At 41.9% G+C, this 57,671-nt stretch carries 51 protein-coding genes and 1 pseudogene (1 of these 52 running past the window's edge); 7 read left to right on the forward strand and 45 right to left on the reverse strand.

The features are described from left to right. Positions 1 to 258, forward strand: a 258-nt coding sequence (locus tag KL866_RS15390) for a cupin domain-containing protein (RefSeq protein WP_214995821.1), incomplete at its 5' end; no start/stop codon positions are given. A gap of 128 nt (positions 259 to 386) precedes the next feature. On the opposite strand, the gene KL866_RS15395 is transcribed toward KL866_RS15390, so the two are convergent. The 12 genes from KL866_RS15395 to KL866_RS15450 form a co-directional block, all read right to left on the reverse strand. Next, complete coding sequence (locus KL866_RS15395; protein WP_214995828.1) at positions 387 to 1,574, reverse strand: nucleotide sugar dehydrogenase; 1,188 nt, start codon at positions 1,572 to 1,574, stop codon at positions 387 to 389. A gap of 162 nt (positions 1,575 to 1,736) precedes the next feature. Beyond that, positions 1,737 to 3,413, reverse strand: a complete 1,677-nt coding sequence (locus tag KL866_RS15400; RefSeq protein WP_214995831.1) for a glycosyltransferase — start codon at positions 3,411 to 3,413, stop codon at positions 1,737 to 1,739. Positions 3,414 to 3,499: 86 nt separating this feature from the next. Further along, entirely contained in the window at positions 3,500 to 4,582 is a 1,083-nt protein-coding gene (gene rfbB / locus KL866_RS15405) for a dTDP-glucose 4,6-dehydratase (RefSeq protein WP_214995833.1), read from the reverse strand. A gap of 36 nt (positions 4,583 to 4,618) precedes the next feature. Continuing rightward, positions 4,619 to 5,488 (reverse strand): dTDP-4-dehydrorhamnose reductase, encoded by an 870-nt coding sequence (rfbD, locus tag KL866_RS15410; RefSeq protein WP_214995834.1) that lies wholly within the window; start codon positions 5,486 to 5,488, stop codon positions 4,619 to 4,621. Positions 5,489 to 5,533: 45 nt separating this feature from the next. Continuing rightward, complete coding sequence (rfbC, locus tag KL866_RS15415; RefSeq protein WP_214995836.1) at positions 5,534 to 6,079, reverse strand: dTDP-4-dehydrorhamnose 3,5-epimerase; 546 nt, start codon at positions 6,077 to 6,079, stop codon at positions 5,534 to 5,536. Between the two features lie 75 nt (positions 6,080 to 6,154). Continuing rightward, positions 6,155 to 7,039: a glucose-1-phosphate thymidylyltransferase RfbA gene (gene rfbA / locus KL866_RS15420; RefSeq protein WP_214995838.1), complete on the reverse strand. Its 885-nt coding sequence runs from the start codon at positions 7,037 to 7,039 to the stop codon at positions 6,155 to 6,157. A gap of 12 nt (positions 7,040 to 7,051) precedes the next feature. Beyond that, positions 7,052 to 8,392: a phosphoglucosamine mutase gene (gene glmM / locus KL866_RS15425; protein ID WP_214995840.1), complete on the reverse strand. Its 1,341-nt coding sequence runs from the start codon at positions 8,390 to 8,392 to the stop codon at positions 7,052 to 7,054. A 66-nt stretch (positions 8,393 to 8,458) separates the two neighbouring features. After that, positions 8,459 to 10,291, reverse strand: a complete 1,833-nt coding sequence (glmS, locus tag KL866_RS15430; RefSeq protein WP_214995842.1) for a glutamine--fructose-6-phosphate transaminase (isomerizing) — start codon at positions 10,289 to 10,291, stop codon at positions 8,459 to 8,461. Positions 10,292 to 10,519: 228 nt separating this feature from the next. Next, positions 10,520 to 11,836, reverse strand: coding sequence for an alginate O-acetyltransferase AlgX-related protein (locus tag KL866_RS15435; RefSeq protein WP_214995844.1), 1,317 nt, complete (start codon positions 11,834 to 11,836; stop codon positions 10,520 to 10,522). Positions 11,837 to 11,857: 21 nt separating this feature from the next. Beyond that, a complete protein-coding gene (locus KL866_RS15440) occupies positions 11,858 to 12,577 on the reverse strand; it encodes a hypothetical protein (protein ID WP_251140099.1) in 720 nt (239 codons plus the stop codon). A gap of 116 nt (positions 12,578 to 12,693) precedes the next feature. Further along, positions 12,694 to 15,504 (reverse strand): glycosyltransferase, encoded by a 2,811-nt coding sequence (locus tag KL866_RS15445; protein ID WP_214995846.1) that lies wholly within the window; start codon positions 15,502 to 15,504, stop codon positions 12,694 to 12,696. Between the two features lie 18 nt (positions 15,505 to 15,522). After that, complete coding sequence (locus tag KL866_RS15450) at positions 15,523 to 17,586, reverse strand: glycosyltransferase family 2 protein (RefSeq protein ID WP_214995848.1); 2,064 nt, start codon at positions 17,584 to 17,586, stop codon at positions 15,523 to 15,525. A gap of 73 nt (positions 17,587 to 17,659) precedes the next feature. On the opposite strand from KL866_RS15450, the gene KL866_RS15455 reads away from it, so the two are divergent. From KL866_RS15455 to KL866_RS15475, 5 genes are all read left to right on the forward strand, one after another. Continuing rightward, positions 17,660 to 18,778, forward strand: coding sequence for an alginate lyase family protein (locus KL866_RS15455; RefSeq protein ID WP_214995850.1), 1,119 nt, complete (start codon positions 17,660 to 17,662; stop codon positions 18,776 to 18,778). Between the two features lie 39 nt (positions 18,779 to 18,817). Beyond that, positions 18,818 to 19,819, forward strand: coding sequence for a hypothetical protein (locus KL866_RS15460; protein ID WP_214995852.1), 1,002 nt, complete (start codon positions 18,818 to 18,820; stop codon positions 19,817 to 19,819). A 156-nt stretch (positions 19,820 to 19,975) separates the two neighbouring features. After that, positions 19,976 to 20,881: a glycosyltransferase gene (locus KL866_RS15465; protein ID WP_214995853.1), complete on the forward strand. Its 906-nt coding sequence runs from the start codon at positions 19,976 to 19,978 to the stop codon at positions 20,879 to 20,881. Between the two features lie 17 nt (positions 20,882 to 20,898). Next, the gene (locus KL866_RS15470) at positions 20,899 to 21,582 is read left to right on the forward strand and encodes an acyltransferase (RefSeq protein ID WP_214995855.1); all 684 of its coding nucleotides are present in this window, start codon (positions 20,899 to 20,901) and stop codon (positions 21,580 to 21,582) included. A 301-nt stretch (positions 21,583 to 21,883) separates the two neighbouring features. Next, positions 21,884 to 22,834 (forward strand): hypothetical protein, encoded by a 951-nt coding sequence (locus KL866_RS15475; RefSeq protein WP_214995857.1) that lies wholly within the window; start codon positions 21,884 to 21,886, stop codon positions 22,832 to 22,834. 842 nt (positions 22,835 to 23,676) lie between these two features. Here the strand turns inward: KL866_RS15475 and KL866_RS15480 are convergent. From KL866_RS15480 to KL866_RS15625, 30 genes are all read right to left on the reverse strand, one after another. Then, positions 23,677 to 24,975, reverse strand: coding sequence for a glycosyltransferase family 2 protein (locus tag KL866_RS15480; protein WP_214995859.1), 1,299 nt, complete (start codon positions 24,973 to 24,975; stop codon positions 23,677 to 23,679). Positions 24,976 to 25,077: 102 nt separating this feature from the next. Further along, on the reverse strand, positions 25,078 to 27,549 hold the full coding sequence (locus tag KL866_RS15485; protein WP_251140105.1) for a glycosyltransferase: 2,472 nt from the start codon (positions 27,547 to 27,549) through the stop codon (positions 25,078 to 25,080). Positions 27,550 to 27,558: 9 nt separating this feature from the next. Further along, positions 27,559 to 28,797, reverse strand: a complete 1,239-nt coding sequence (locus KL866_RS15490) for a nucleotide sugar dehydrogenase (protein ID WP_214995863.1) — start codon at positions 28,795 to 28,797, stop codon at positions 27,559 to 27,561. Continuing rightward, positions 28,794 to 30,710: an FkbM family methyltransferase gene (locus tag KL866_RS15495; RefSeq protein ID WP_214995865.1), complete on the reverse strand. Its 1,917-nt coding sequence runs from the start codon at positions 30,708 to 30,710 to the stop codon at positions 28,794 to 28,796. The genes KL866_RS15490 and KL866_RS15495 overlap by 4 nt, the downstream gene beginning before the upstream one ends. Continuing rightward, positions 30,707 to 32,539 carry a hypothetical protein gene (locus KL866_RS15500; RefSeq protein ID WP_214995872.1) on the reverse strand — a complete coding sequence of 611 codons (1,833 nt, stop codon included), beginning with the start codon at positions 32,537 to 32,539 and terminating at the stop codon, positions 30,707 to 30,709. The genes KL866_RS15495 and KL866_RS15500 overlap by 4 nt, the downstream gene beginning before the upstream one ends. A 736-nt stretch (positions 32,540 to 33,275) precedes the next feature. Beyond that, the gene (locus KL866_RS15505; RefSeq protein WP_214995874.1) at positions 33,276 to 34,625 is read right to left on the reverse strand and encodes a flagellin; all 1,350 of its coding nucleotides are present in this window, start codon (positions 34,623 to 34,625) and stop codon (positions 33,276 to 33,278) included. Between the two features lie 264 nt (positions 34,626 to 34,889). Next, a complete protein-coding gene (rplQ, locus tag KL866_RS15510) occupies positions 34,890 to 35,291 on the reverse strand; it encodes a 50S ribosomal protein L17 (RefSeq protein ID WP_012519212.1) in 402 nt (133 codons plus the stop codon). A 41-nt stretch (positions 35,292 to 35,332) separates the two neighbouring features. Continuing rightward, complete coding sequence (locus tag KL866_RS15515) at positions 35,333 to 36,322, reverse strand: DNA-directed RNA polymerase subunit alpha (RefSeq protein ID WP_025257630.1); 990 nt, start codon at positions 36,320 to 36,322, stop codon at positions 35,333 to 35,335. Between the two features lie 19 nt (positions 36,323 to 36,341). Then, positions 36,342 to 36,962, reverse strand: coding sequence for a 30S ribosomal protein S4 (gene rpsD / locus KL866_RS15520; RefSeq protein WP_012519214.1), 621 nt, complete (start codon positions 36,960 to 36,962; stop codon positions 36,342 to 36,344). A gap of 24 nt (positions 36,963 to 36,986) precedes the next feature. Further along, positions 36,987 to 37,379, reverse strand: a complete 393-nt coding sequence (rpsK, locus tag KL866_RS15525) for a 30S ribosomal protein S11 (RefSeq protein WP_012519215.1) — start codon at positions 37,377 to 37,379, stop codon at positions 36,987 to 36,989. 14 nt (positions 37,380 to 37,393) lie between these two features. Continuing rightward, positions 37,394 to 37,750, reverse strand: a complete 357-nt coding sequence (gene rpsM, locus KL866_RS15530; RefSeq protein ID WP_012519216.1) for a 30S ribosomal protein S13 — start codon at positions 37,748 to 37,750, stop codon at positions 37,394 to 37,396. 175 nt (positions 37,751 to 37,925) lie between these two features. After that, a complete protein-coding gene (rpmJ, locus tag KL866_RS15535) occupies positions 37,926 to 38,042 on the reverse strand; it encodes a 50S ribosomal protein L36 (RefSeq protein WP_012519217.1) in 117 nt (38 codons plus the stop codon). 38 nt (positions 38,043 to 38,080) lie between these two features. After that, positions 38,081 to 39,400 carry a preprotein translocase subunit SecY gene (secY, locus tag KL866_RS15540; RefSeq protein WP_025257629.1) on the reverse strand — a complete coding sequence of 440 codons (1,320 nt, stop codon included), beginning with the start codon at positions 39,398 to 39,400 and terminating at the stop codon, positions 38,081 to 38,083. A gap of 5 nt (positions 39,401 to 39,405) precedes the next feature. Beyond that, a complete protein-coding gene (gene rplO, locus KL866_RS15545) occupies positions 39,406 to 39,840 on the reverse strand; it encodes a 50S ribosomal protein L15 (protein WP_025257628.1) in 435 nt (144 codons plus the stop codon). Between the two features lie 3 nt (positions 39,841 to 39,843). Next, positions 39,844 to 40,023 (reverse strand): 50S ribosomal protein L30, encoded by a 180-nt coding sequence (rpmD, locus tag KL866_RS15550; protein ID WP_012519220.1) that lies wholly within the window; start codon positions 40,021 to 40,023, stop codon positions 39,844 to 39,846. A gap of 6 nt (positions 40,024 to 40,029) precedes the next feature. Further along, a complete protein-coding gene (rpsE, locus tag KL866_RS15555; RefSeq protein WP_025257627.1) occupies positions 40,030 to 40,530 on the reverse strand; it encodes a 30S ribosomal protein S5 in 501 nt (166 codons plus the stop codon). 9 nt (positions 40,531 to 40,539) lie between these two features. Beyond that, complete coding sequence (rplR, locus tag KL866_RS15560) at positions 40,540 to 40,893, reverse strand: 50S ribosomal protein L18 (RefSeq protein WP_014950908.1); 354 nt, start codon at positions 40,891 to 40,893, stop codon at positions 40,540 to 40,542. 12 nt (positions 40,894 to 40,905) lie between these two features. Continuing rightward, positions 40,906 to 41,439, reverse strand: coding sequence for a 50S ribosomal protein L6 (rplF, locus tag KL866_RS15565; protein WP_025257626.1), 534 nt, complete (start codon positions 41,437 to 41,439; stop codon positions 40,906 to 40,908). 13 nt (positions 41,440 to 41,452) lie between these two features. Next, positions 41,453 to 41,845, reverse strand: a complete 393-nt coding sequence (gene rpsH, locus KL866_RS15570; RefSeq protein WP_012519224.1) for a 30S ribosomal protein S8 — start codon at positions 41,843 to 41,845, stop codon at positions 41,453 to 41,455. A gap of 13 nt (positions 41,846 to 41,858) precedes the next feature. Then, on the reverse strand, positions 41,859 to 42,164 hold the full coding sequence (gene rpsN, locus KL866_RS15575; RefSeq protein ID WP_012519225.1) for a 30S ribosomal protein S14: 306 nt from the start codon (positions 42,162 to 42,164) through the stop codon (positions 41,859 to 41,861). A gap of 12 nt (positions 42,165 to 42,176) precedes the next feature. After that, positions 42,177 to 42,716 (reverse strand): 50S ribosomal protein L5, encoded by a 540-nt coding sequence (gene rplE, locus KL866_RS15580; protein ID WP_025257625.1) that lies wholly within the window; start codon positions 42,714 to 42,716, stop codon positions 42,177 to 42,179. A 17-nt stretch (positions 42,717 to 42,733) separates the two neighbouring features. Next, positions 42,734 to 43,048, reverse strand: coding sequence for a 50S ribosomal protein L24 (rplX, locus tag KL866_RS15585; RefSeq protein WP_012519227.1), 315 nt, complete (start codon positions 43,046 to 43,048; stop codon positions 42,734 to 42,736). A 12-nt stretch (positions 43,049 to 43,060) separates the two neighbouring features. Beyond that, entirely contained in the window at positions 43,061 to 43,429 is a 369-nt protein-coding gene (gene rplN / locus KL866_RS15590) for a 50S ribosomal protein L14 (RefSeq protein ID WP_012519228.1), read from the reverse strand. A gap of 220 nt (positions 43,430 to 43,649) precedes the next feature. After that, complete coding sequence (locus tag KL866_RS15595) at positions 43,650 to 45,758, reverse strand: hybrid sensor histidine kinase/response regulator (protein WP_214995876.1); 2,109 nt, start codon at positions 45,756 to 45,758, stop codon at positions 43,650 to 43,652. 131 nt (positions 45,759 to 45,889) lie between these two features. Continuing rightward, complete coding sequence (locus KL866_RS15600) at positions 45,890 to 47,284, reverse strand: DUF4397 domain-containing protein (protein WP_214995878.1); 1,395 nt, start codon at positions 47,282 to 47,284, stop codon at positions 45,890 to 45,892. A gap of 325 nt (positions 47,285 to 47,609) precedes the next feature. Beyond that, entirely contained in the window at positions 47,610 to 49,295 is a 1,686-nt protein-coding gene (locus KL866_RS15605; RefSeq protein ID WP_025257622.1) for a S8 family serine peptidase, read from the reverse strand. 680 nt (positions 49,296 to 49,975) lie between these two features. Continuing rightward, positions 49,976 to 50,716, reverse strand: a complete 741-nt coding sequence (gene rlmB, locus KL866_RS15610; protein ID WP_025257621.1) for a 23S rRNA (guanosine(2251)-2'-O)-methyltransferase RlmB — start codon at positions 50,714 to 50,716, stop codon at positions 49,976 to 49,978. Next, positions 50,717 to 53,134 carry a ribonuclease R gene (rnr, locus tag KL866_RS15615; protein ID WP_214995880.1) on the reverse strand — a complete coding sequence of 806 codons (2,418 nt, stop codon included), beginning with the start codon at positions 53,132 to 53,134 and terminating at the stop codon, positions 50,717 to 50,719. A gap of 325 nt (positions 53,135 to 53,459) precedes the next feature. Continuing rightward, positions 53,460 to 53,819 carry a HigA family addiction module antitoxin gene (locus tag KL866_RS15620; RefSeq protein WP_214995882.1) on the reverse strand — a complete coding sequence of 120 codons (360 nt, stop codon included), beginning with the start codon at positions 53,817 to 53,819 and terminating at the stop codon, positions 53,460 to 53,462. Continuing rightward, positions 53,816 to 54,061, reverse strand: coding sequence for a hypothetical protein (locus KL866_RS15625; protein WP_251140100.1), 246 nt, complete (start codon positions 54,059 to 54,061; stop codon positions 53,816 to 53,818). The genes KL866_RS15620 and KL866_RS15625 overlap by 4 nt, the downstream gene beginning before the upstream one ends. A 274-nt stretch (positions 54,062 to 54,335) precedes the next feature. Here KL866_RS15625 and KL866_RS15630 point away from each other — a divergent pair, with 274 nt between their 5' ends. Next, on the forward strand, positions 54,336 to 56,042 hold the full coding sequence (locus tag KL866_RS15630) for an alkaline phosphatase (protein WP_214995884.1): 1,707 nt from the start codon (positions 54,336 to 54,338) through the stop codon (positions 56,040 to 56,042). 125 nt (positions 56,043 to 56,167) lie between these two features. Here KL866_RS15630 and KL866_RS20375 read toward each other — a convergent pair. From KL866_RS20375 to KL866_RS15645, 3 genes and pseudogenes are all read right to left on the reverse strand, one after another. Continuing rightward, positions 56,168 to 56,323: pseudogene (locus KL866_RS20375) on the reverse strand (type II toxin-antitoxin system RelE/ParE family toxin); the annotation flags it as partial. A gap of 121 nt (positions 56,324 to 56,444) precedes the next feature. Next, positions 56,445 to 56,693, reverse strand: a complete 249-nt coding sequence (locus KL866_RS15640) for a CopG family ribbon-helix-helix protein (RefSeq protein ID WP_025257616.1) — start codon at positions 56,691 to 56,693, stop codon at positions 56,445 to 56,447. 231 nt (positions 56,694 to 56,924) lie between these two features. Next, on the reverse strand, positions 56,925 to 57,671 hold the final stretch of the coding sequence (locus KL866_RS15645) for a TonB-dependent receptor (RefSeq protein ID WP_214995886.1). The gene runs 1,617 nt beyond the window's last position; only the last 747 of its 2,364 coding nucleotides appear in the window; its start codon lies off the right edge, out of view; it ends in the stop codon at positions 56,925 to 56,927.

Below are 57,671 nucleotides of genomic sequence, written 5' to 3' on the forward strand. Positions count from 1 at the left end.
GAAAAGCTATCTGTTCAAATGCATCATCACAGAGCGGAACATTGGGTGGTAGTTTCTGGTACTGCTAATGTAACTATTGGTGAGGAAGTCCAGATGCTTACAGAGAATGAATCGGTTTATATACCGATTGGTGCTGTTCACGCTTTAGAAAACCCAGGAAAGATTCCACTAGAACTCATTGAAGTACAATCGGGGGCCTATCTTGGAGAGGACGATATTGTTCGTTTTTCTGATAGGTATGGGCGATCTGATAAATGATCGCAGTGTAAGACAGTTTATCGAGCTTAAAAAAAGAGCCAGGTTTATGAACCTGGCTCTTTTAGTTTAGAAGGGGCAATGTACTTTGACCCAAAGGTGAAATGTACTCTGACCCCAAAATTTATGGGTTAGTCAGCGTTGAACAAGTCGCGGCTGTATACTTTATTTAGTACGTCTTCAATATCACCGGTTACACGGTTGGCTACGATAACATCAGAAATTTTCTTAAACTCTTCTAGGTCGTTTACTACGCGTGAATTGAAGAAATCATCTTCTTTAAGTACTGGCTCGTATACCACGACTTCAATACCTTTCGCCTTAATACGCTTCATGATGCCTTGAATAGCACTTGCGCGGAAGTTATCAGAACCTGTCTTCATAATAAGGCGGTAGATGCCAACAATTTTCGGGCCACGGCTTACAATTGAATCAGCAATAAAGTCTTTCCGTGTACGGTTAGCATCTACAATGGCCTGAATCATGTTATTAGGCACTTCACTGTAGTTAGCTAGTAGCTGCTTGGTATCTTTAGGTAAGCAGTAGCCACCGTAACCAAAGCTAGGGTTGTTGTAGTGATTACCAATGCGCGGGTCTAAGCCAACCCCTTCAATGATTTGCTTAGTGTCAAGACCATTACGCTCGGCATAGCTGTCTAACTCGTTGAAGTAAGCAACGCGCATTGCTAAGTAAGTGTTCGCGAAGAGCTTGATAGCTTCTGCTTCGGTGCTGTCGGTAAATAGCACATCAATTTCTTCTTTAATGGCGCCTTGCTGAAGTAACTTCGCAAAAATTTCAGCGCGTTCGCTTTGCTCACCCACAATGATACGACTTGGGTAAAGGTTATCGTAAAGTGCTTTACCTTCACGCAAAAACTCTGGAGAAAATATAATATTCTCAGACCCGAAACGCTCCTTTGCATCCTTAGTAAAACCAACAGGTACAGTAGACTTAACGATCATTACCGCATCAGGATTAATTTCCATCACTGTTTTGATAACCGCTTCTACACTACCTGTATTAAAGTAGTTCGTTTGCGGGTCGTAATCTGTTGGCGTCGCAATAACAACATAATCAGCATCTTTATAAGCAACTTGTGCGTCAAGCGTAGCTTCAAGGTTAAGCTCTTTCGTTGCTAAATACTCAGAGATTTCTTTGTCTTCAATTGGAGACTTTTTATTATTAAGCATCTCGACTTTTTCTGGTACTAGGTCGACCGCTTTCACTTCATTGTGTTGTGCAAGTAGCACTGCATTTGAAAGCCCTACATAGCCCGTGCCTGCTACAGCTATTTTAAGCTTCTGCATAGTACTATCCATTTAAATTCTCTCCAGTTTTGTACAAATAATTTACGAAAGCTTCATTACTATCATTGCATAGTAATTTTAAACAATGATGAATACTACGGCTAACTCGTCTAATTTTTAAATAGTGTATCAAAGCCCTGTTTGATGCACTATGCATCAATTATGCCTTGTGCATCACTTTTTCAATTCTACTGCGCTTCTTATAGAAAAGTTCTCACGCTTTAGCGTAAGATTTGGACTATAAGCGGGATCATTAGCTATGAAGTCGCTCCACGTAGTTTGAAGGTAATTTAATTCGCGATTAAAACGCGCCGCTTTTTCAGGTGAAATATCTAAGCCTCTGCTAACCGATTCATGATGAAAAAGCTCTGCTTCTGCGCAGTAAACATTATTAACGCCCAAGCCTTTAACCTTTAAACAAAAATCTACATCGTTAAAGGCAACAGAAAGGTCCTTTTCATTTAAACCGTTTACAGCATCAAAATGCGTGCGTTTAACTAGTAAACACGCTGCGGTTACGGCACTGTAGTTGTTTGTAGCAACGATTCTCTTTAGGTAGCCAGTATGAAAGCGAGGAAAGTTTTTATGAGCATGGCCAGCGCCACCACCGTAGCCTAAAACAACGCCAGCGTGTTGTATCCGTGTATCAGAATAAAGCAGCTTTGCACCAACACAGCCAACGTCTTCGCGCACTGCATGACCAACCATATAAGTAAGCCAATCAGGCGATATAACCTCAATATCGTTATTAATTAGCCCAAGGATGGAGCCTTTCGCATGTTCAACACCAAAGTTATTAATTGCTGAATAGTTAAATGGCGCTGGATATTTAAGGACCCGTACTTTGTCCAATGTATCTAAATACTTGAAGTACTCAATACTTTCTTGTTCATCAGAGCCATTATCAATCAGCAATATTTCATAATTTTGGTAGGTTGTTTTCTCCAAGATTGACTCGATGCATGCTTTCACCAAGGCTTTCCCGTTTTTTGTAGGAATGATCAAGCTTACCAAGGGATTACTATTCGGCCAACATACCCGGTTTACGCTAAATTGCTCGTCTAGTTCGACTTTCGCTTTTGTGTGCTTTTCTATCACTGTTTTAACACGCTCCAGCGTATCTGACTCACCGTCTTTACTTGGCAATAGGTGCACTAAAGGCAGCGGCAGATGAGCAATAGCCAAATTTTTGTTAGTAAGGGAAAGCTCTGTAACTATCTCTGCAATTGTTGTTTGGTTAGTAATGTGTAGCGACTTTAACAACGCTGTTTTGATCATTACCCCAGTATTAATGTAAGCGGTAGAATATTGAAGCTCAGGGTTCCAATCGGGTAAGAATCGTGGCGATGACTTAGCCCCATTATTATCCAGCTCATCAGTATCACAATAAACTAAGTCGCTTTCTTTCAAACCTTCACATAAATGGCCAATAGCAGCTTTTTCTAACAAATCACCACCGTTTAGCAATAGCGTGGGTAACTGGTTATTGAGTTGTGAAATTTGCTTTTCTAAAGCGTCTAGATCCGATTCCCCTATTATTAAGCAAGTTTCAGCACCAAGGGACTTAACTTTTTCTTGAGTGACACTCAGATTGTCGGTGCCAAATACTATAGCTTGCCATCCTTCAATCTTGCCTGCCGGCTTTGAAAAAGCAGACTCATTTGCTTCAAGCCAATGATTGTACAACGCCTGCGTTTGTTTAGGCGTTGGAGCATCGAAAAATAGCCCAGACTTTCTTACCGACCTTACATACAAACCAGTTAAACGTTCGTTTTGTTTAAGCTTGTCTTTTAAATTTTTAGGAATAAGTTGAAGGGCGGCACGCACTGACCGCATAGCAATTTTTTTCATGTAGACTATTTAGGGCCTTAAAAATAAAGAAAGCCGCTTTATTTAAAGCGGCTTTCTAGTTTAACACTTGTATGTTTGTATGGGTATCAGCTTCCAGTACCTAAACGCTCGCCTTGATAGCTACCGTCAAGAACGGCCTTCCACCAGCCTTCGTTCGCTAAATACCACTCAACGGTTTTACGAATACCGCTTTCAAACGTTTCTTCTGGCTTCCAGCCTAGTTCACGCTCAATTTTGCTAGCATCAATAGCGTAGCGCATGTCGTGCCCAGGGCGGTCTTGTACGTAAGTAATTTGCTCAGCGTATTTGCTATCTTTTGGCTTAACTTCATCCAAAATTGAACAGATAGTTTGTACTACTTCAATGTTCTGCTTTTCGTTATGGCCACCAATGTTATAGGTTTCACCAATTTCACCGTTTAGTGCAACCACAACCAATGCACGAGCATGGTCTTCAACATACAACCAGTCACGAATTTGATTACCTTTGCCATATACAGGCAGCGGCTTTCCAGCTAGGGCATTTAGAATAACCAACGGAATAAGCTTTTCTGGGAAGTGATACGGGCCGTAATTATTTGAGCAGTTAGTTACAAGCGTTGGTAACTTGTATGTGCGAAGCCACGAACGCACTAACTGATCTGAACTTGCTTTACTTGCTGAGTATGGCGAGCTTGGTGCATACGGGGTAGTTTCTGTGAAGAGTGGAAGCTCTGTTCCTGGTTCAACTTCATCTGGGTGCGGAAGGTCACCGTATACTTCGTCAGTAGAAATATGATGAAACTTAAACCCTGCTTTTTTATCGCCCTCAAGAGCAGACCAATATGCTCTTGCTTGTTCAAGCAAGGTATATGTGCCAACTACGTTGGTTTGAATAAACTCGCCTGGGCCATCGATAGAGCGGTCTACATGTGATTCTGCAGCAAGGTGCATAATGATATCTGGCTGGTGCGTATTGAAAACACGTTTTACTTCTTCAGCATCACAAATATCAACTTGTTCAAAGCTATAGCGGTCGCTGCTTGAAACAGGTATTAATGATTCTAAATTACCCGCGTAAGTTAGCTTATCTAAGTTAACCACTGTGTGGTCAGTGTCGTTTATAAGATGGCGAACTACTGCTGAGCCAATGAAGCCCGCGCCACCTGTTACTAAAATTGTTTTACTCATTTTCTTTTTACCAAACTATAATTCTGTTTTTGCTTTTTAGGCTTTCAATTCTTCTAGCATGCTAGCTAACTGCTTGCGCCAGTGGGTGGGCTTGCACGACGCAAATGCTTCTCGTGCTGTTTGCTTATCTAACACGCTATAATGAGGGCGCTTTGCTGGCGTTGGGTATTGGCTTGACGGAATAGGTAATACTGGAATCATTTTTTCTAGCAAACCTTTCTCAACACCTAACTCTTGAATAGCCAGCGCAAAGTCGTACCAGCTTGCTACACCTTCGTCTGCCCAGTGATATACGCCACTGGTTTTATTCAAAGCGGCAGAGACACAAGCTTCAGCCAAACCCTTAGCCCATGTAGGCGTACCAATTTGGTCATCTATTACAGTAAGCTGAGGTTTATCTGCCATCAAACGCAGCATGGTTTTCACAAAGTTATTGCCATGCGACGAATATACCCAAGCAGTTCTAATCAAACAGCTTGCTTCAGGCAATATCTCAAACAAAGCTTTTTCGCCATCGGCTTTTGATTTGCCGTATGCACCTTGCGGCTCGATAGGGTCATCCGTTAGATAAGGTGAACCTTTATGACCATTAAACACATAGTCGGTCGACACATGTACCATAAATACGCCATTCGCTTTACAGAACGTTGCTAAATTCTGTACAGCTAACGCGTTAATGGCATTACACGCTTCGGTATCTTCTTCCGCTTTATCAACAGCAGTATAGGCAGACGCGTTTATTAACACATCGGCTGATAATGGCGATAGGTTTTCTTCAATATTAGAGGCATTCGTAATATCAATATCGTCGCGCCCTAAAAACGAAACCTTATTTTCGCTATTTTCTAGCTCACGAGAAAGCTCATACGCTAGCTGCCCAGACTTACCTATAATTACAATATTCATTAATCGCTAGTACTCTATAAAAAGTCAGTGAAAAACCGATAACAATTAAAACGTAGGTGCGTCTACAAATGCTAAGCCCGCCTCATCTTTACCTGATAGAGAAGGCTTCTCACCATTTACTAATGGCCAGTCGATATTTAACGTAGGGTCGTCGTACTTAACTGATATTTCAGATTCCGGGTGATAATAGTCTGTGCACTTATAAACAAACTCGGCAGATTCACTAGTTACGTAGAAACCGTGAGCAAAGCCGGCAGGCACCCATAACTGGCGCTTGTTCTCAGCTGATAACGTCACCCCAACCCACTTACCATATGTAGGTGAGTCTTTACGCATGTCTACCGCTACATCGTACACTTCACCGCTAACAACACGTACTAATTTGCCTTGGGTTTGCTCCATTTGATAATGAAGGCCGCGAAGAATACCTTGGCTAGATTTAGAGTGGTTATCTTGAACAAAATCTACATCCGCGCATTCTTTCTTGAACCAGTCAGTGCGGAAGGTTTCTAGAAAAAAACCACGCTCGTCACCAAATACTTTAGGCTCGATGATTTTTACGTCAGGGATGTCTGTTTTAATTACTTGCATTTACTTTCCGTACAAATGTGCAAATGAATATAAGAAGAAAGGTGGCAATGCCACCTTCTTAAATTTGAATATAGGTTAAACTTTCACTCTGTCTTTAAGAACTTTCAAGAGGTAATCACCATACCCGCTTTTCTTAAGCGGTGCCGCCAGCTTTTCAAGTTGCTCAGCGTTGATATAACCCATTCTGTAAGCCACCTCTTCTGGGCAGCATACTTTTAAGCCCTGGCGCTTTTCTATTGCAGCCACAAAGTTTGCGGCATCAAGAAGTGAATCTAGTGTGCCGGTATCAAGCCAAGCAGAGCCTCGGCCCATAAGCTCTACTTTGAGTGAGCCATCTTTTAGATACAGGTTGTTCAGGTCGGTAATTTCGAGTTCACCACGCGGCGATGGCTTAACTTCTTTAGCGAAATCCACTACGCGATTGTCGTAGTAATACAAACCTGTTACTGCATAGTTTGATTTAGGAACAGCCGGCTTTTCTTCAATAGAAAGCGCATTCCAATCATCATCAAAATCTACCACGCCGTAGCGTTCAGGGTCGTTAACGTGATAACCAAAGACAGTTGCACCATACTCCTGTTTGAATGCAATTTGCAAAGAACGCTTTAAGTCGTGGCCGTAGTAGATATTGTCGCCCAAAATAAGTGTACATGGGGAACTACCAATAAAGTTTTCACCTATAAGAAATGCTTGGGCCAGGCCATCGGGCGACGGCTGAACTGCATACTGAACATTAATTCCCAATTCACTACCATCCCCAATTAACTCAATGAAACGGCGCTGCTCTTCTGGTGTAGTGATAATTAAGATATCGCTTATTCCAGACATCATTAGCGTAGCTAAGGGATAATATATCATTGGCTTGTCGTAAACTGGCATCAATTGTTTACTTACCACTTTCGTCAGTGGGTGCAAACGTGTGCCAGAACCACCCGCTAGAATTATACCCTTCCGTTTCATGCTTATTCCTTTTTAGTTTTCTTTGATGACTTGGGCCAAGCTATTGGCTAACTCAGAAGCAATCCGCCTATCTCTTGCTTCTATCATCACACGAATTAACGGCTCTGTTCCAGACTTTCTAAGAACGAGCCGCCCATTATCACCTAGAGACTTTTCTACGCGACTGACTTCATCTTTTACTACATCTAAATCAAGTACCGAATCTAGATCGTTATGACGAACATTGACCATACACTGCGGTAGCTTTGTCATTCCCTCTTTTAAATCTTTAAGAGAATATTCACTTTTGACTACTACAGCCAAAATTTGCAGTGCGGCAACAATTGCATCACCCGTAAACGCGTAGTCTAAATTAAGAATGTGGCCTGAGGTTTCACCACCAATTCGCCAACCAGTTTCTTTCAACTTTTCGACCACATATCTATCGCCGACTTTGGTTCGCTCAAAAGGAATGTCCAATTCTTTTAGCGCCATTTCTAGACCGAGGTTACTCATCAGTGTTCCGACAACCCCGCCCTGGTAACCTGCTTGCTTTGCTTCACGCGCCATCAAAAATAGGATCTCATCACCATCTACAACATCACCGTATGAGTCTACAAACATTATTCGGTCTGCGTCGCCATCAACAGCTATGCCTAAGTCAGCTTTGTGTGTTGTTACTGCTTTACTCAGGGCTGTAAGTGAAGTCGCTCCACACTCATTGTTAATGTTTACCCCATTTGGCGTATTAGCGATATTGATGACTTCCGCACCCAATTCTTCAAACACACTGGGGGCAACTTTATATGCCGCACCATTTGCGCTATCAACTACAATTGTGAGCCCTTCTAGGCTGAAGTCGCTTGGAAAGGTTCCTTTGCAAAACTCTATGTAGCGACCTGCAGCGTCTTCAACTCTTCGTGCTTTACCTAAATGCTCAGAGTCGACACATTCAATACCATGTTCAAGCGCATACTGTAACTTCTCTTCGATAGCTTGCTGCTGCTCACTTCCTAGTTTAGCCCCGCTTCGGCCGAAAAACTTAATACCGTTATCGTAATAGGGGTTATGAGATGCACTAATAACTACGCCAGCGTCAGCCCTAAACGTAGAAGCTAAATAAGCCACTGCAGGTGTGGGGATAGGCCCCGCCAAAGCAATATTCACCCCGGCCGCTGACAAACCTGCTTCCAGTGCAGACTCCAGCATGTAGCCACTGGCACGTGTATCTTTTCCGACTAGCACTTCTTTTGTGCCATCTGCCGCTAATACCACACCAGCAGCCCAGCCAAGCTTCATTACAAAATCAGGTGTCATAGGAAATTCACCCACTTTTCCGCGAATTCCATCAGTGCCAAAGTATTTTTGAGACATTTTTAATTCCTAAAAAGCAAAAGGCCATAACTTAAAAAGCCATGGCCCAATATCAAGATGTTAGCGTTATTCTACCGTAACTGACTTTGCAAGGTTTCGAGGCTGGTCGACATCAGTACCTTTGATCAGTGCTACGTAGTAAGAGAGGAGTTGAAGAGGAACAGTGTAAACAATTGGCGCAATAATATCTTCACAATGAGGTATATCGATCACGCGCATTGTTTCATCACTTTCAAAGTGTGCATCGGCGTCCGCAAATACGTACATAATACCGCCCCTAGCACGTACTTCCTCAACATTTGATTTTAGCTTTTCAAGTAATTCATCATGTGGCGCAACTACAATTACTGGCATTTCATCATCTATCAACGCCAGAGGGCCATGCTTGAGTTCACCTGATGCATATGCTTCGGCGTGGATGTAAGAAATCTCTTTAAGCTTTAGCGCGCCTTCCATTGCAATTGGGTACTGCGCGCCACGTCCTAAGAACAAGCTATGGTGCTTGTCAGCGAACTCTTCAGCCATAGCTTCAATTACCTCAGCGGTACTTAACGCCTCCTCAATCTTACTAGGTAAGGTCTTTATTGCAGTAGTTATCGAGTTCGCTTTGTCGTTAGAAAGGCCATTAAACTTACCTAGCGCCAGTGTAAGCATTAAAAACGCAGTAAGCTGTGTTGTAAACGCTTTGGTAGATGCAACGCCAATTTCAGCACCGGCAAGAGTCATGAATGCAAGATCTGATTCGCGCACTAACGATGACCCTGGCACATTACAAATCGTAAGTGCAGACATGTACCCCAATTCCTTAGCTAGGCGTAATGCTGCTAACGTATCTGCTGTCTCTCCGCTTTGAGAAATCGTGACAAGCAAACTGTTTTGATGAACGGCTGACTTGCGATACCTAAATTCTGAAGCTATCTCTACTGAACAAGAAATATTTGCATGCTCTTCCAGCCAATATCGCGCAGTCATTCCAGCATGATAACTTGTGCCACATGCGATAATTTGCACATGCTTAACTTGTTTTAGGATGTCTTCTGCGCCATCGCCAAATAGCGCATCAATGTTGTGAACATTATCCACTCTATCTTGAAGCGCATTTCGAATAACCGCAGGCTGCTCGTAAATTTCTTTTAGCATGTAGTGGCGGTAACCAGCTTTGTCACCCGCATCATGCTCAACTGTCGACTCGATAATTTCGCGTTCTACCCGAGCACCAGTTTTATCAAAGATCGTTACTTCTCTACGGGTAACTTCCGCTACGTCACCTTCTTCTAAAAAGATAAAGCGGCGTGTTACAGGTAGTAATGCTAATTGATCTGAAGCTATAAAGTTTTCACCTAAACCAAGACCGATGACTAAAGGACTACCTGAACGCGCTACTACCATTTTATCCGGGTCTTCTTTATCGATAACTACTGTTCCGTATGCCCCAGTAAAATTCGTTACTGCACTCTGAACAGCTTCTAATAAAGACTTACCGTCGTTAAGCATTTCGTGAACTACATGCGCAATAGTCTCGGTGTCAGTATCGCTTGAAAAGGTGTACCCTTTTTCAGAAAGGTTCTTACGCAACGAAACGTAATTTTCGATAATACCATTGTGCACTACCGCAACACGGCTTGAAGAAAAGTGTGGGTGCGCATTGTATTCAGTCACGCCACCATGAGTAGCCCATCTTGTGTGGGCAATCCCCGTGGTCCCCAGAGCCGTTTCACCTGCTACAGCTTCAGCTAAATTTTTGACTTTACCAACTTTGCGAATTCGTTGGAGGTTTCCCTCCTTGTCTAATAAGGCTACGCCAGCAGAGTCATACCCCCTGTACTCTAACCTCTTTAACCCTTCTAGTAGTATCTCAACTACATTCCTTTCGGCTACTGCACCTACTATTCCACACATAATTTTTCTTTCTACGCTATTGTTATATTAATCACACCGCTGGTGTGCTGGACTATTAAATAGTAACGATAAATGAAAAGTGTTTCTAGAAACCTTTGCTGCTCAATATGAATTTTAAGTCTCTGGCTAAAGTTTAAGACCTTCATTTATACTTTTCGCTATTACCAAAAATTACATAGCGAATAACGAACAAGTTCAGCAATATGGTAACGTTTCAACAGTACTGTGCTAATTTAAAAGTTGCTCAAAATAATCTATGTATCGAGCACTTTGGCCCGGTAATACTTTAGCTATAAACGCTTTTTCTAATTTTCCGTTCTCTTTTTTTTGCTTTATGTAATTCACCACTGAGTCATTAAATTTTGGGGCTTTTACGACAAATCGCGCATTTGTCTGAACACAAATACAGTCTGGCTTCACAACGTCAATAATTTTATGGTCAACATTACCAGCCGTGTGTACAAAAACGACGGAAGTGTACAAGCGGCATAGGTAATGAAACATAGTGTAAGAGGAAGATGAACCGAACAATAACAAAGTTTCATCGAACACAGCGTGTTGATGGAACATCACAATAATGCGACCAAAGTTATCAACGTTATTGTCGAAGACGACACAGCGCCTGTAATTGAAATTTGTGAGACTGTCTTCCTCATGACGTTGAGGCGGATACAATTTCGATCCAAGGTCACCGCTTACCACTCTGTTTTGGTAAACATCATTAGCAAAAACATTAATCTCATCGACATTTTTAGGTGACAGCTTACCCGCAACAAGCTGAGCGGCTAACCTTGCACCATGAAGGGTCCAGTGAGTATCGCAAACCCTATATGAACGCTGCTCTAGACTTCGAAGCTCCTCTATCGGAAAAATAAAATTAAGTGAATCAGGGATCAAGCCTGTAAGCGTTTTAATAGGCGCTTTTTTTGAAAAACGATAAGGATAATATTCTTCGTATACCATTTCTTTAGAAGGTGCGACTAGCAAGCAAACTGGCGTGCCTGACGTGCGAGAAAAACTATCTAACGACGTTAAATATTCTTTCCATTCTTTTTGTGCTGTCCGAGATAATTTAAGTTTCCCAGTATATTGCTCAATACTTTTATTTGTATCGTTGTCTAGGAATAGCCAGCCATCTTTCCCTTCTAAAATCTGAAATTTACCTTCAACACTCCCATTAATTAACTCTAAGAAGGTGCCATTTCGAATCAGGCCTAACGTAAACTCTGAATGTTTAAGCTTAACTTTTTCCGAAAATCCACAATTCAGTAAATCGTGGTTTTCAGAGTCTTGCTTTAATACTTTTGAAATTACATCAGGGCGAGGGCGGTTTATTGGTACTGGCAGTACATCATCCCCATTTAAAATAACTAAGGATGCTAACGATTTTTCTTCGTTCAGTAACCAACCTTGGAACAGTAAGCCGTCACGAACTAACTCTATTCCTTCAATGGCTTGCGCATTACAAGGGTAGTCAAGATGCCATCTCGGCGCCTTGGAGTTTGTACTCTCTACTCGCTGGGTAATTATTGAATAAACTGCCACTAAAGTTCCTTTCTTACGGCTTTATAAAAAGTCGCCTACGATTTCATATTCATGATGAAGATGTGATTCAAGCTGCTTAATACTACTTGGTAGCTGATATGCTTGGCTAGTTCGTCTGTTTACTTGCAACGTTTTTAACTGTATCCCAGTCGAATCTGACAATTGTTGTAAATCTTCTTCGTATTTGTGCTTCGATCCAACAAAGCCAAATTCGTCAATAGACACAGAACTGAAAAACCGACTATAGGTGTTTGTAAACGCGTCAATAGTATTGTTAAGAACCAACTCCTTAACGATAGTTTCGTGTGACTTTAAGCTAGATTCTGGCAGCTTCGACTTCAACAAGATATAGTGAGGATGCCTCTCTTTTAGTGCCAATAGGTGGCCCACTAACGACCATAAACGCTCCAGAGGGTCTCGAACCCATACGGCTCTAATAGCGTTTGGAAACGTTTTAATATGATTAATATGCGGTTTAAAGTGCCCGTGAAGCACTTTAGCCTTCGATGGTAACCATATCTCTTCTCCTTTCGACATAGCACTTGCCCCAGTGTTAGCGTAAACACCGTAAACATTCCTAGCACCTAGAGCCTGTTCAAATGCAACCCTGAGAGAACTTCCAGCAGTTTTTGGAATGTGGTAAGACAAAACAGCAACATTAGAGTGAGGCAAGCTTTCAGAATTCTTGGCCGGCGATAACAGTTTTTCCACACGCCAAAATGGATGGGCTTTATAAGACATTGGTAACTAATCTTCTACAACTGAATCTGATATTCCACGTTAACTTATATAGAAGTAAGTAGCGGGATAGCAAACTGGAATGTTCAATACGCTTAAACAACACAAAAATCTTCCAGCTAAAAGCGCGCAAGTGTAGCAGATTTCTTTGAAATCTTAACTATCTGGCTTGCCAGCTTTTTACCAAAGGTGTCGCGAGAGAAAAGTTCGTTAGCTCTTTTAGCAGCAAAGTTGCCCATCGACGCCATTAACTCACGGTTACGATTCAAGTGAAGTATTGTATCTACAACGCTCGTAGTGCTTTTATAGTCGACTAGAACACCAGAGTGTTTGTCGACAAGTTCACTCACCGCCCCCCAATCGTAACCAATTACAACGCGTCCTAATGACATAGCTTCTGCAACGGTTCTTCCAAAAGATTCTTTGAAGTGAGAAAGCGCTAACACAATATGATGTTCAGCCATGGCCTCTTTCGGTTTTTCCACATAGCCGGCAATAGTAATATTCGCATCTCCAAATCGCTTAGCTGCCATGATAACTTCATTAGTAATGGGCCCGTAAATCGTAAACTGGACATTACTAGCCTCCTTACATAACCTTGCTACCTCAAAAAAGTCTTCAACACCTTTTTTCTTAACATTACTACTTAGCATGCATATTTTTAATAAGCCCGAAGGCGTGAGGTCTTGTGAAGAGGAAGTATCAACACAATTGTATATAACAGTAGTCCGCTCTGGTGCATTTAGCCAACGTGCTGTTTCTTCAGAGTTGGCAATAAAATAGTCGCTGGTCGCGATAACTCTTGCATGAGTACGTTGGGGTGACTCTCGAAGTAAATCCGCTAAATCATTATCAAACTCTACAAGCTCTCTCACGTGCATGATGCTTGAGATACCAGCTTTCTTGGCTGCACTTAAAGGCTCTATTAGTGTAAGCGTGTTGACATAAACACAGTCATATCCAAATTGAAGGAAATTTGACTCCAAGTATTGCGCTACAGGCTGAATCGACTCTTCCCTTCCATTAGCCCAAGGTAAAGGCAAGAATACTATCTTGCCAACGAATTGTTTTAGCTTCTCGATATAGGTAATATTTGAGCAGGAAGGTAAAAATAGCGTTATAGAAATATTTGCCTTCTGCATTGCTTCAGCAATATCAACTAAGCTTCTTTCTGCACCGAAGACCGTTTCAGATACAGCATGCCCAAAAAGAGCAACGTGAACTTCACCTTCATTTTTTGCAAAGCCTTTGATTGATACGGGAGCAGAAAAGTCCCAGCTGTCATTATGTAGCGCATGCCAGGTTGGTGATACAGTATTCGGTAATTCAAACTTGTAAGCATATGCCTGAGGATTAAATAATGGTGATGGATAACGTCCTTCTTTTTCTCCTCTACCCCAGAAATGATCATGGATATCAAGCCCCATAGAACTGACATCGTCGTAAATTTGAGTGTACCAATTTTCATCAAGTGCTTTCGACCATTTCCCAAAACGCGCTTTATTTTCTCTCACACAAGCAGAATTAGAAGAAGCCAGCAACATACTAGGAGGAACAGGAAAAGGACGCTGTTCATCTTTTAAAAGCTTCAGGCCAAGACTATTCTTGTGCCATGCTCTAGCACAATCCATGTATTGCTTTCGCACGCCACCAAACTGAGTGACCAAATGAGTTTTTGCATTTTGCGTAAGTGATGACGCATGTGTTCTCCCAAAAGACAGCGGAACATCGGGCATCACTTCTTTTATCGCGTCTTGCCCAAATTTAGCAATACACCTTTCATAAAACTCAGTATCAGCATTTACTTTAACTTCGTCCCAACCTCCCAGAGCGGCAACAACGTCTTTTCGAACGAGTAAAGAGGATACATTTCTATGAACCCAAGAGTTCCCAGCCTTTAACTTTGAAAATTTAAGGTCTTCCGTGCATCTAACCCAGTGCGAAGCAGTTCCTTTCAAAGAACGATTGAACAGTAATGGAGTGACTTGTTTTTCAATCTTCTGTGGATGAGCCCAATCATCCGCATCCATAACTGTAAGGAAATCGCCTGTGGCTAAAGACATCCCAAAATTTCTTGTGGCATATGCGCCGCGATTAGATTTATTTGAAACAACCTTTAACCCGCTTATATCAGCTTTTAAACGAGCTAGTTCAATTAAAGAGTTATCAGTTGAGCCATCATCCACCACGATAATTTCAATGTAAGGCCAAGTCTGATTCTTCAGTGATGTTAGACAAGTAGCAATCGTTTTTTCTGCGTTGTAGCAGGGAACAACAACAGAAACAGTAGTAGGCTTTAGTAAGGAAAAAGCTCTGGCTATAAATTTAGTTTTTGGTCTTGAGGCGCACAGCGAATCTAGAGGTGAATTACCATTATTCAAATTTACCTGTGAAAGGCCGTTAACTTTGAATAGGCGATTCAAATACACAAGGCGGTTCGAGCCCTCGGGTAACATCTCCATAGCAAGAAGTTTCGAAGAATTTTCTAGCCATCGCTTGTTAGCCAGAAGAGCTGAAGCTTCAGCTATATCATTGTTCAAAAGTAAAGATGAGAATTGAAGTAAAAATAGCTCATTTAGGTCGAATAATTCTTCTGCACTAGTCTGATGCGCTATTAAATAGCTTATGGCTTTAATAGCTTCATCATTCGCCCCCTGAAATAAATGGAAGTCTGCTAATACCTTCGATGCATAAACCCCGTTAAGCCCACCTTGTTTAACAGCACAATTTAACGCTTTCAATAAAACAGATGGCCGATGGGCACTTGCCCACAACGACTTTTCTAAGCCTATTGATGGTAGAAAGCACGGCAACCTTCCTTCTCGCCGTCCGTGCTTCTCAAAATGTTCACGAGGATCGATACCTGCAGCCGCCACATCTGGATATTGGCTTAGATACCAAGCGGGATCGAAGTATTTTAATTTTCTCACTTCAATTCACTAGCCAATTTATTTAAAGAAAAGACTAGTAACAGTTGAAAGTAAATCTAATTTATCAACGGTGGTAACCTTCGTAGTTGGTTCTCTGGTAACAAAACAGTCAACGTTTTTTAGTTCGGGCTCGTCATTGCCACTCTTTTTTATAAAAACATTTTCAACATTGATCTCGGCTAATTGATCGGGTACGTGATTAAGTAAGCTTTGATTTAGGAATACTGCATATTTAGCTGTTATTTCCATACCGTAAACGCAGACAGTGACATTCTCACTCATCAGCAACTCAAAGAATTGATCACAAATGGGGCGAGTACTTTTCCCATACTCAGGGATATGATAAAGCACAACCTGACGCCCTTCTGCTATCAGCATTTTGATTATTTCGACTTCACTAGCTTTGAAGCGTTTCTGGCTGAAATCCGAAATAAAAATTAACTCAGCCTTAGCGAAATTATCACCACGAATCACCATTGATTTCGGCGCCGGGAAGTTTCTGTCTATTCCGTTTTCATTAAACAAATTATCTTGATTAGATTTGTGCCACCACTGACATGCACTTCGATAAATATGACGAAGTCCGTTGTGCATTGTTTTTATATGCGTAGCTTTGTTTCTTGTAAGGGAACCGTCATCATCCAATGCAAATGCCATAGGTACTTCTTTGTGAATTTTTTTGAAAGCCCACTTCCCATACTTCGCTTGAACACGCCAAATAAACTCTGTATCACCGCCTGCAATCACGTTATCCCAGGGACCTAAACCATTTAACACCTCTCTTCTGAATAAAAAAGAAGAGTGCGACCAATGAATCAGCCTTGGGTTCAATCGCCAGTTATGCTGAAAGTGAAGATCATTAGTAGCCCTTATCCAATGTGTTGAAACTCCCATCACTGTAGGTTTTGAATCTAGGTAAGCAATTTGCGACTCAATTTTTTGAGGGTGAGACCAATCATCGCCATCATGTGTAGTGATAAAGTCCCCTTTAGCAACCTGCAAGCCTGCGTTTCTAGCTCTATAGGCGCCGCCATTTTGTTTCTGTTGAACTAATTTGACTCTGCTATCCTCAACAGACAATTCTTTAACAAGCTTTGGGGTGTCGTCGGTACTACAGTCGTCGACGACTATTACTTCGATATTTTGCCAGCTTTGGTTCAAAAGGGATTTTATCGCTACTGCTAACCTAACGCCGGCATTGAATGTGGGAATGATAACACTTACAAGACGTTCGTCCTCAACAGAAGGTGCCTGCCCAATTAGACTTTCAAAACTAAGCGTTAATGCTGCTTCGTTAAAGTCAATAGGCAGAAAACCGTTACGCTCATACGCTTCATTTATCCACGCCAAGCGCTCGCTGGGTTCTTTACATAAGTTAGACATCGACAGGAGTATATCGGCGTCATCTGGTACAGTTTCTAAATATTCGTAAAGATGTAGTTTGGCCTTTTCAGTTTCTCCTAATTTCATCAAACAAAATGAGTGCATCAACACTGCAGTTTTATCTAAATGATATTCAGGGCTAAGATCTCTAACTAACTCAGAAATACTAAGCGCCTTCGCAAAGTCCGCTACAAAGTAATACCACCTTGCAGCATGCCATGCTGCAAAAAATCTTAGGTCAACATCAGCAGACGAATCTGTGTAAATAGTCGATAGCTCTTCAAGAGCCGGCGACGAGTACCCGCCCCACAAGTTTTCTACAATTCCATTTTTTAATTGGTCAATCTTCTTTTCTAATGTTGATTCAAATTGATTGGGGTTTGGTTTTCGGCCTTCGCGTCTTCCATGCATTATATAGTGCACAAGGGGATTAAACTGATGCTCTTTAACGTCATCATACTGCGCTACATACCACGAAGAGTTAAACCATTTTGTAGGGTTATACCCGAGCGTTGCGCCCTCAAGGAGGTAATGCCTAATCGGGTTTTTGACTCCTTCACTTCCAATTTGCGGATAATTTTTTATGTAAAAACTTTCGTCGAATTTTCCACTGCGACGTATTAGAAGCTCGTGCTTTTTGAGCTGCCTATTCGAACTAAACTTTTGCTTTAACGTTCCGAGAAAAGTATGAAGTGCCATTTATCTATATCATTTACCAATTTTTTGTAATACTAACAAGTTACCCCTTATGACTCTACATGTTCAATAAATTATGAAGAACTTATTTTTTCTCTTTTTAGTGATAGGGGCTCTTGCCGCATTAACTGTCGCAACCGAGTCTGATGCGCGAAATTTTATCAGCCCGTCAATCATGAATACAGGTGACGAGCTTCGCCATTTACATAAAACAACCAAGGCTACAACAGCCTCGACTAAAAAAGCCCTAAATCAGCTAATTTCTTCTGACTATGTAAGTTTTGAACGCAGGTTTAACGCTTATAAAATTGTAGAAATTGCGGCGCGGGAAAGTACACAACACGAAGAACAATTCAAGGGAGACGCACACGCGGCGAGGGCACATGCTCTTATGTGGCACATTACGCGTAAGGATGCTCACAAGCAAAAGAGTGCACAAATCATAAGGGCTTGGGCCTCAACTTTTAAAGATTTCAAGGTAGTCAAAGGTTATAAGCCTCAGATGTACCTCGAGAGCGCTTGGATATTGCCAATATGGCTCTCCGCTTTAGATATGATTAAGGGCGACCTTACAGATTGGACATCTGCGGATGAACATGAGTCTAGGCGTTTCATTAAAAAACTTCATTCGTATGCTAAAGAAGCTCACAGAGACAACAATTGGGGTACATCTGCAATGTTGGCAGAAATATCTTTAGCGGTATATCTTGAAGATGAGACACTTTACGAACAACAACTCCAAAACTTCACCTACTATCTAAAAACCTTGTCAAATGAAGATGGCTCTTTGAACGCAGACTACTTATCAGACCCCTGGCATCCACAATATACAATAATTGGACTCATCCAAACGGCTGAAATAGCTTCAAATCAGGGAGACAATCTTTTTGACGTTATAATTGACGACGAAAGTATGCCTAGACTAGAAGCAATTTTGCTTCACTTTAAAAGTTTGTTTTTAGGCGAAACAGCTAACCCTAAAGGACTGAAAAAAGGGAACTACAAAGGCGCGCATAACAATAAGCAAGGCTACCAAATTGCGTTATCTCATTACGGGCAGCAGAAAAGCAACAAAGTGTGGACAAGTTCGTTCCAAGAGAATTGGAACCCAAGCAAAACATCACCACTATTTATGATGTGGGATAGAGTTACGCACTCGCAAGTAGTTATAGGTGGGGACAGTAATTTACTATAGGCTTCTCCAGTCAGTTAAAAGCAATATTACAAGGAAAAAATGAAACCAAGGATTTATCTACATGCAGGAATGCACAAAACAGGGACATCCGCCATTCAAAAATGGGCGAAAAATAATAGAGAGACCTTAGAAAATCATGGGTTATATTACCCAGACTATGAACCATTTGCGGAAATGAGAATAAATGGGCACATGCAATTTACGCATGCTATTGCCGGAAAAGATTCTCAATTAACTTTTGATGAATGTGTAAAATTGTCATCCAAATGGTACGATGACACCCTACAAAAGAACTGCGACGTATTCTTCAGTGCGGAGTCAATTTTCAGACATTTTATAAAGTCAAAAGAGACTGACCCCAGAAAGCTCTATTTGCAACGTATTAAAGAACTTTTTAAAGGTTTTGAGGTTATACCAGTATTGGTCTTTCGCAGACCTGATAGCTTTATAGAGTCCCTCTATAAAGAAACTGTTGCTAAACCTGCTCCACAACTACCGAATTTAATTGACTGGGCGAAAACCAAATTCCATTTAAAATACACAGAGAATTTACTCCGTTATAAAGAAGTATTTGGTTCAGTAATTGTGTTGACCTATGAAAACTTGCGCGATAGCGATAACTTCGTACAAAAATTTTTCACACAAATGGGTTTTAGTATAGAAGCTAACTTTGACGAAGAAAAAGTTCGGCAAAGCCTTACTGTATCGCAAATTATAGTAAAAAATTACGCGAATAAATATATTAGTAACAGATCCGAAAACGAGCACTTTAAACACTGGTTAAAAATCAACAAAGAACTTATTCATGCATCATTCGATGGTGGGCATGCTTCATTATGGGACAGTCCAGAAAAGAAAAGTGCTTTCCTAGAGAACTTTCCACTCGAAGAATTTTACAACGTTGCTGATATAGTTTCAGATAAAAAAAAATTCCCTCCAACTAAACAAGTTATTGAAAACTTTGTAACCACAATTCCTGAGGTTCTAGCAAGAAGAGTAGATGAGTTTTTCAGTAAGGGTGATTCACAACAGGGTTATTAGTTAAAGTATTTTGTTTAGTGAACTATTTAATTCGTATCTCTTAAATTGGAAAATTACCTCTTATAGTGATAAATTGCGAGCAAAATCCCCTCAATACAGTCCGTTAACTTACAGGGCTGAGGGCGCTTCTAACCATAATTTTAAAAGTAGGACGGTATGTCAATAAATTCCCTTCAGGAGAAAGGCCTTCTCGATATAAAGGACACAAGCCATTCAACGGTCTCACCTGATCTAACGCTTGCTTTTGCATTTGACAGTGGCTATGCGGAATGTTTTAAAGTTATGCTAGCTAGCATGGCTGAAAACGGTGTCCTCTGTGAAAACCCTATTGTCATATACACTGACGACGAACAGTTAACACACGACCCTATAATCGCAGCCGCTGCAGATAAAATTAGTGTACTTTCAGGAGAAAGAAAGAGTCGTCTTTATACTTTAGCTAAGGACAATGTTAAACGTCCAGAGCGAGCTGACTGGAATAGAGGAACGTTTCTTAAGTGGTGCATTTTTGAAAAACAAGAAACGAGCAAACTTCTTTTCTTAGATGTAGATATGCTAACACTGAATTCGCTGGACGGCCTTTTAAATGCGTTTCCAGATAACCCCCTAGTTACATGCCCTCAATTTCAACAATCTATTCGCACTGAAAATACCGATGGCCAACTGCTAAACATGCTTAACGGTGAGTTCGATAATAAACATAAGAACCGTATTAACTCAGGCGTAATGCTTGTAAATAACGATTTACTAAACGATGAGTTTTTTGATGAAATTACAAAGTTCGCATCGGAGCGAGTTTCAATTCATGAACAAGGCCTATTAAGCGAGTACTTTGCCAAAAATAGAAGTATGCTTGGCATGGCTTCATCTCGGTACAATTACCAAGACAGTTATCTACGTTTTGCGAGCGACTCGGTATATAAAGATATTTTGGCCGATATCGCCATCATTCACTATGCAGGCGGTGTAAAACCTTGGTTAGATACCTCGAAGCCAGTTGAAAACCTTCCAAGTATAAAAATTTGGCATCATTACAAAGACCTTGCGGCAAAAATACTATAAACAAAAAGAGATTATTGATGAAACTGAACATAGAGGATGCCAAAAAGCTTGTAAGAGTTAAGGGTGAATTTTGCAAGGGCTCTTACATTGAGTTTAGTGAGGCCGCTCTATCAGCGATTGAAAACAACTCATTGATAGTGAAGTTAAAGGTACATGGAAAAGGACGCCCTCGAAAACTGTTCAGTGCCTATGTAGGCGCTACATCTGGTGAATTAAATATCTCTACTGGCGGCAATGACCAAACTGTCAAATTTGGTGATGGCTCAAAAGGGCACTACGTGCTAAGGATGACGGGTAATAGTAGTGTATTGATTGGTGAAAATACTACGTCAAATGGTACCACTATTTATACACACGATACGGGCTTTAGTTGTGGAAAGGACTGTATGTTTTCCAGTGAAGTCTTAATTCAAACTTCCGACCAACATGGAATTGTTGATCTCACCACTGGCGACATCATCAACCAGGACTATAGTGAAGTGACTCTTGGTGATCACGTTTGGTTGGGACGTCGTAGCACCCTTGTTTCTGGCGTTAAAATCGCCAGTGGTTCAATAGCAGGTACCGCCTCTGTTGTATCAGGTGTAATACCAGAAAACGTTGTTGTTGTTGGCTCACCGGCTAGAATTGTTAGAACTAATGTTACCTGGAGTCGAGAAAAACTATCGCGAGATGAATACAGTTTAAGTTTTTTTTCGTGAAACATATTATTGGATAAGACAACAAACATTGTAAATAACCACCTTTATTTAAGTAATTCACCTTTAATGTGCTATCCGAAGCGAAATATACGGACATGTGGTCAGTCAGCCATCTTTGGGCTTCACCGACAGCTCTAAATGTGGTTTATATTTTTACTACCGAATGAACCTGTATTGTCGGAATCTAAAATTCTAGGACGAAAGTTTCAGGGTCGGCAACTATTTCAAAGTAAACTCAGTGTGAATTACTTGTGCCACGATAGTGAATATTTTATAAGAACAAAGAACCGAGTTAGAAAGTATGACCAACGAAAACAGATTTGAAAGCCATCTTGAATTTAATGAATTTTTAGAAAGAGAAGAGCCAAAAGAAGTCATATCCAAAATTGAACTGAATAGGCTTAAAGGGCAGCCCCAGCACTATTTGGATATTGAGTTTATCAACAGAGGCACCGAAACCCTTATCTTTACATTTGCGGGTGCATATAAGAGGGACGTCAAAAAAACGCTTCCGTTTTATCTTGCAAAAGGGTTTAAGAACAAGGTCTCGTCATCTATCGCTTATATTGCTGATCCATCTTTGTATTTGGACGACATAAGGCTCGGCTGGTATGGTGGCGATATGCATAACAATCTCCAACAAAACTTACTAACTACACTCAAAACGATACAACATATTTGCAAAGCTAAGAGAGTAATATTTTTTGGAGGTTCGGGTGGAGGGTTCGCTTCTTTATTTTTCTCTCGATATTTTAACAATTGCCTATCAATAGTCTGGAATCCTCAAATTTTTATTGAAAAGTACAATATTTCAAGGTTTAAAATAATTGATACTTACTCTCAAATTGCATTCAACTGTCAACGTTCTGAGCTAGGTAAATATATTTGTACTGATTTGGCAAACCATATCAAGAGTAAAGAGCCAAAAAACAACCTTATATTTTACTTGCAAAATATTACCGATAACCATGTTGAACGAGACCTAAAGCCTCTGTGTGCCGAACTTTTGTATGGCGAGGCTTTTTCCAAGCTAAACTTTGAGGAAGAAGCAACTCACAAAATTAGCGAGTATTTTCTGCTTCATTTACACAATTGGTCTTCAGGACATAGACCTCCACCTAGAAGCGTATTGCTGCAACTTTTAGTAACACTATCTAGTGACGATAGCGCCTGGTCATCAGAAAACTACCTAAAACTAATCAACGAATGTGATGAAATTGTTGACAGAGAAAAGTTCATCAATCAAAAATAAATTTTATTAATATGTACTAGTGTGATTATTAAGGGATACTGACGGTACAAGTACCAAGCGATTTTGACGTGATCACACTATCAATGTCGCCGCGCTTCAGCGAGTTTAGCCAGCCGTAACGCTGTGGTATTCATATTTTCCTCAACCGGATATTGCGAACGCCGCTTGAATTGTCCGCTTTGCTATATTGCGAGCGCTTCACACATCAACTTTGTAGGGTAATTCTTGAGCCTGGCCTTTATGAACGCGTATTTTTCTTTGACTCGCCCGCGAAAAATACGGTGGCTTCCTTTAGGATGTCGCGTTCCATTGTCACGCGTTTAAGCTCTTTTTCTAGCTGCTTAATTCGGTCAGTTTGTTCTTGAGACTGCCTATGTTCTTCACTATCTGAGCCATAGGTTTTATCCAGTTATACAGCGAACTGCTAGTCACTCCCAGCCTCTCAGAAACGCTCGCCACCGACTAACCTTGGTCGGTAACTTGTTTGACTGCTTGTATTTTAAATTCTTCTGTAAATCGCTGAGACATCTTTTCTCCTTAGTACACATAATTATAAAGCAATTAAGTGTCTAGAGAAGTCTGGTCGATTCATAGTATCTCGGGAAACGCCACTAAGACGGGGGCCTCCGCCAGATTTCCGAGTTCTTCGGCGAGATGAATCGTCAAGACTCTTTTCTAAGCATTTTGCCTGTTCTGCGACTTTATCGACGCGCCTCTTAAGCTTGGGGATGAGCTTCTCCCCCCAGAATTAATAACTTTATGACTTTGACGAGACTTCCGATAAACCGAGAACAATTGAGCTCCAAACATGATGGAGATACGTTACAGCGAAGAACTCCAATTTATATATCAACCCTTGCATGACGGGGCACAGAGAATAGCTTCCTACCTTCGTTGAAGCCAAGTTTAGTATTCCCTTGAGTTAGACTTTTATGCCAATTTTTCCAAGCGTCTTGGTAGGCCGCTCTAACTTTTCCTAAACCATATTTCTTAGACACCCCGAATACTTTGCTATTTGTCAGACTTGAATTTGTATCAAGACAAAACATACTACAAAATGGCATCAGAAGTATTTTTTCACCTGTAGCTATTTCGAGCCTGGCAATGAATTCACTGTCTGCACCGAATCGAACACAGTCCCAATAACCCAACTCACCTTTTAAGAATTCTGCATCAAAGATACAGGATATTAATGACTTTCGCAGTGCACCATCAAGACTGAATGATGAGCATTTTGAAAGGTGATTGAACCTTCCTTCTTTATTAATTCTAAGCATAAAGCTCAAACCAGCTTTAGAGTTGAACTTGTTTAGATATGCTAGCTGGTTTTCAATTCGTTCAGGATGAGACCAATCATCAGCATCTTGGCCAGTAATAAATTTACCCGTAGAAATATCTAACGCTATATTTTTTGAAACGTAGGGTCCAACGTTTAATTCATTTCTTATAATTTTTAATCTATTATCACGCTCTGCAAGGTAGCTAATTTTTTCCCAAGTCCCGTCGGTACTTGCGTCATCTACAATGATAACTTCTAGGTTTTTCCAAGATTGTTGGAGTATAGATTGAACGGAAAATTCAATGGTTTCTTCCGCATTAAAGGCTGCAATCAATACTGATACTTTTTCTCCATTGTATATTTGTTTTGATGGCTCAGCTTTAAGTCTAAAAAACAGAGGGACTGATTTATCTTTCGACAGTGAAACTGGTGCGACATTTGCTCGCTGAAGATAGTTTTGGACGCATGATACCCAGCCCTCAAAATCGTTCTCGGTTAAACGATAGTTCGCTTCTAGCAGATTGATTTCGGGGTAATACTCATTGTCACCAATCTTTCGCTTCGCTTGATAAGCTGCTGCTTTGTCTCCAAAACTTTCGGCAATAGAAACTGATTGAAAAAGAAAGTCTTGCATTCGGCTTTCATCAAACAAGTAGTCTCCTAATGAAGGTAAATGCTCCACTAACGCATTGCATATTTGCTTCATATCTGAAGCTGATGAAACAACACCCTTTTTATTAAAAAAGCCCTGCTTACTGGCTCTATCTCTCTCAAGCTTTATTAGAAAATCGAGAGCTCCAATGTTTCCGAAACGCTTTCTTCTCAATTCTAATTCTAATAATTTGACCTTGTGCTTTTCCACATTCAACCTTAAATACAGAGAAATAGCTAAGCTAGTGAGTAAACATATTTTTGCTAAAGCCTAGCTATTACCGCGATGAAAGTTTAGAGATTAGTAGTTATATTAGCCAATGATTTTTAGTATCTTCCTTCTGAACTCTAAAGAAGCTTTGCTAAGCCCACCTTGGTTTGCAGGGCGTTCTTGTGTTTTTCCTCTACCAACTCTACTACCAATTGTCGAACTTGAAAAATTTTCTAGTGCAACTCGTTGCGCATCAGCTAAGAAATCTACTCTTTCCAAATCACTACTAGTTGAAAGAATCTCTATTAGTTCTTTAACCTGAATTGGGGAGCAATAAAAGGCTAACTCTCCAAATGTATCTTCAAATTGATGCGGTAGTATAACAGGAATACCAGCAATAATAGCCTCGATTACAGTCCTACCGAAAGCTTCTATAAGCTGACTATGCGGAAAATAAACAAACACATCTAAATCTTCTAAGTATTCTTTGGGAGTGATCGCCCCAAACTCACTTACTTTCCAATTTTTAGGGAGTTTACCATTCAAGGAAGCTGCAGCATTATGGGCGCCACCTAAAATACGTATTTCGTAACTATTATCCTGCGGGTATACACTTAATAAGGCGTGACTGTCCTCAATCCATTTTTCACGACCATCTCTACCGTGCCTTCCTATCTTAAACGGCTTTTTTAATCGCGGTTTTGGTTTTAAATAATACTCATCGGCATTGAATGTTGGCGTCCAATTAATTTTAGACAATTGAAGCGCAGAGCCCGATTCTTTAATGAAGTCTTCTAACTCTCCCCTCATAAAGTTACTAATAGGACAAAGCTCAATGTTATCAGTTTTAATATTTAAAGCATTTTCAAAAAGCTCTCCCATATCGTAAACTTTTTCACCATTCGCTCGAAAATTAGAATTATTCTTAACTATATGCGTTGTTTTTGAAGAAATTTTTGGTAGCAGCGCTCTAAAAGAATTAGATACTATAACGCTAGGGTGGCGACATATGAGCGTGTCCGCTTCAATTTTTCCGATCTTTGTCCAGTTGACTATATGGTCTTTTAATATCTCGTATTTATTCGACAACGAGTTACCGACAGCAGTGTCCCGAGGACAATGAATCAAAACGACAGATAGATTTTGATTTAAGAAAAAATTAATCTCATCAATCGTTGATGAAGCATTTCCGCCTGAAAAAGTTAAATCAGTAACCAAAGCAACATCGACTTTTTTATTTAAATCGAACTTTATTCCACTTTCCTCGTAAGCCTCTAATAACGAAAAAAGTGTTTGCTTACTATTTAGCAAATCTTTTGGAGCATCAAAAGCTCGGTCATTTCCCAAAAAATGGTATCTACTATTTAATTTACTGAGAGTAGAATGGAAGGACGTGAAAGAATCTTTATAAGCAACTCTCTTTGGTGAAACTCCTCCCGTTTCAGAATAACCCAGGGTAGGATGGTTAGTAAGCCCTAAAGGGTTATCATAGCAAAGCATTGTCAGATCCCTGAGCTGAGCAATTGGCTTTCCTTGGACCTTTTCAATACGTCTAATTAACTCAGAATCACCGCCAACTCTAACGTTGTCCCAATACCCGACCACGTCATCAAAGAACTGCTTACGCACCATTAAAGATATAAGTCCGCTTCTTGTCGCCCCATCATATACGAACCCACCAACTTTGTTCAGCCTAATGAAGCGCCCTATAGCATCCATCCGCATCATTCCAGAAAGACAAGCAGGGACTTTATTATTTAAGCAATACTGTATTTGTCTTTCTAATCGCTCTGGATGTGCCCAATCGTCGGCATCATGGCCAGTTATCCATGCGCCTTTGGACTGGGACAAGGCGATATTTTTTGATACGTACGGCCCAACATTTTCAGCGTTCTGAAATATTTTTACTCTACTATCAGATTTCGCAAGCGCTTTCATTGCGTCATAAGTTTTGTCAGTAGAACAGTCATCCACTATTAGTAATTCTAAATTTCGCCACGTTTGATTAAGTATAGACCTAGCAGCCATTTTAAGCGTTTTTTCAGCATTAAAAGCGGGCATAATAATAGAAATTAACGGCCCGTTTTTAACTTTTCGATTAGGAGAAGAGGCTAATCTATCAAATAGGTTTTTTCCTTCTTTCAAGTAAATTGGCGTTAGTTCGAAATGTAATAAATATCGGTTAACGTGGAATAACCAATCACTTTCCTTTTCTTCAATAATTGCTTTACTGGCAAAAAGCACATGTTTTAAGTACGCTTTGTTTTCGGGCAAATACTTACTAGCGTAAGCTATTGCCGCTCCATACCCGATATGATATGCCAGAGTATCTGCCAGTTTCATAATAGCTTTAATGTTCGGTTTTTTCGGAAAGTCTCCAGATGAAGTTTTTTCGGCAACGAACCTTTCCAAAAGCATCTCGTCTTCTTTTGTTGGCTCAAAGTCCAAAAAACTCTCTTCAGGTTTCTTATTTGATCTCTTTTTTTCAAGCTCTATAAGGAAATCCAGAGCTCCCAAGCTACCGAATTTCCTTTTTCGCTCAAGCAGTGTTTCTAAACTACTTTGACCTATCATGCGGTTCACTTATGACTTCCTGATCCGAAAAACTGGTGCATTGTCTGATGTAAAGTCAGTCAACTCTAAATTAGAAAACTCTTTGTGATTTACTGCCACAAAAACCCCATCATATTTTTCTTTTTCTAGCTCGTTGACAAAGTTAACACCTGAGATCTTTGCTTTGTCGCTCTCACTTACCCACGGGTCGAAGACATCAATTTGCATATTGTAGGTAGAAAGTTCTTTAACCAAGTCCGCTACTTTTGTGTTTCTAACATCAGGACAATTCTCTTTAAATGTGAAACCAAGAACGATGATTTTCGAGTTTTTAACTTTGACATCGCTATCAATCAATTTCTTAACGAATGATGTGGCAAAATGCTGTGCCATACCGTCATTGATTTCTCTAGATGTTCTGATGATATCGGGAACGTAACCCGTCGACATTGATTTGTGCAGTAAATAATAAGGATCAACGCCAATACAGTGTCCACCAACTAAACCAGGGAATAATTTCACAAAATTCCATTTCGTTGCTGCCGCTTCGATTACTTCTGCTGTATCAATATTAAGGTTATCAAATATTACGGATAACTCATTTACTAACGCTATGTTCACGTCTCTCTGTGTATTTTCTATAACTTTAGAAGCTTCTGCAACACGAATGGTGGATGCTAAGTGAGTCCCTGCCTCGATAACTGAACCGTAAAGTCCATCTACGAATTTCGCTACTTCTGGCGTTGAGCCAGACGTTACTTTCACAATTTTATGCACTGGGCGTGACTTATCACCAGGATTAATTCGTTCGGGGCTATACCCAGCGTAAAAATCCTTATTAAAAGTTAAGCCAGATACTTTCTCAATTACAGGGATACAATCTTCTTCTGTCGCACCTGGATAAACAGTTGATTCGTAGATAACAACCGCATCTTTATTAATTACCTCACCCAGCAATTTTGATGCTGAAATAAGAGGTGATAAATCAGGCTGACGATTTATGTCTATAGGGGTGGGTACTGTAACGACGTAAACATCGTATCCTCGAATTTCATCTTTGTTCGAAGTAAACGCTAACGATTCTGCTTTCTTTAACTCATCAGTTGAAACTTCTTGAGTGCTATCCAAACCGTTTTTCAACTCTGAAACACGTGTTTCATTGATATCATAGCCTATTGTTTTGTATTTTTGGCTAAATAAAGCAGCCAGAGGTAGGCCTACGTACCCTAATCCAATAACGCAAATAGAAACATCTTTTAGTTCCTTCATTCTTTACTCCGTTTTAAATCAAATAATTCTTTAACTAGTTTGTAAGGGTGCTTATCCGCAAATTTACTACTCATATAAACCATATTCCAGCGCCGCAAAAATGGTGAATCTTCTAGCCACTCATATTGCTGTTCAAACACTCGAAACAACCTGTAATTATACTTCAAGAAAAAATCATCTAGCAACTTGTAATGCACTTGCTGTTGGCCTTCAGGGTTCAAGCCCGCTTCGATATAGATGATGTCTACTTTTTGGTTTGCGAACATTTCAGCGCCGCTCTCCAAAACTTCTATTTCATGACCCTCCACATCTATCTTTAAAAGAGAAATCTGACTCTCGCTACAAAAAGAGCAAACCTCGCTTAGAGTCATAACAGATATTTCAAAGACAGAGTCTGGTAGCTCATCGCTTGAAGTAGATATGATTCTACTCATGCTATTGTTGTCATATAAGCGGAGCGGACCTTTTGCGGAGCTGACTCCAATATTTTGGATATTAAGCTTCTTCGGGAGCTTTGTTGAAGACTCAAGCGTTTCATTTAACAACTTGCAACTTTTAGGGTTTGGCTCTACTAGAATTGCTTCAGCTATTCGAATATCCGACTCAAAAAAGGACTTCGCCACCTTTCCATCAAATGCGCCAATATCGATATATGTAATTGCTTTACCATAAAAAAACATACTACATTGATGGATGAAGCTTTCTAATGAATTCCCTTGCTCTAGAGACTGCTTAGCCAGTTTATTGTAATTTTTTTGTGTTTGGTTGAGTTTTTTTTCAAGTCCTGATTTATCGCGTTCTAGCGCATCGACCAGGCCTCTGCATTCGGCCAACGAACTTTCTAGGCTTTCTTTAACTTTCTTATTTTGCGATTCTACTTCTTCTATATTCGCTTCATAACGAAGGATTTTTTTCCTATAATCCTCTGCCTCACTGAGTGCTTTGGCCTCTTGTTCCGCCAACTGTCCATTAGCTTTTTCTCTATTTCTCTCAAGCTCTTTTTTTAAACTGGCAGAGTGATTATCAGCTTCTTCTATTTTATTTTTTAACGATTCTATCTGTGTAGCGGAAGATGAGACTTGCTGTCCCGTTTTGGCTTCAATAGCTTGAATTCTCTTTTCTGATTGCTTTTTTAACTCTATATACTTCGTTTCCAAATCTTCAATCTTTAAGGCTGATGCTTTTTGTATATTATCTGCACGCAACCTTTCCTTTTCGATTTCAGAAGACAGCTGTGCACTCATATCCGCTAAATGCTTCTCCAGGTGTTTTTTCTTTTTTTCGAGTTCATTAGATAAATTTTTATAAACATTAAACTTAAATTTAAATATTTTGGTATCAGGATTGCATGAAGTTACGTCAACTATGTCGTAAGACAACTTGTCCATCAATGACTCAATGTTTTCAATACTGTTCATCCCCTCGTATATACCTTCTACAGGGTGAACTATAGTTAGTGTGCCGAAATTTTTGATCGCGTTTAACTTATCGAGCTCTTCGATAAACTCATATGCAATATCGGGAGTATCAATAACCAATTCGTTTTTAGTCGTGCTGAAGTCTGCGTCGATACTTCGCATAAGCTCTTCAACAGATAAACTATCTACAGGTTGTTTTGCAACAAGACTAAGACTAGGGAACCATTTTCTGAGGACTGTCGGCTCTCTCGTAGAAGAGTAATCAGGTATATTGAATACATTAAGAAATGACGGCCTTTTACCAACATAAATTAATCTATTTAATATATTAACGCGCTTACTCTTGAGTTTTTCACGAAGAACCGTACACGCATCTTCTCTAGCTTCTATAAGAATCACATTTTCATATTCGTCTAAATCATAGACCGGCTCGACTGCATGCCCAGCTCCTAGCCAAAGTAACTTTTTATTCTGTTGTGAGTCTTCGAGTTTCATTGATTATCTTGCTCTCTGTTTTCAAGAAGCTTTGGTGACGGACTCCTTCCTTCATAAATCCCAAACCTTATGAAATGGATGAGAGGGTTCATGCCAGACTCCTTTACATCTTCGTAAGTTCGTTGATACCAATCTGTATCAAAATCTAAAGAAGGTTTACGTCCTTCTGCTGCTCCGTGCAACAAGTAGTGCTCACATGCGTTGAATTCTGATTGTTTAACATCTTTATAAGTTTCAAGGTACCAAGCCGAATCGAAGTACTCGCTTTCTTCAAGAAGATATTTTTCTTCAAACAACTTATCTTTGTAACTTGAATCCCTCTTCAATATGTTTTTTAAAGCTCGAACTGGCGCTGACGCTTTATATAAGAATGAGTCTTGAATAATGTCTAACTGCTTTTCTGCCTCAATTAATTGATAACTTACCGTGGCTAGTTTACCGCTCAGCTGACGATTCTCTATGTTTACTTTTTTTGATTCACGCTCATGCAATTTCTTTAAGTGAGCTAATTGGGTTTCAAACCTGTTTTGTAAGATTACATTTTCGTCCTGCAGCTTGCGATTATTTTCTCCGAGCTCCTTCAACTCTTGCCGCTTTATCCGAAGTGATGCAGTGCTTGACTCTTCAGATTCCGCTTTCTTTTCCAGTTCCAGCTGAACCTGATGCAATCTACTTACAACCTCCGTATAACTCAATTCTTTGTCTTCAAATTCTGTTTGAAGTTTATGGAGCTGTTCAATCAGCATTTCATTTAATGAAGCTTGGTAATTATTTTTTGAATTAACACTGTCTAGTTTATAATTCAGTTGACTAACACGTTGAAGTTGCTTGTCTCGGTCAGCTTGAGCAGAATTTAACTCCAGAATGCATTGCTCTTTATCTTGCTTCTCAACATTTAATTCAGACTTTGATGACTTAAGTTCTTCGGCGAGTTCGTTATTCAACTCAACTTGTTTTTCTAGCTCCTTCTGAACCTTATGCAGTTGCTCAATATTTTCCGTATTACTCTGCTTCTCAGCGTTGAATTCAGACTGTGATACTTTTAGTTTTTCGGTGAGTTCATTAGCTCGCTCTACTTGTTTTTCTAGCTTATGCTGCAGTCGCGTTATTTCCTGACTTTTTGTCTGCCTCTCAGTTTTAAGTTCAGACCGTGATTGCTTAAGCTGTTTGGTGAGACTTTTAGTGAGTTCAGTAAGCTCTTGACGCTCCTCTTTTTGTCGCTTTGATTTATTTCCAGCAAAAACAATTGCACTAGACAAGTCAGTTAAATTAGAGGAGCAAGCCAACTCTGTACTGCAAGCTTTTAATAGAGATAGTGCTTGCTTAAGCTCAGTTTTTTTCTCGATTAAATAAGACAAAGCAATCTGCTCGAGAGAATAATCTGGTAGTGAGGGTAAAGAAGCAGGTCTCCACTGTAAATCATTTAGGGCTCTTAAATTATGCTCACTAGCCTTTGGTAAATCATATAGATTTATGAGCCTTACACGCGACCTGTTCGAGCGGAAAAAGGATGTGAGAGCGAGTGCCTCCTCATGCCAGTTACGTAATGCGATATCTAACGCTTCTTCTCCCTTTAAATTTCCAGATAACGCTATCTCTGGAGGGGCGTAAAAAACTAATAATTTGGTATATTGATCACAAACAGCCTCTAATTCTTTAACTTGAACTGCTTTTTCTACTACACAACCAGCTGTTTCTTCGCCTACTTCTTGAACAGTTCTAACTCTCCTGTAATCGAAAACGTCAAGAGCTTCATTCCATAGGACGTCATCCGTAACAGTAACTAACAGTGTCATTACTTCTCCGCTGGTAATTTGATAATTCTTCATTCTGTACAATTCTAACACTTGATAACGTAGTATAAAAATAGATAAATAGATGTTTCATTATAACGTCGCTGCTTTTTCTTTATTTTTTATTCAAAGAGTTAAAGCTAGCTCTCCTATTTTAGAAATATCCCACTAGCCTAGTAAAACCAGTGACGCTTTAGTATCTGCTCTCATTTAAATTCATTCTTACCGACACTTCTTAATCATACAAATCACTGTAGGCGGCAAAGCTATCGTCTTCGAACGGTAATGCAATCAGCTCTATTTAAAAAGTAATATCTCTCTGTTTAAGTAGTAACTGAATAAGGGTACTTATCGTTAAAACCATTCAACACGCAACTTTCAAAGAGAAACACTTACTTTAAATCCTTTTATGAGTCAAATTACGTTTTAAAGATTTAAACGTACACTTACGTTAATGCGACAGACATACTGGTGGCTACTATGACATCTTTAAACCGCGTCCATCGAAAACATTTCAAAGTGTCTGCTTTTGGCAATCTTTCATATAAACTAGTTATATAGAATTAACTATAGCGGCATCCACTTTACGCTGGTCTCTCTATTCGGTAAATTGTCAATTAGTCAATACCAACAAATAGACAGGTTTTCATGATATTGAGCCGCACTCAAATCGATGCGGATGCGTTATCCTTTTATTACTTGCAGCAAATAGTCTCTGAATTACCGTATTCGAAATATGGAAACTTGGCGCGGAATTTTCTCAACTCTAGCTCTACTGGCTAACAGTCCCATTCAACAACCCCAAAACCTGTTCATCACTAGACTTAGCCTGAGCCCTTACCGAAATACTCACTTGTTCCACGATTTGCGCCTGTGTAGATTTAGCGGTTTCTGCAGCGAAGTCTGTATCGAGGATTTGAGAGCGGGCTGCCATTAGGCCTTCGTGCATTCTATGATTGAGTTTAAGAGCCGACTCCATTTGATTCATCTTTGCGCCATAAAACGCTCGGCTCTCGCTAACATACTCTAATGCATCATAAATTTGCTGTAACGCCACTTCTGCATTTTCAAAGGAAAGCACATCGCTTTCAACCATGTCTAGGTCAGATAAACCCACTGGCGTTTTGGTTAAGTTTATAAAATCTGTGCCATCACCTAGCGAGTTAGTAGCAGTAATATCGACAGGACCGGCTTCAAAGCTGTTTCCACCGCTTCCGGGAGCACCTAACGTATCCCAATCTACCGTAGCATCAAATACGCCCTGCCCAACTACTGAAATAATGAGCGGTTCGCTTGTACTATCAATAGTTAAGGTTTCTGTTGTGATGCCTGGGTGTTGGTCGCCTGAGAAAGTGAACGTTGTTCCGTTAATCGTACCAGAACCGCTAGTAATTAAAGAACTACCATCGTAGCTTGCCGTTGGTGCATACCCTTCTTCTGGTAGGAATAGAAAACGTTTGATGTCACTCGTTGAGTTTACGTTATTAGTACTCCACACATTGTCAGACAGTGGGGTACCAACTAGATGCCTACCGCTAGTTGTAAATACCTGCAGATCGTCGTCTGCTGAAAAGCTATCAATATCTATAGATATATTTGTTGAACCAGCTGGAATGTAGGCTACAGAACGTAAGCCACTGCTCAATTGAACTGTATTACCCTTTACAAAAGTATCACCTATTGAAGGTACGTTATCTGACAATAAGTCGTTATCACCTAGCAAAGGCAATCTGTTAAACGCTTCTGTATTGTAGGCTATACCATTGAGTGCGTTTTTTAATTGCTGAAATTCTTTATCTAATGCGCGTCTGTCGGCATCAGTATTTATGCCGTTTTGAGACTGCATCGCCAATTGCCGCATACGCTGCAATATATCGGCAGATTCTTGCAGCCCGCCTTCCGCTATTTGTGCGTAGCTAAAGCCGTCGTTTAAATTTCTTCGTAACTGGTTTTTTGCCAAGGATTCCGACGTCAGCCTATTCGATATTTGCAGACCAGAACTATTATCAACAGCTTTATTTATTCTTAGCCCTGAACTTAACCGTTCATATGCAATAGACAGTGTTTTACTGAACACAGGGTTTGATGGTAGCGACTGTGTAAATGATGAAACGGTTAACATAAACTTCCTTGCTATGAAAAACTGAAGTACATAAATGGCGAATACTTTATTGGGATGACGTTTAAAATTTGCGTTGCAAATAAATACAGCAAACAACAAGCCAAAATGATGAATAGAAATATAGAAAAGCAGATCCAGTTGATTGGGCAGATACAGGGTAAAAAGAATAATGGGGTCAGGGCTGTGACTCTGAGCCCAATATTCTTCGGGCACAAAAAAAAGGCCTGAGTTTTCACTCAGGCCCTTTTTCTAATCGAGTATTAATTACTCTTCAGTTGCTTCTACTGCTTCTTCTTCAGCTTCTACAACTGGACGGTCAACTAGCTCAACATATGCCATTGGGGCATTGTCGCCAGCACGGAAACCGCATTTAAGAATGCGAGTGTAACCGCCTGGGCGAGCTTCGTAACGAGGACCAAGCTCGTTGAATAGTTTACCTACAACCTCTTTGTCACCAGTGCGGGCAAAAGCTAGACGGCGGTTTGCAACGCTATCTTCTTTAGCCATAGTGATTAGAGGCTCGATTACGCGACGTAATTCTTTCGCTTTTGGTAACGTAGTTTTGATCACTTCGTGCTTGACCAAAGAACCGGCCATGTTTTTAAACATAGCTTGACGATGGCTGCTGTTGCGATTCAACTGACGACCACTCTTACGATGGCGCATAGTTTTATCCTTCTCTACAAATCAGTTTGATAAAAACCTGATTAATCTTTTTCAGCGATGCTCTCTGGCGGCCAGTTTTCTAGGCGCATGCCTAGAGAAAGACCACGAGATGCTAGAACATCTTTGATTTCAGTTAGCGATTTCTTACCAAGGTTTGGCGTTTTAAGTAGCTCAACCTCAGTGCGCTGTACCAGGTCACCAATGTACTGGATAGCTTCTGCTTTCAAACAGTTTGCAGAACGTACTGTCAGCTCTAGGTCATCTACAGGGCGAAGCAGAATCGGATCGAATTCTGGCTTCTCTTCTTTCGCTTCTGGCTCAGATACATCACGTAGGTCTACGAATGCATCTAGCTGTTCAGCTAGGATAGTAGCAGAACGGCGGATCGCTTCTTCAGGATCTAAAGTGCCGTTCGTCTCCATGTCGATGATTAGTTTGTCTAGGTCTGTGCGTTGTTCAACACGTGCAGACTCTACACTGTAAGCAATACGTTCAACTGGGCTGTATGAAGCGTCTACTAACAAACGACCAATTGGACGATCATCTTCTTCAGAGGAGCGACGGGTAGAAGCTGGTACATAACCACGGCCCATTTCTACTTTAACGCGCATGCTGATTTCAGCTTCGCCAGTTAAAGTACAAATAACATGCTCAGGGTTTGCAATTTCTACGTCGCCATCATGCTGAATATCACCAGCAACAACAGGGCCAGCGCCAGATTTCACTAGAGTTAGAGTTGCCTCAGTTTTACCTTCAAGGCGAACCGCTAAACCTTTAAGATTTAGCAAGATCTCAATTACGTCTTCCTGAACACCTTCTTTGGTGCTGTACTCGTGAAGAACGCCGTCAATTTCTACCTCGGTAACTGCACATCCTGGCATAGATGACAGTAAAATACGACGTAGGGCGTTACCTAGAGTGTGGCCAAAGCCGCGCTCTAGTGGTTCCAAAGTTACTTTGGCACGAGTAGGAGAAACGTTTTCGATCTCAACTAATCTCGGTTTTAGGAATTCAGTCACAGAACCCACAATGCTTCCTCTTTAGTTAGCTTTACTTAGAGTAAAGTTCGACGATCAACTGTTCGTTAATTTCCGCAGACAGGTCAGTTCTTTCAGGAACGCGCTTGAAAGTGCCTTCCATTTTGCTGCTGTCTACTTCAATCCAGGTTGGCTTCTCACGTTGGTCAGCCAGTTCCAAAGCAGCAACGATACGCGCTTGCTTTTTAGCCTTTTCACGAACAGAAACCACGTCTTCGGCAGAAACGTTAAACGATGGGATGTTCACAACTTGACCATTTACCATGATCGCCTTGTGGCTAACTAGCTGACGTGCTTCAGCACGAGTGCTAGCGAAACCCATACGGTAAACTACGTTATCAAGACGCTGTTCTAAAAGCTGTAGCAAGTTTTCACCTGTGTTGCCTTTTAGACGTGCAGCTTCTTTATAGTAGTTGCGGAATTGTTTTTCCAGAACGCCGTACATACGACGAACTTTTTGCTTTTCACGCAGCTGAACACCGTAGTCAGACAGACGGCCACGACGGGCACCGTGCTGACCAGGCGCTGTATCGATTTTACATTTAGAATCGATTGCGCGAACGCCGCTTTTTAGGAACAGGTCAGTTCCTTCGCGACGGCTAAGTTTGAGTTTTGGACCCAAATATCTTGCCATGATCTTTCTCCAACTGTCCGTCGATTAAACGCGACGTTTTTTCGGTGGACGACAACCGTTGTGAGGAATAGGGGTCACATCGGTAATGTTTGTGATCTTATAACCTGTAGCGTTAAGAGCACGGATCGCAGACTCACGGCCTGGACCTGGACCTTTAACGAAAACTTCAAGGTTCTTAAGACCGTATTCTTGTGCAGCAACACCTGCACGCTCAGCAGCTACCTGTGCAGCAAATGGGGTAGATTTACGTGAACCACGGAAACCTGAACCACCAGATGTCGCCCATGCTAGTGCATTGCCTGAACGGTCTGTAATAGTCACAATTGTGTTGTTGAAAGACGCATGGATATGAGCCATTCCGTCTGCAACCTGACGTTTAGCGCGCTTACGCGTGCTACGAGCTGGTGCTTTAGCCATAACTTACTCCCCGTTTACTTCTTAATTGGCTTACGAGGACCTTTACGGGTACGCGCATTAGTTTTAGTGCGCTGACCACGTAGAGGCAAGCTACGACGGTGGCGAATACCACGGAAGCAACCCAGGTCCATCAAACGTTTGATGCTCATAGAGACTTCACGGCGTAGATCACCTTCAACGGTGAATTTAGCCACTTCGTCACGAAGCTTATCAATAGTAGCTTCGTCTAGCTCTTTGATTTTTGTATTTTCTGCAACACCAGCACCCGCACAAATGCTTTTCGCACGTGTGGGACCAACGCCATAGATCGCTTGGATAGCGATTACAGCATGCTTGTGCTCAGGAATGTTAATGCCAGCGATACGGGCCATTAACAGCACTCCTCTTGTTTATTTGTCGACGACCTAAAAAGCCCGATAGGATACTTATCCGTCGACTAAATTGCAAATTTAGGTTCAAAATACTTTTAAACAAAACTAGCAGAACCTGACAAGTATAATTCAGGTTCTGCTCACTTAGTCTTGTAAATATTCTGTTCCGCTTTGATTAGCCCTGACGCTGCTTATGCTTTGGGTCAGAACTGCAAATTACACGCACAACACCGTTGCGCTTGATAACTTTACAGTTACGGCAAATCTTTTTTACTGATGCACGAACTTTCATTACATCTTTCCCCTTTCTATCAATATTAAGGGGCTAACTTATCGGCCGTAGCCTTTAAGGTTAGCTTTCTTCAGCACAGACTCATATTGACTAGACATCAAATGCGTCTGAACTTGTGCCATAAAGTCCATGATAACTACTACAATAATTAGAAGCGACGTACCACCGAAGTAGAACGGAACATTCCAAGCAATTAGCATGAATTCAGGCACTAAACAAATAAAGGTTATGTACAGTGCGCCAGCCAGTGTAAGGCGAGTCATTACCTTGTCAATGTATCGTGACGTTTGCTCACCCGGGCGGATGCCTGGGATGAACGCGCCAGACTTCTTCAAGTTATCTGCTGTATCACGCGGGTTGAATACCAACGCCGTGTAGAAGAAGCAGAAGAAGATAATCGCAGCTGCGTATAACATCACGTACAGCGGTTGACCAGGAGATAGCATAAGCGCTACATCTTGCAACCACGCTGTTGATTCATTCTGTCCGAACCATCCTGCGATAGTACCCGGGAACAGAATAATGCTAGAAGCAAAGATTGGTGGAATTACACCAGCAATGTTGACTTTAAGCGGTAAATGGGTGCTTTGCGCAGCAAAAACCTGACGGCCTTGCTGACGTTTCGCATAGTTTACCACAATTCTGCGCTGTCCGCGCTCTACAAATACAACTAGGTATGTAAGAGCGATTACAATCACGCCAATCAACAGTAGGAACAACATGTTAATGTCGCCCTGCCTTGCTTGTTCCGCAGTCTGACCTAACGCTGTAGGTAGACCGGCAACAATACCAGCAAAAATCAATATAGAGATACCGTTACCAATACCTCGTTCGGTAATTTGCTCACCTAACCACATAAGGAACATAGTTCCTGTGACTAGACTCACCACTGCCGTAAAGTAGAATCCGAAGCCAGGGTTTATCACCAATCCATTAATCAGGTTAGGCAAACCAGTCGAAATTCCAATTGATTGGAAGATAGCCAATACAAGCGTTAGATAACGCGTGTACTGACTAATTTTACGACGGCCTGCTTCGCCTTCTTTTTTAAGCTCCACCATCGGCGGATGAACCACCGAGAGCAACTGCATGATAATGGATGCAGTAATGTATGGCATAATGCCCAAAGCCAGAACGGATGCACGCTCAAGCGCACCACCAGAGAACATGTTAAACATTTCTACAATGGTGCCTTTTTGTTGCTCGAACAAGTCAGCAAGTACAGCTGGATCGATGCCAGGGATAGGAACATAAGAACCTAGTCTGAATACAACAATCGCACCAAGTACGAACAACAATCTTGCCTTAAGCTCACTCAAGCCGCTTTTAGCGCCTGAATCCAATCCTGGTTTAGCCATCTAGCTTATTCCTCTACTTTACCGCCAGCAGCTTCAATCGCTTCTTTAGCGCCTTTAGTAACCTTCAACCCGCTTACTGTAACAGCGCGTGACACTTCACCGCTCTTAACTACTTTAACGAACTGGATTTCTTTCTTAACAAGTCCAGCTGCTTTCAAAGTCTCAAGAGACGCTGTATCACCATCAACCTTCGCGATTTCAGCAAGAGTTACTTGATCAGTAACAAAGCTCTTGCGTGAAGTGAAACCGAACTTAGGAAGGCGACGCTGTAATGGCATCTGACCACCTTCAAATCCTGGCTTAACACGGCCACCTGAACGGCTTTTTTGACCTTTGTGACCTACGCCACCTGTTTTACCAAGACCTGAGCCGATACCACGACCAGAACGCTTACCAGTAGGCTTTGAACCTTCGGCTGGAGAAATTGTATTTAAACGCATGTCTTACTCCTCCACTATCTCAACCATGTAATGTACACGGTTGATCATGCCACGAACGGCTGGGGTATCTTCCAGTTCACGAACATGGTTGATTTTACGAAGGCCTAAACCTTTAAGCGTAGCTTTGTGCTTTGGCAGACGGCCAATTGCACTTTTAGTTTGCTTTACTTTAATCGTTGCCATGTCTGATTACCCCAAAATTTCATCTACAGACAATCCACGCTTCGCAGCAACTTTCGCCGGGCTATTCATTTCTGTTAGCGCGTTGATTGTTGCACGTACAACGTTGATTGGGTTTGTAGAGCCGTAACATTTTGAAAGTACGTTTTGTACACCAGCTACTTCAAGTACTGCACGCATCGCACCACCGGCAATAATACCGGTACCTTCAGATGCTGGCTGCATGTAAACTTTAGAGCCAGAGTGACGACCTTTAATCGGGTGCTGTAACGTGTGACCGTTAAGGTCTACGTCAACCATGTTGCGACGAGCCTTTTCCATTGCTTTTTGGATTGCAGCAGGTACTTCACGTGCCTTACCGTAACCAAAACCAACGCGACCGTTACCGTCACCCACTACTGTCAATGCAGTGAAACTAAAGATACGACCACCTTTAACCACTTTAGAAACGCGGTTTACAGCGATCAATTTCTCTAGAAATTCACCATTTTGAACGTCTTGTTTAGCCATTATAAACTCCTAGAACTGAAGACCAGCTTCGCGAGCTGCATCAGCTAATGCTTTAACGCGACCGTGGTATTGGAAACCACTACGATCGAAAGCCACTGTTTTAATGCCTTTCTCAAGCGCGCGCTCTGCGATTGCTTTACCGACTACCGTCGCTGCTTCAGCGTTACCTGTAGACTTAAGATCTTTTGCAAGATCTTTCTCAACAGTTGAAGCCGCTGCCAACACTTCAGAACCGCATGGAGCGATTAACTGAGCGTAGATGTGGCGAGGTGTACGGTTAACTACCAAGCGATGCGCGGCCAGTTCACGAATTTTTGCTCGTGCGCGAGTAGCGCGACGAATGCGAGCTGTTTTCTTATCCATCGTATCACCCACCTACTTTTTCTTAGCTTCTTTACGACGTACGTGTTCGTCAGCGTAACGTACACCTTTGCCTTTGTAAGGCTCTGGTGGACGGTATGCACGAATGTTCGCCGCAACCTGACCAACCACCTGCTTATCGGCGCCTTTAACGACGATTTCAGTTTGGCTAGGAGTTTCAACCGTAATGCCTTCAGGCATTTCGTATGCTACAGGGTGAGAGAAACCTAGTGTAAGGTTTAGTTTGTTACCTTGTGCTTGTGCACGGTAACCAACACCTAACAATGTAAGTTTTTTCTCAAAACCTTGTGAAACACCTTGAACCATTGCGTTAAGGATAGAGCGAACAGTACCAGCCTGTGCCCAACTATCAGCGAAACCTTCACGTGGAAGTGCTTTAAGTTGGTTCTCTTCCTGTGCAACTTCTACAGCGTCGTTAAAAACGCGGGTCAAAGTGCCTTTACTACCTTTTACAGTAACTTCTTGACCAGAGATAGAAACTTCTACACCTGATACAACATCTACTGGGGCTTTTGCTATACGTGACATATCAACTCCTCCGTTATGCTACATAACCGATGATCTCACCGCCCATGCCAGCGTTACGCGCTGCACGGTCAGTCATCACACCTTTAGAAGTCGACACGATAGCAACGCCTAAACCACCCATGACCTTTGGAAGCTCATCTTTTTTCTTATAGATGCGCAGACCAGGACGGCTTACTCGTTCGATAGTGTCAATTACTTGCTTGCCTTCGAAGTACTTAAGCGTAACTTCTAAAACAGGCTTAACGTCACCAGAAGCAGCGAAGTCAGTGATATAACCTTCAGCTTTTAATACTTCGCAAATTGCAACGCGAAGTTTAGAAGAAGGCATAGTCACAGAAACTTTCTGTGCCATCTGGCCGTTACGGATGCGGGTAAACATATCCGCGATAGGATCTTGCATGCTCATTATCAGCTACTCCTTACCAGCTGGCTTTCTTAAGGCCAGGGACTTCACCGCGCATCGCTGCTTCGCGAAGCTTAATACGGCTAAGACCGAATTTGCGTAGGTAACCATGTGGACGACCAGTTACACGGCAACGGTTACGTTGACGTGAAGAACTAGAGTCACGTGGCAGTTGTTGTAGCTTCAGAACAGCGTCCCAACGCTCTTCTTCAGAAACGTTAACATCGCTGATAATCGCTTTAAGTGCGGCGCGCTTCTCAGCATACTTAGCTACTAGCTTAGTACGCTTAGCTTCGCGTGCCTTCATTGATTCTTTTGCCATAACCCTACACCCCTACTTTTTGAATGGGAAGTTAAACGCGTCCAGCAGAGCACGTGCTTCGTCATTTGTATTCGCACTGGTAGTGATAGTAATATCCATACCGCGAATTTTATCCACTTTATCGAAATCGATTTCAGGGAAAATGATTTGCTCACGCACGCCCATGCTGTAGTTACCACGTCCGTCGAATGATTTAGGATTCAAACCACGGAAATCGCGAACACGTGGAATAGCGATTGAAATCAAACGCTCAAGGAATTCCCACATACGCTCGCCGCGTAGGGTTACTTTACAGCCAATCGGATAACCTTCACGGATTTTAAAACCCGCTACTGATTTTCTAGCAACTGTAACAACAGGCTTCTGACCGGCGATAGCCGTCATGTCAGCTTGAGCATTCTCAAGTACCTTTTTGTCAGCAACTGCTTCACCTAAACCCATGTTTAGAGTGATTTTTTCAATCCGAGGGACTTGCATGACGCTTTTGTATCCGAACTGCTTAGCAAGTTCAGCTACTACTGTTTCTTTATAGAAATCATGCAGTTTCGCCATCGTACTCTCCAATATAATTAAACAAGTTCGCCGTTAGACTTGAAGAAACGTACTTTCTTCTCATCTTCAAAACGGAAACCAACGCGATCTGCTTTGCCCGTTGCCGGGTTAACAATCGCAACATTAGAAACGTGAATAGAAGCTTCTTTCTCAACAATGCCACCAGCTACGCCCAGTTGTGGGTTTGGCTTAGTGTGCTTCTTGACGAGATTAACGCCTTCTACAATTACACGGTTATCAGCAATAAGTACGCGAAGGACTTTGCCTTGCTTACCTTTGTCTTTACCCGCTAATACGACTACTTCATCATCACGACGAATTTTATTAGCCATTATCGTGACTCCTTATAGTACCTCTGGGGCCAATGAGATGATTTTCATGAAGTTTTCACTTCTCAACTCACGGGTAACCGGGCCAAAGATACGCGTACCAATTGGTTGCTTGTTAGCATTAAGCATAACAGCCGCGTTACCGTCAAAACGAATGGTAGAACCATCTGCACGACGAACGCCTTTTCTAGTACGCACCACCACTGCATTCAGTACGTCACCTTTTTTAACTTTACCGCGAGGAATTGCTTCCTTAACAGTAACTTTGATGATGTCACCGATACCTGCATAACGGCGATGCGAGCCACCAAGAACCTTAATACACTGAACCCTGCGAGCGCCGCTGTTGTCTGCAACGTCCAGGTTAGTTTGCATTTGGATCATGTTAGTGCTCCGCTCTTAAATTAAGACTCTCCCGAGTCGTTAGTGCTGCTAAAAGCAACTGGATATCGTTGCTTTTATGTACATACCCCCATAAAAAGGGCGCGAAATAATAACAGAAAATTTTGGGAAGCGATAGCGGTAAATTGAATTATTTTTAAACTATGTGGGCAATTAAAAAGCCCCGACTAAAAGCCGGGGCTGATAACCACGTCACAGGTTATCAAGCAGGATTTTTTAGCGCTGAAACATTGCTTTCGAATTGCTTACCTAAATGTCTAAAAACACATTCTTTTAAACGGCTTACACCAACAGGTTTAGATATGAAGTCATCCATGCCAGATTTCAAGCATTTTTGCTTATCATCTCTTAATGTATTCGCTGTTAACCCAATGATAGGGAGTTCATTGGTTTGGTGGTCTAAGAGTTTAATTTGCTTTGTTGCTTCTACCCCGTCCATTATCGGCATATGGCAGTCCATGAGAATTATTGAATAAGGCGATTTTTCTGCAATTGAACGCTTCACTTTATCTACGGCCTCTTGCCCATTGACGGCTAAGTCACTCGCTAAGCCTATTTCTCTTAACTGTTCTTTGATTACAAGCTGATTAATTTCGTTATCTTCTACAATAAGCACTTTGAATGAACTTAATTCCTCTCTACTTGGCGTATAGTCAAAGTTACATCCGCTCGCTGTTTCCGATATTGCCAAAGCGTTTGCATCATTTAGTGTTAGTGTGACAGTGAAGCGCGCGCCAACACCGAGTTCACTCGACACTTCAACTTTGCCGTTATAGTATTCAGCCACTTTTTTCACCAAAGCAAGCCCAACACCCACGCCGCTAGATTCTCGTTCGGTATAGTTTTCACCCTGTTTAAAGGGCGAAAATATAAGTTCTTGCTGCTGTTTACTAATTCCAATACCTGAGTCTGTAACTATTAACTTAACCCTGTAACGTCCTTTACCGTAAACGGTGCATTTAGTCTCTACACTAACGGTCCCTTCTTTAGTAAATTTAAATGCGTTGTTGACGAGGTTGATAAAAACCTGCCCTATTCGTAATTTATCAGCAACGAAACTCTTTCCTCTGACTCCGCTTGTATTCACCGATAACGCTATCCCCTTTTCTTGCGCTAATTGAGCAAACATAGGGGTTTGTTCTTCAATAATTTGGGCTATGTTAGTTGGTTCCTCTTTGTACGACATACTCTCAGAGTCAATCTTTGAAAAATCTAATATATTATTTACGATACCAAGCAGTGAGTCGGCTCCTTTCATTGCAATAGTTGCGAACTCCAATTGTTTTGAATTCAGGCGTGAGCCTATTAGAACCTCTAACATTCCTTGGACATCGTGCAAAGGCGTTCTAATCTGGTAGCTTATGTTAGACAAAAAATCACCGCGCGTTGCCATCTCTTTTCGTGCCATTTCGGACTTTTGTTTTAACTCAGCTCTATCGATGTGTATTTGAGTGATGTCAATCGTTGCGCCTATCACTTTAATACAGCGTCCATTTTCCATTACAGGGTGAGCACGACTCTCTATCCAACGAGTTTCACCTGCATCGGTACGCACCTTGAGTTCGTACGAAAAGTCATCGCCAGTTTTTAGCATTTTCTTAAAACGCTTTACGTACCTCTCACGCTCTTTTTCATCAACAATAAACTTGGTGATGTCTTCAGCTTTAAGTATTTTGTCACTATGCAAATGGAGCATACGCTTTAATGCGTCAGACCAAGTGAAGACCCTCGTCTCAAGATGAAATTCCCATGTACCTACCCCAGCCAAATTTATCACCTGATTAAGCAGCAAGTTTCGTTCTGCTAGCACCGATTTTTGTGCGTTTAAATTATTAATGGCCTGCTGCCGCTCAAGTTCATTGCCTACCCAAGAAGCGAGAAGCAGCAAATAGTCTAATTCTAAACTTGTGAAGGAAGCATGCTTGGGAGAAAGAGAAGAAAAATTAACCGTTCCAAACAACTCTCCACCTACGTAGATAGGGGCAGCTAAGTAACTTTTAAGCGAATATTTTTCGAAGCAAGGGTGTGACGCACCTGGGATTTCATTGATGTTGTGATAAGCAATAAGGGAATTCAACTCTACTACGTCAGCGCAATAGGTTTCTGACAAATTAAATAGTCTATTTGGCTCTATATCATCCTTAGGAGTTACAACGCTTAGTACGCTATATAACTCACCCCGGATATTACTTATAATACCTGTTTCCAAGTCAAGGATATCAGTGCCAATACGCAACAAGCTCTCAAGCTTATTATCTAGTGATAATGACTTATCATTAGAAATGGTCTGCAGTTCTTTAATAATACTCATGAGGATTAGGGCCCTCCTAGACCGCAACAAAAAAGGCCAATGTATAAACATTGACCTTTTAAATTTACGAGAAATTCGAATTGATGAAAGTTTTCGATCTCATCAATTAGTCTAATAAATAGACTAAGATATTAATAAAGCACGTTAATTTCATATCCTGTAGCAGTATCTGCCGGCTCGACGGTAACAATGTAGTTTTCTTCTTCGGTAAAGCCAAATAATGCAGTTCTATCTAATAATACTTGTTCTTCATTCTCATCTTCATATACAGCAATAACTTCGTAGTAGTCAGACGGAAGTACTTCACTTGTGCTTTCAGCAAATTCAAGGTTTTGAACATCGTATTCAGCGGTATCGATGGTTTCGTCGTTTCTCACTAGGTAAAAATCTACATCATCAAAGTCGCTAACTAGATTGATAAAGTTCACGGTTTTGTCGTAGGCCTGCGGTAATCCACTTTCTATGAAGGTCGCGGCGCCTAGCGTGTTGCCGGTATTGTAAATCAAAATAGCTTTACTTTCGCCTTGGTTAAGCGTGATCAATTTATTACTTAGGGTGCTCACTGTGCCTGTAGGGTCTGTTACCGTCACACGGTAATCACCATATCGAATTGCATTAAAGTCTGACAATTCCCCCCCTGCAAGAGAAAAGCTAACGTCTTCTTCATCAGTATTACCGCCAAAGGTCACGTTAAGCTCGGTATCTAGATTGGTTGAGTTGTAAATACGATATTGAGAGTCAGCTTCAACGTCGGTTAATGCTGTAACGGTAGACGAGTTAAGAATAGTATCAACCACCAGCCCGTCTTGAATTGCCCCGCTTACATCGCGAAGGCTCATTACGTATTCTGTTTCATAAACAAAGTCGAGGGTTTGCGATTCGAATACGACATCATCGCTTCCCGGCTCAGTAAGATAAATTGTGTACTCACCTTCATCGAAATAGTCGCTGTCGTCATCTGCATCCCAATAGTTTAGCTCGGCTAAATCGCCTATTGTGACTGTGCCTAAAAAGTTAGCCGCTTCAAACGGGTCGCCCGATTCGCTCATGTAAAAGTCGTAAGAAGATTCGTCTACAGCAACAGATAACGCAAATAATCTGAAGTGATCTTCCATTGTTTCACGTTCATAAGAGTAGGTTGTGAAAGTAGGATTGCTAAAATCACCACTCATCACTACTATCGTTTTGTAACCATCTCTCAAATCTACGGTTATCTCATCGATATATACTTCCTGATCATCAGAATCTGTTCGTATGAACTCTAGCTCTAATTCGCCATCGTCCATTGAATACATTGAAGTTGTGTCACCAAACTGTGCCGAGCCAAAGCTATCACCGTCTACTTCTCGCATTTCTACGTTGGCACCGTTAGGCGAAGCATTATAAAACTGAATGTAAGCGTAGGAATAATCGGAATTGCTGCTGTCAGAGCCACCACACGCGGTAAGCCCAAGCGTTGCTACAAGCCCCATAGCTACTGCACGGAACCAAGTTCCACTAAGCAAAGATCGATAGGTCAATTGCATAAATTGAATGTCCTTAGAAATTGTTCTTTTATTGGTAAACGCCTGCGTTTAAGCGAATAGGCACACGTTGGGAGTGCTTTTCTGGGCACGCACAATACAGCGATATGGCTATCTGAGAAGTAGTTAGTTCGATGCTTTACGCTATCTTTGCAAAACTGACTTTCCTTTATATTTTCTTGTCGTAATGGCCCTATAAATAAAGCTACATACTGGGCTGGGCCTTAAGAAAAAACGGGTAAAAAAGGAAAGGCTGTCAGATTTTTTGGTGACAAGAAAAAAGCCTGCAAAAGCAGGCTTAAAGTTTGTCTTAAGGAGACAGGTATTGTTACTCGTAAGAGTAAGTCAGTGTTACGCCACTATACGTAGAGTATGCGCGAAGACCAATGTGCCACGTACCTGAGGCCGGGGCATCGAACGTACAAACTTCATTATTGCCGTTTTGATAAGGTCGGCAATCGAAGCTATTCGTTTCTGGTTGGGAACCAAATTTCACGTAAAGGTCAGCATCACCTGTTCCGCCTGAAGTACGAATGGTCATTTGAGTAACGCCTTCTGGAATAGTCCAAGTATAGCGATCCCAATTGTTTCGCGTTCCAGAAAGTCCTGTTAGTTGACCTGAAACTGGCTCTACACCCGGCTCTGAACCGCCCCCACCTGTACCACCGCCTGCACAACCATTGGTATTCAGGTAGTTATACGCATCGGCTAGCTGCATTAAGCCGTACCCATAAAGGTTGTCGCGACCTGTACTCCCCTTATCCTCAGCGGTTGCATTTAGGGCATTGCGAATTTGATTGTTAGAGCATTGTGGAAAGTAGCTCCATACTAATGCCGCACCACCAGCAACATGAGGCGTTGCCATTGATGTACCGCTTAAAGAGGCATAGGTGTTAGTTGGGTATGTGGACTGCACCGCACTTCCTGGCGCTGCAATTTCTACTTGGTCGTTATATTGGCTATAGCTTGCACGGTTTTCGTTTGAGTCTACCGCTGCAACTGACATTACTGCATCGTAAGAAGCAGGATAAGACTTCGCACTGTTACCATCGTTACCCGCAGCAGCTACCAACAACATACCTGCATCAGTGAAACTTTGCATAGCGTTACGTTCAGTTGTGGATGAACTTCCACCACCTAAGCTCATATTAACTACGTTCGAGCCCGCATCCTGACACTGGGTGATCGCATCTATAAGGTCAGAAGCATAGGTCCACTGACCACTATCGTTAAAGATTTTAACGATATGCATGTCAACGCCTGGATACACACCAACAACACCTTCGTTATTGTCGTAAGCGGCAATGGTACCAGCTACGTGAGTTCCATGCCCATTACCATCGTTGTACCAGTTACCTACAGCGCTATTATTCGCTTGCCCTGTTACCCCGTCATTAGTTCCCGGAAGATCAGGATGACCCAGGTTGTATCCCGTATCGATAATACATACCTTGCGAGCTGTAGTATCTGACTGACCAAACTGATTCGCCTGTACCATGGTGTAGCCGTAAGGCGTAGTTTGTGCCATAGGCTTGCGACGTACATCCACTTCTATACTTTCAACATTAGGGTTGTTACGAAGTTTATTAAGTGCAGACTTACTCATAGTCGCTGCAACCATCTTGTGCTTTTTAAGCTCTTTCTTAATTGAACCACCCGCTTTACTAACTTCTGATTTGGCAGAGGCAATGCTGAAAGGCTTTTTGGTTTTCAGCTTAGATTTTGGTTTTGATTTAGCTTTACTACTATGAAGTTCATCGCTTGAAGCGGCGAACTCTACTGTTTCGCTTATCATTTCATCTTTAAACTTGATGATATAGCGTTGTTGTTCGGTATTCACCAGGCGGTCGACCGTAAGACGCTTACCCAGTGCTTGTTTCAAGGTTTGAGGCTTTTCTTTCACTTTCACTAGGCCTTCGTCTGCAGCCATTGCAGAGTTACCCATTAAGCCAAAAGATACAGCTAAAGCCGCCGCTGTTAGACATGTGTGTTTCTTATTTAATTTTGAGTTCAAAATTTATTTCCTGTTTTATCTGTCTTATTAACTTCAACACTGTTTTAGTCCGTGTTTTAGAAGCTATTTGTTATTGAATGACATACAGGTATAACCATTACCTCATACGAAATGCTCATCCATGACAACCTACGCAACTGCGTAGCAACGACCTACCTATTTGTCAGGTTTGTAGATAGCGAATTCTTACGCAACCTACTGAGCTCATACTAGGCGGCTGATCTAGATGTTGTGTATACTGCCTCAGTCTTGGTGAGCATTTTTTATACCTTTTCAAAATGCGCTTAAGAACGAAAATCTTCACGGAAGCCGCACTAGCTGTACGTTATAAGCAAATTAATATAGGAAATGGACATCTATAACTAGAAATAGGCTCGCACTTTCAAAATGTAACAAAATATTAAACTCCTTACGCTCTCGCTAATCGCGTTTTTCATAGAACCGTACTTTCAAAACAGAACGACTGCTCTATTAACGGCTTCTAGAAGGCGCTTACATAAGTATGTAAACAGAAGGAGCGCAAAAGGGTGTGAAAGCGTAAAAGTACTTGAGGCTATGTGAGAGGGAAAAAACTAAAAGAAATGAAAAAGGGGCGCGTAGTGGCAATAAAAAACCAGCTACGCGCCTTTCAATAGTGTTGGTATAGATGCTGGGTTCGTCACCTAAACCTTAGAAGCTTGTTATAAACTGCGCTGTCTTACAATCTCATACAAACACACACCAGTCGCTACCGAAACATTCAAACTTGTCACGCTACCAGCCATGGGTAGCTTAACCAGTTCGTCACAGGTTTCCTTCGTTAGCCTACGCATACCTTTGCCTTCTGCCCCCATAACTAGCGCGGTAGGGCCTTTCAGGTCAACATCATAAAGGGTTTTATCGGTTTCACCGGCGGTACCCACAATCCAAAGGCCTTTGTCTTGAAGGTGTTTCAAGGTTCTAGCTAAGTTTGTAATTTGAATTAGCGGCATAACTTCAGCTGCGCCACAGGCCACTTTTCGTACCGTGCCATTTAAGCTGGCAGACTTGTCTTTAGGTACAATCACAGCGTGTACACCAGCACCATCAGCCGTACGCAAGCAAGCTCCCAAGTTATGTGGGTCGGTAATGCCGTCTAACACCAAAATTAACGGCTGCGACTCTCGCTCAAGTATTTTATCAAGGTCAGCTTCATCCATTACGCGAGCAGGCTTCGCTTTAGCGACTACACCTTGGTGCTGCTCGCCGTTCACTTTATCGTCTAGCGCTTTACGCTGACTAAACTGAACTGAAATACCGAAACGGCGCGCCTGGTTAACAATGTTGGTCAAGCGCTCATCGTTACGCCCTTTTAAAACCCACACTTCCATTACACGCTCTGGCTCTTTCTCAAGTACCGACTGCATTGCATGTAAACCATATAACCATTCTTGCTGCGCCATTTAACGCTTACCTCTTTTATTCAATGACAATGTTTTGCCGTCGCTACTGCTTTTCGTGCTGCCGCGACCTGACGATTTACCGCCGCTACGACTAGACGAGCTTGAGCCGCCTTTACTTTTGCTCCCTTTCTTGTCAGAACGAGAGTCTTTACCAGAGCGGGGCTTGTTATCAAAGCGAGTAGGTTTGTCTGACGCCTTTTTAGCTGTCTTCACTTTTACCTTCTTGCCTTTGGTGGAGCGCAGCATAGACTTATCGAGTAATAAATCAATCTTTCTTTCATCAAGGTTTACGGCCGCAACAGTCACTTCTACTGTATCACCAAGTCTGAACTGGCGATGGCCCGATTCTCCTACCAGCGCTTGTTTTACTTGGTCGTAGTTATAGTAGTCATCATCTAGCGATGTTATGTGCACTAAGCCGTCGATATGGTATTCGGTTAAGCGAACAAACAAGCCAAAGTTAGTCACCGAGCTCACCACACCTTCGAACGTATCACCTACGTGATCGAGCATGAATTCACATTTAAGCCAGTCGGCCACATCACGCGTTGCATCATCGGCGCGGCGTTCTGTCATAGAGCACTGTTCACCAAGCTGCTCAATTTCCTCTACCGTGTAGTTTTTAGCGCCGCTTACCTTCTGTTTGCCTTGCTGCTTGGCAATAATGCCTTTCAATGCACGATGTACCACTAAGTCTGGGTAACGACGAATAGGCGATGTAAAATGTGCGTAGGCCTCTAGCGCTAAGCCAAAGTGCCCTACGTTTTCGCCATCGTAAACCGCTTGCTTCATTGAGCGCAGCAGCATAGTTTGAATAAGCTCCTCATCTACTCGACCGCGAGTTTTAAGCACTACATCGGTAAACGCAGCCGGCTCTGCATCTTCAACAATGGCATGGGGAATACCAATTTCACTTAAGTAACTGGTGAAAGCGGTAAGTCTGTCGGCGTCTGGCTTATCGTGCACACGGTATAATGCAGGCGCTTCATGCTTTTCTAACATTAGAGCGGCACTCACGTTAGCCATGATCATGCACTCTTCAATAAGCTTATGTGCATCGTTACGCACTAAAGGCACGATATTTTCAATTTTGCGCTGGGCATTAAATACAAATTTAACTTCTTGGGTCTCGAACTCAATAGCGCCTCGTTTAGCACGCGCTTTTTTAAGCGCACGGTACAAGTCCTGTAAATTGCGAAGATGAGGTACATGAGGCTCGTAACGCTGATGAAGCTCTTTGTCGCCTTGCAGAATATTCCACACTTTGGTGTAGGTTAAACGGGCGTGTGAATTCATTACCGCTTCGTAAAATTGGAATTCTTCCAGTTTACCTTGCGCACTTATGGTCATTTCACACACCATACACAGGCGGTCGACTTCAGGGTTCAAGGAACACAAACCGTTAGACAGTACTTCTGGAAGCATAGGAATAACTTGGTCAGGGAAATACACTGAGTTACCGCGCTGCTGCGCTTCATCATCAAGGGCTGAACCTGTTTTTACATAGTGACTCACATCGGCTATGGCTACCCACAGCTGCCAGCCGCCGTCGTCTAATGGTTCGCAGTATACTGCATCGTCAAAGTCACGGGCATCTTCGCCGTCAATGGTAACAAGGGGAAGCTGGCGCAAATCAATTCGGCCTTCTTTGGCTTCATCTGGCACTTGGTCGGTTAGCTTTTCTACTTGTTTGGTTACCCCGTTTGGCCACTGGTGTGGAATATCAAACGTGCGAAGGGCCATTTCAATTTCCATACCTGGCGCCATATGCTCACCAAGTACTTCAACAATTTTACCTACTGGGTTCATTTTACGGCGTGGACGCTGAGTAAGCTCTACCACTACCACCTGCCCCATGCGGGCACCGTTGGTACTTTCTGGCGGAATGACAATTTCATGCTGTAAACGGCTGTCATCTGGCACAACCATGCCAAAGCCTTGCTCAACGAAATAACGACCAACTATAGGCTCGCTGCGCGGCTCAATGACCTGAGTTACAAACGCTTCTTTTCTGCCACGACGGTCGGTACCGCTAATACGCGCTTCTACCACGTCGTCGTGAAGGAACAAGTTCATTTGCCCTGCACTTATAAATAAGTCACCGCTTTTATCTTCAGGACGCAAGAAGCCGAAACCATCTCGGTGACCAATAATTCGGCCTTTAATAAGCTCATCACGGTTTTGGAGTATGTATTTTTTCTGCTTAGTGAACTGCACCTGCCCTTCGCGCTCCATGGCACGTAGGCGGCGCTGAATACCAATTCGCGCTTCTTCATCGAAAGCGTTCACCAAGTTACAGATGTCAAGAAACGACAAGGGCTTGTCGTGCTCTTTTAATAAACTCATTAAATATTCGCGGCTGGCTACCGGATTTTCGTACTTTTCTTTCTCGCGCTGATAATGCGGATCGTCACTCATGTATTTTTAAATTACCTTTAATTACTTTGTTTACAATGTCTTCGTTTGTGGCTTAGTTCTTCAAAGTACAATGGAAAACATTGAAATATATTTTTTAGACACATAAACCATTTTTGGTTCATGTGGTTATTTGCTGCACAGTATAACAGTATTTACGGTAAAAGATTACGCGTTATTAGGCTTATAGCGTTTACCAAACTTTTTTGCTATGAACGGGGTCTTACGCCTTTGAATATCGGATTGTCAGTAGCGAAGAATAGAAAATCTGTTGCTAAGTCAGCACATATAAAAGTTACAGCAACAATTTTGTAAACTGAGATACTTGCTAGTAGATTGACTTTAAATTGGGTTTGCTGTTTGCGGTTCTATATAGGTCGTATGCAACCTGATAATGCATCCATGCTTGGGCACTAATACCGCTCACAGCTTCGAGCTTACGAGCAAGCTCAATGGTTAAATTCGAATGCCCGTTAATAAACCTTGATAAATGTTTTTTTGAGATACTTAAACACTGTGCAATCTCATTTTGCTTCAGCGATGATTTTGACATGCACCTGCGTTTAAACACTTCACCAGGATGAGGCCTTTTTAGATGTTCAAGCCTTGATACTCGCTCTCCAGTATCGATTAATGCTTTGCCTCGGTCACTATTGTATTCAATACCTATGTGCATACTGTGTTTCATGGGTTGTATTCTCTGTAATCAAGGCTGAAACAATCGCCATCACTAAAAAAACATGTTACCGCTCCACACGGTTCTACGTTATTAACTGTAACCGTTACATACCAAAGAGCGCTTCCTTCAGCTTTTATGGCACCAATATCTATCAAATCTGAAACTTGTGATGCAGCATCTAAGTCAAATAACGCGTCCCAAACCTTGTGACGATATGCTATAGGAAGCCATTCATCATCACTTTGCCACATTGTAAGGAGCTTATCGTGGACGAAACTTATTATTGCCAATGGAATATCCAACAAAGATTACCATAGAGGTAATTTTTCTCAAAAACATGTGCATATTTTATCCAGTTACAGATGTGTCAACTTCGATCTAAAGTCCTGTTCTCGATTCGGCGCAGCCTGACATCTGTATGTCACAAACACTCAGTATAAAAATGGGTTTTCGTTTTTGTTGCATGAGCGTTCAACAAAACAATGACATCACTAGTTACCTTACAAACTTATAAAGAGCAGGCATATGGATAGAAGAACGTTTATAAAGCTGTCGTCACTTACTGGTGCGAGCGTGGCAGTGTCTACAGGGCTAGCGGGCTGCACAGTTAGCAATTCTGCAAATAGCCAACCACAAACTAACGCTACCTTTACTCATGGTGTAGCCAGTGGAGACCCATTAAAAGATGCCGTTATTATTTGGACACGCGCCTTGCCAACAACAGATTCAGGCTCGGGCTCGGGTTTAGCCAAAGCCGATATTTTGTGGGAAATGGCGAGCGATGCCGACTTTACTGACATAGTAAGTAGCGGTGTTGTTGAAGCCAAGGCAACCCATGATTTTACCGTAAAGGTAGACGTAACAGGTCTTAGCCCGGCGAGCCGCTATTTTTACCGTTTTAAAAGTGCCAATAATACAAGCCCTGTGGGCGAAACCCGTACGCTACCCGAGTCTGACGTGTCTAACGTTACATTCGGCATATTTTCATGTTCTAACTACCCTGCTGGATTTTTCACACCTTACATGGAAGCAGCGAAAAACGACAACATCGATTATGTATTGCACCTTGGTGACTACATTTATGAGTACGATGGCAAGGGGTACGCAACTGAGCACGCCAGGGAAATTGGCAGAACTTACGCACCTGATAACGACACCGAGCTTTATACGCTAGAAGACTATCGCAATCGCTATGCGCTATATCGTACCGATGAAGGCTTGTTGACCTTACACAAGAATAAGCCGTTCATTGTTGTGTGGGATGACCATGAAATTACTAACGACACCTATAAAGACGGCGCGGAAAATCACCAAGCTGATGAAGGTGATTTTTATGAACGACGCGCGGCAGCCGTACAAGCTTATTATGAGTGGTTACCCATTCGCCCACCCTTTGGCACTGAGCGTTTAGAGATTTATCGCCAGTTTACCTTTGGTAAGCTTCTTGACTTATACATGCTCGACACCCGTGTTCTCGCCCGCGATAAGCAGCTTGAATACGCCAACTATCGCGATGCTGAAACAAAAGCGTTTGACCAAGCTGGTTTTATGAAAGATATCAGTAATCCTAGTCGTGGACTTTTAGGTGAAGCCCAACGCAACTGGCTACATTCGTCCATGCAGCAAAGTCAGGCTAAATGGCAGGTATTAGGCCAACAGCTATTAATTGGTCGCATGCTATTCCCTGTATCGATTTTTAACGGCGTTGAACGTAAAGAGATACCAAGCCACGTACATAGGCTCGCAAATATTAAACGCAAACAAATGCAAGGTGGCGCACTTAGTGAACAAGAGCTTGCGCTCATCAATACCGTAATGCCTTACAACTTAGACGCATGGGATGGCTACCCTATTGAACGGGAACAGGTTTTGATGCAGCTTAAATCCATCGGTAAGCCAGTTATTGCCCTTGCAGGTGATACACATAATGCATGGCACAATAAGTTAACCCTGAAAGATGGCACAGAAGTGGGCGTAGAGCTTGCTACACCAGGCGTGACATCGCCAGGTATGGAGCATTATTTAAGCATGGATGATGAAGTAGCAAAGACGCTTGCCGATGATCTTCCGCTACTCATTGAAGATTTGCAGTACTGTAATCTTCATCAGCGCGGCTTTATGACACTGATCGTCAGCGAAGACAGCGCTAAAGCCACATGGCACTATGTGGATGCGATTTTAACCCAGGCTGGAAAAGTAGCTGATACACATAGCTATGAGGTTAAGGCATAGCGTTCTACGGCTTTGTTAGCGTGTATAGGCTCAAGCCTATGCACGTTATTTATAAAGTTAAAGGCTACAAACGCTACCTTACAAGTCTCACAACGCGCTTAGTGCTTTCCACAAATAGTGTGTTTTTAATCTGCGTTGGGCCATTGCTGAGCATCATGAAGAACACGTAGTATTTCGATGCAATTTGTAATGATGTTTTCTCGATATATAACGATAAACGGCAGGCCATTTATTACAAGTTCCCGCGTATTCTTCAATCGGCCATGACGGCCTGCTCTAGGATGTTCTGATAAGACTTAGTGCGAACTATCAATAATGTTCATGACAACGTCAATAGCTACAGAGGGGCTATTTTTTTGAGCAATATGAGTTTCAATTTTCTCTAAATCGGTATTTGCAAGATCAGTCCATTTGAGCTGCACGCTTAGCCTCCCACTTAGCTTTGACATCAGTATGGTCGGTCAAGCGTCCCTCATCAGCAGACTTCACTCCTTTTTCCACCTCTCGGATAAACCACTCTTCGCGAGCAACATACTGCTTGATGGCTTCGGCCATCAGCCACGCCCTAGGTCTATCCATCGCCTCAGCCATTTCGCCTACACGTGCAAGTGTTTCGTCAACTAATCTTACTGAGGTAGCTTTTAAAGGCATACAGATTCTCCGAGGTTCTTTGAGAATCTTTACTGTAACTGCACCAGCATTAAATGTCTTCTTTTGCCTACGTCGACGAAGTCAGAGTTCAAACTTTGATAAGCAAATAGTGCCAATCACAATCAGAAGTTCTAATACTTCTTCTTATAAACCATATTATTTAAGTTACGTCCTATTCCCATCAAGATAGGGGCATATTGACGGGAATAGGTACTCTCTTATTCTTTACTTCTAGAACTCGTAGTAAACACGCACACCGGCAATGCGAGGCATGCCGCGAACGAAGGTAGGAATACCTAAGCCGCCCCCCGTGTTACCTGCATCAATTAAAAACTCTTTATCAAACAGGTTGTTTACGTAAAACTCGTAGGCAAACTTGCTGTTGTCTTGAAGCAGCTTCACCGATACATCGGTCAGTGAGTAAGTATCTTGAGAAAGGCCAGGATAATTACTGCTTTCAAAGAACACTTCAGACTGGAAGCTGGTTAGCCAGTTAACATCAATATCGAAGTTATTCATATTGAATACTTTGTTGATGTTGATAGCACCGCTGACTTCTGGCGCTAAGCGAAACTTATTGCCGCCGTACTGGAATTCAGAACCATCAGCTGTGTTATCTGCAAATTCCGCGTCTAAGAAACCAAGGCTTGCTGTTAATGTCAGCGTTTCGCTGTAGTTGTAGGTCGCCATGCCTTCAATACCCGACATTGTCGAATCACCCACTGTTACCGTAATCGACTGCAAGGTTTCCGCGTCAGTAAAGCTTTGCTGATAATCGCTGTATTCGTAGGTGAAAATGGCTCCCGAGAACAGGAAGTTGGCGCTTTGATACTTAACACCCAAATCGTAGCTATCTACAATTTCTGGCTTAGTCACATTAACGCCACCCGCGTTTGCATCCACAACTGGCGAACGACGGCCTTTGGCGTAGTTCGCATATAAGTTCCAGTTATTGTTTACATCGTAGCTTACTGCGAA

It is taken from the genome of Alteromonas sp. ALT199 (assembly GCF_018619335.1).
In the GTDB taxonomy this organism is placed as follows: Bacteria; Pseudomonadota; Gammaproteobacteria; order Enterobacterales; family Alteromonadaceae; genus Alteromonas.

Coding starts and splice junctions, on each gene's coding strand:
- KL866_RS15395 (WP_214995828.1), bottom strand. CDS start 1,574: ATGGATAGTACTATGCAGAAGCTTAAAATAGCTGTAGCAGGCACGGGC.
- KL866_RS15400 (WP_214995831.1), bottom strand. CDS start 3,413: ATGAAAAAAATTGCTATGCGGTCAGTGCGTGCCGCCCTTCAACTTATT.
- rfbB (WP_214995833.1), bottom strand. CDS start 4,582: ATGAGTAAAACAATTTTAGTAACAGGTGGCGCGGGCTTCATTGGCTCA.
- rfbD (WP_214995834.1), bottom strand. CDS start 5,488: ATGAATATTGTAATTATAGGTAAGTCTGGGCAGCTAGCGTATGAGCTT.
- rfbC (WP_214995836.1), bottom strand. CDS start 6,079: ATGCAAGTAATTAAAACAGACATCCCTGACGTAAAAATCATCGAGCCT.
- rfbA (WP_214995838.1), bottom strand. CDS start 7,039: ATGAAACGGAAGGGTATAATTCTAGCGGGTGGTTCTGGCACACGTTTG.
- glmM (WP_214995840.1), bottom strand. CDS start 8,392: ATGTCTCAAAAATACTTTGGCACTGATGGAATTCGCGGAAAAGTGGGT.
- glmS (WP_214995842.1), bottom strand. CDS start 10,291: ATGTGTGGAATAGTAGGTGCAGTAGCCGAAAGGAATGTAGTTGAGATA.
- KL866_RS15440 (WP_251140099.1), bottom strand. CDS start 12,577: ATGTCTTATAAAGCCCATCCATTTTGGCGTGTGGAAAAACTGTTATCG.
- KL866_RS15450 (WP_214995848.1), bottom strand. CDS start 17,586: ATGGCACTTCATACTTTTCTCGGAACGTTAAAGCAAAAGTTTAGTTCG.
- KL866_RS15455 (WP_214995850.1), top strand. CDS start 17,660: ATGAAGAACTTATTTTTTCTCTTTTTAGTGATAGGGGCTCTTGCCGCA.
- KL866_RS15460 (WP_214995852.1), top strand. CDS start 18,818: ATGAAACCAAGGATTTATCTACATGCAGGAATGCACAAAACAGGGACA.
- KL866_RS15465 (WP_214995853.1), top strand. CDS start 19,976: ATGTCAATAAATTCCCTTCAGGAGAAAGGCCTTCTCGATATAAAGGAC.
- KL866_RS15470 (WP_214995855.1), top strand. CDS start 20,899: ATGAAACTGAACATAGAGGATGCCAAAAAGCTTGTAAGAGTTAAGGGT.
- KL866_RS15475 (WP_214995857.1), top strand. CDS start 21,884: ATGACCAACGAAAACAGATTTGAAAGCCATCTTGAATTTAATGAATTT.
- KL866_RS15485 (WP_251140105.1), bottom strand. CDS start 27,549: ATGATAGGTCAAAGTAGTTTAGAAACACTGCTTGAGCGAAAAAGGAAA.
- KL866_RS15490 (WP_214995863.1), bottom strand. CDS start 28,797: ATGAAGGAACTAAAAGATGTTTCTATTTGCGTTATTGGATTAGGGTAC.
- KL866_RS15495 (WP_214995865.1), bottom strand. CDS start 30,710: ATGAAACTCGAAGACTCACAACAGAATAAAAAGTTACTTTGGCTAGGA.
- KL866_RS15500 (WP_214995872.1), bottom strand. CDS start 32,539: ATGAAGAATTATCAAATTACCAGCGGAGAAGTAATGACACTGTTAGTT.
- KL866_RS15505 (WP_214995874.1), bottom strand. CDS start 34,625: ATGTTAACCGTTTCATCATTTACACAGTCGCTACCATCAAACCCTGTG.
- rplQ (WP_012519212.1), bottom strand. CDS start 35,291: ATGCGCCATCGTAAGAGTGGTCGTCAGTTGAATCGCAACAGCAGCCAT.
- rpsD (WP_012519214.1), bottom strand. CDS start 36,962: ATGGCAAGATATTTGGGTCCAAAACTCAAACTTAGCCGTCGCGAAGGA.
- rpsK (WP_012519215.1), bottom strand. CDS start 37,379: ATGGCTAAAGCACCAGCTCGTAGCACGCGTAAGCGCGCTAAACGTCAG.
- rpsM (WP_012519216.1), bottom strand. CDS start 37,750: ATGGCCCGTATCGCTGGCATTAACATTCCTGAGCACAAGCATGCTGTA.
- rpmJ (WP_012519217.1), bottom strand. CDS start 38,042: ATGAAAGTTCGTGCATCAGTAAAAAAGATTTGCCGTAACTGTAAAGTT.
- secY (WP_025257629.1), bottom strand. CDS start 39,400: ATGGCTAAACCAGGATTGGATTCAGGCGCTAAAAGCGGCTTGAGTGAG.
- rplO (WP_025257628.1), bottom strand. CDS start 39,840: ATGCGTTTAAATACAATTTCTCCAGCCGAAGGTTCAAAGCCTACTGGT.
- rpmD (WP_012519220.1), bottom strand. CDS start 40,023: ATGGCAACGATTAAAGTAAAGCAAACTAAAAGTGCAATTGGCCGTCTG.
- rpsE (WP_025257627.1), bottom strand. CDS start 40,530: ATGGCTAAACAAGACGTTCAAAATGGTGAATTTCTAGAGAAATTGATC.
- rplR (WP_014950908.1), bottom strand. CDS start 40,893: ATGGATAAGAAAACAGCTCGCATTCGTCGCGCTACTCGCGCACGAGCA.
- rplF (WP_025257626.1), bottom strand. CDS start 41,439: ATGTCACGTATAGCAAAAGCCCCAGTAGATGTTGTATCAGGTGTAGAA.
- rpsH (WP_012519224.1), bottom strand. CDS start 41,845: ATGAGCATGCAAGATCCTATCGCGGATATGTTTACCCGCATCCGTAAC.
- rpsN (WP_012519225.1), bottom strand. CDS start 42,164: ATGGCAAAAGAATCAATGAAGGCACGCGAAGCTAAGCGTACTAAGCTA.
- rplE (WP_025257625.1), bottom strand. CDS start 42,716: ATGGCGAAACTGCATGATTTCTATAAAGAAACAGTAGTAGCTGAACTT.
- rplX (WP_012519227.1), bottom strand. CDS start 43,048: ATGGCTAATAAAATTCGTCGTGATGATGAAGTAGTCGTATTAGCGGGT.
- rplN (WP_012519228.1), bottom strand. CDS start 43,429: ATGATCCAAATGCAAACTAACCTGGACGTTGCAGACAACAGCGGCGCT.
- KL866_RS15595 (WP_214995876.1), bottom strand. CDS start 45,758: ATGAGTATTATTAAAGAACTGCAGACCATTTCTAATGATAAGTCATTA.
- KL866_RS15600 (WP_214995878.1), bottom strand. CDS start 47,284: ATGCAATTGACCTATCGATCTTTGCTTAGTGGAACTTGGTTCCGTGCA.
- rlmB (WP_025257621.1), bottom strand. CDS start 50,716: ATGGCGCAGCAAGAATGGTTATATGGTTTACATGCAATGCAGTCGGTA.
- rnr (WP_214995880.1), bottom strand. CDS start 53,134: ATGAGTGACGATCCGCATTATCAGCGCGAGAAAGAAAAGTACGAAAAT.
- KL866_RS15620 (WP_214995882.1), bottom strand. CDS start 53,819: ATGAAACACAGTATGCACATAGGTATTGAATACAATAGTGACCGAGGC.
- KL866_RS15625 (WP_251140100.1), bottom strand. CDS start 54,061: ATGTGGCAAAGTGATGATGAATGGCTTCCTATAGCATATCGTCACAAG.
- KL866_RS15630 (WP_214995884.1), top strand. CDS start 54,336: ATGGATAGAAGAACGTTTATAAAGCTGTCGTCACTTACTGGTGCGAGC.
- KL866_RS15640 (WP_025257616.1), bottom strand. CDS start 56,693: ATGCCTTTAAAAGCTACCTCAGTAAGATTAGTTGACGAAACACTTGCA.